Genomic DNA, 57,474 nt, shown 5'->3' with positions numbered 1-57,474 from the left:
CATCCTGATCGGGCTGCTGGTGGCGGTCGCGGCGGGCGGCTGGGCGATCATCATGGGCCATGCCAACAACACCCCGGGCATCGCCGCCCAGACGATCACCTACAAGGTGGTGGACGACTCGACGGTGCAGGTCCGGTACGCGGTCGCCAAGGCCGAGGCCGATGTGGTCCGCTGCACGGTGGACGCCTTCGACACCGATTTCGCGATCGTCGCCACGTCCACGGTGACCGTTCCGGCCGGGACCGAGAACCTCTCCCGCACCGACACCCTCCAGACGACTCGGCGGGCCACCGGAGCCCGCGTGAAGGACTGCCGCAAGGTGTGAATCGGCAGGTGAAAGCCGGACCGCTTTTGGCGGGTTGCGTGCGCCGCGTTCAGGGAACCTTTACCCGCACACACCGGATAGGCTAGAGGTTTCACCAGGCCGCGCTTCATGTCGATGTGTCGCACGTCCCGCCGGGACCTGCGAGATCGCAACATGTGGATGAGGAGTACCCGTGACCGAGACCCGCGCTGACAACGTCACCTGGCTCACCCAGGAGGCGTACGACCGGCTCAAGGCTGAGCTGGACCATCTGTCGGGCCCGGGCCGCATCGAGATCGCTCAGAAGATCGAGGCGGCGCGGGAGGAGGGCGACCTGCGCGAGAACGGCGGCTACCACGCGGCCAAGGAGGAGCAGGGCAAGATCGAGGGACGCATCCTCCAGCTGCAGGGCATCCTGGAGAACGCGCGCGTCGGTGAGGCCCCGCGCACCGAGGGGGTCGTCGGCCCGGGCATGACCGTCACGGTCTCGTTCGAGGGCGACGACGAGGAGGTGACGTTCCTGCTCGCCTCGCGCGAGGAGAGCGGCGCCCCGATCGACGTCTACTCCCCCAACTCCCCGCTCGGCGCGGCGATCAACGGCAAGAAGGTCGGCGACAAGGCCACCTACTCCCTGCCGAACGGCCGCAGCATGACCGTCGAAATCCTCGACGCCACGCCCTATGGGTCTGCGTAGCCCTTGGCGTCAGGCGTTGAACGCCTTCCTTCGGCGGGCTTCGCGGCGATCGCTGCATCGCTCCGTCTCGCCTTGACGGCTCGCTGCGCGATCAGATTCTCGCTTGCGCTCGAATCTGGCTTCGCACGCGATCGCAGCGCTTGGGATTGGTGACCACCTCGGCAGACGGCTGGGGTGGTCACACTTTTTTATCGGCGCGGGCGGCCGCGGCCACCAGGGGGAGGGTGCGCTGGGGGATCTGGGTGGCCAGGGAGAGCACCGAGGACGCCCTTTCCACCCCGCGGACGTCGACGATCATGTCGATGACCCGCTGGAGGTCCTGGTTGCTGCGCGCCACCACGCGCAGCAGCATGTCGCCGGCGCCGGTGATGGTATGCGCCTCGATCACCTCGGGGACCGCGGCCAGCCGTTCGGCCACCGGGTCGTGGCCGCCGGGCTGCCTGATCTGGAGGGTCACGAACGCGGTGACGCCGTAGCCGAGCGCCGCCGGGTCGATCTCCGGCCCGAAGCCGCGGACGACGCCCTGCCGGACCAGCCGGTCCAGCCGCGCCTGCACGGTGCCGCGGGCGACGCCGAGCCGGCGGGACGCCTCCAGCACGCCGATCCGGGGCTCGGCGGCGAACAGCGCGATCACCCGCCCGTCCAGCTCGTCGATCATCGCCCGTCCCCTTCCGTGGGCATCCTGTACAGGACGACCGTTGCTTCCCGCCGATGACTGTACAGATTGTCCAGCGATCTGAACGACTCTTGCGCACCTTGTCGCGGATTTCAGAGATTAAGTGCATGGATGAATTCCCGGTCAAGGGCATGGACGCCGTCGTCTTCGCCGTCGGCAACGCCAAGCAGGCGGCGCACTACTACTCCACCGCGTTCGGGATGCGGCGGGTGGCCTACCGCGGGCCCGAGAACGGCAGCCCGGACGAGGCCGCGCACGTCCTGGAGTCGGGCGGGGCGCGGTTCGTGTTCCGCGGCCCGGTACGGGCGGGCACCGATCTCGGGCGGCACGTCGCCGAGCACGGGGACGGGGTCGTCGACCTGGCCATCGAGGTCCCCGACGCCGAGGCCGCGTACCGGCTGGCGCTGGCCAGGGGCGCCACCGGCGTCGCCGAGCCGAAGGTCCTGGAGGACGACCACGGCAAGGTCGTCGTCGCCTCCATCGCCACGTACGGCGAGACCCGGCACACCTTCGTCGACCGCTCCAACTACGCCGGCCCGTACCTGCCCGGGTACGTGGCGGCCGGCCCGATCGTGGAGCCGCCGGAGAAGCGGTACTTCCAGGCGATCGACCACTGCGTCGGGAACGTCGAGCGGATGGACGAGTGGGCCGGCTTCTACCACCGGGTCATGGGCTTCACCGACATGGCCGAGTTCATCGGCGACGACATCGCCACCGAGTACTCGGCGCTGATGTCCAAGGTCGTCGCCGACGGAACCCGCAAGATCAAGTTCCCGCTGAACGAGCCCGCCGAGAGCCGCAAGAAGTCGCAGATCGACGAGTACCTGGAGTTCTACGGCGGTCCGGGCGTTCAGCACATCGCGCTCGCCACCAACGACATCCTCGCGTCGGTCGACCGGATGCGCGCCGCCGGCGTGGAGTTCCTCGAGACGCCGGACTCGTACTACGAGGACGCCGAGCTGCGCGAGCGGATCGGCGAGGTGCGCGTCCCGGTCGAGGAGCTGCAGAAGCGCCGGATCCTGGTGGACCGCGACGAGGACGGCTACCTGCTGCAGATCTTCACCAAGCCCGTCCAGGACCGGCCGACGGTGTTCTTCGAGCTGATCGAGCGGCACGGCTCGCTGGGCTTCGGCAAGGGCAACTTCAAGGCGCTGTTCGAGGCGATCGAGCGCGAGCAGGAGCGCCGCGGCAACCTCTGACCGCGCCCCGGTACCGGTACATCCGAGTTGCCCAGCCTGCCCGCCGCCGGGCAGGCTGGGCGCGTGCATACGGCCGGAAGTACGCCCAGTCTCCCCAGCGCTCCCCGCCGCGGCGGCCCGAGCCTCGCCCGCCGCGGCGTCGCCGGGCTGTCCGCCCTCGCCGTCGCGGGCTCGCTGACGGCCTGCCAGATCACCCTGCCGGGCGACGCCGGCCCGTCCGAGGAGCCCCCGTCCCAGGGCGGCCCTCCAGGGAAGGCGAGCCTGGGCGACCCGTACGTGCCGGGCAACGGCAACGGCGGCTACGACGTCCGGCACTACTCGCTGAAGCTGGCCATCACCCCCGGCGGCGGCCGCGAGCTGGACGGCACCGCCACGATCACCGCGAAGGCGACCGAGAAGCTGGCGGGCTTCAACCTGGACCTGACCGGGCTGGAGGTCGCCGACGTCACGGTGGACGGCCGGAAGGCGCAGCACCGCCGCGAGGACGACGAGCTCGTCGTCAACCCGGCGAAGCCGCTGGCCAAGGGCGCCGAGTTCACGGTGGCGGTGCGGTACGCGGGCACGCCGCAGCCCGTCCAGGACCCGGTCCTCGGCCGGTACGGCTGGATCCGCACGCCCGACGGCGTGTTCGTGGCGTGCCAGCCCAGCGGCGCGCACACGTGGTTCCCCAGCAACGACCACCCGAGCGACAAGGCCACCTTCGACTTCCAGATCACCGTCCCGCAGGGCCTGACCGCGATCGCGAACGGCGAGCCGGACGGCCCGGTCCCGGGGACGGGCGGCGGCTCCGGCGGCACCGTCCCGCCCGACGGCGGCGTACCGCCGACCACGGCCCCCGACGCCGACCCGACCGGCCCCGCCATCGTGCCCGCCGCGCACGGGCGGAAGGCGGCCCGCACGACCTCCACCTGGAAGGTCAAGGAGCCGATGTCGACCTACCTGGCGTCCGTGTCGGTCGGCCGGTTCCAGGTCAAGACCGGCAAGACGCCCGGCGGCATCACCAACATCACCGCCGTGGACCCGACGGTCGGCGGGCTGGCGCTGGACGCGTTCCACGCCAAGAACTCCGAGATCACCGACCATTTCGCGGGGCTGTTCGGGCCGTACCCGTTCGGCTCCACCGGCGGGACCGTCGACAACGCCGCGGTCAACTTCGCGCTGGAGACCCAGACCCGCCCGGTGTACGGGGCGTTCGGCGCCGACGAGTCGATCGTGGCGCACGAGCTGGCGCACCAGTGGTTCGGCGACAGCGTCGGGGTGACCCGCTGGCAGGACATCTGGCTGAACGAGGGCTTCGCCACCTACTCCGAGTGGATCTGGAACGAGAAGTCCGGCCGGCAGACCGTCAAGGACCAGTTCGACGAGGCGTACCGCGACGGCAGCCGCGAGCTGTGGGACGTCCCGCCGGGCAACCCGGGGCGGGCCAACATGTTCGGCCGCACCGTGTACGACCGGGGCGCGATGACGCTGCACGCGCTGCGCACCAAGGTCGGCGACGCGAAGTTCTTCGAGATCCTCAAGACGTGGGCGCGCGAGCACCGGCACGGCAGCGCGACGACGCAGCAGTTCATCGACACGTCCGAGCGGGTGTCGGGGCAGCAGCTCGACGACTTCTTCAAGTCGTGGCTGTACGAGCGGGGCCGTCCCCGGATGTAGGTGAAGGATCGGCCAGGGTTCGGCAAAGCCCCGGCCGGTCGCCGCGGCGCGCGGCCGGGGACCCTCCAGGGTGTGCCGGGTGAACCGGCCTTACCTGATCCCTGCCGCGGCGCTGGCCGCGGCAGCCGTGACCGCCGCCGCCCTGCCCGCCGACGGCTCCCCGTGGCCGCCGCCCGGCGGCAGGACCGTGCCCGCAGGCGGGTTCGCGCCCGGCGCGGCGGGCGCGGGCGACCCGTACTTCCCCCAGGCCGGCAACGGCGGCTACGACGTCACGCACTACGACGTGAAGCTGGCGTACGAGCCGCGCGGCCGCAGGATCTCGGGCACCACCCGCATCAACGCGACCGCGACGCAGAACCTCTCCCGGTTCGACCTCGACTTCGTCGGCAACCGGGTGCGGAAGGTCGTCGTGAACGGGGTCGAGTCGTCGTGGCGGCGCAGCGGCCAGGAGCTGATCATCACCCCGGCCGCCGGGCTGCCGAGCGGCACCCGGTTCACCGTGTCCGTCGCCTACGACGGGTCGCCGGCCAACGACCGGAACGCCGACCTCGGCAAGACCGGCTGGATCCGCACCCCCGACGGCGCGGTCACGCTGTCCCAGCCGCAGGGCACGGCCACCTGGTTCCCGGTGAACGACCACCCCAGCGACAAGGCCACGCACGCGTACACGATCACCGTGCCCAAGAACCTCACCGTGGTCGCGAACGGCGAGCCGACCGGGGAGCTGCGCCCGGCCGACCGCGGCGCCACCCGCACGTACCGGTGGCGGTCGCGGCACCCCATGGCGAGCTACCTGGCGATGGTGGCGATCGGGAAGTTCCGCGTGATGGACGGCGCGTCCCCGAAGGGCATCCGCACGATCACCGCGGTGGACTCCTCCCTCAAGCAGAACCGGTCCTGGCTGCAGAAGCGGACCGGCACGGTCACCGACTGGGGCGCCCGGACGTTCGGGCCGTACCCGTTCGACTCCACCGGCGGCGTCGTCGACAACGTGAAGGTCGGGTACGCGCTGGAGACGCAGACCCGGCCGGTGTACGCGGGCCAGGCGGACACGGCGCTGCTCGTCCACGAGCTGGCGCACCAGTGGTTCGGCGACAGCGTCGCGCTCAAGCACTGGAAGGACATCTGGCTGAACGAGGGCTTCGCGACGTACGCGGAATGGCTCTACACAGAGCAGCACCGCGGCGCGACGGCCAAGCAGATGTTCGAGAAGGCGTACAAGCAGCCGGCGGGTTCCCCGCTCTGGAAGCGGCGTACGGGCGCGCCCGGCCGCAAGGGGCTGTTCGACTACTTCGCCATTTACACGCGCGGCGCGATGACGCTGCACGCGCTTCGCACCGCCGTGGGGGACGCCGCGTTCTTCCGGATCCTGAAGACCTGGGCGACCGAGAACGCGCACGGCCACGGCACGACCGAGGAGTTCATCAGGCACTCCGAGCGGGTGTCGGGGCGGAAGCTGCGCCCGATGTTCAAGGAGTGGCTCTTCACGTCCGGGAAGCCGAGCCGCCCGAAGAAGGCGCCGGCGCCGGCCCAGAATCGGTCCTGACCCGCCCTGACCCGGCCTTGACCGGCCACGGCACTGGCGGAATCGCAACCGAATCGCGCTTGAAAACGCGGCATGGCGACTGAAATTTTGGGGCGAATGTTATGTCACCCCAAGGACGAGGTCGATGAGCAGAACTTATCCGGCTATGGCCGCCGTGGCGCTGACCGCCACCGCGGGTCTCCTGGTTTCGGCGCTGCCCGCGGGGGCGGCCGCCACCCGCTTCACCCCCGGCGCCCCCGGCGCGGGTGACCCGTACTTCCCCGACATGGGCAACGGCGGGTACGACGTCGCGCACTACGACATCGGGCTGAAGTACGACCCGGCCACCAAGGGCATCCAGGCCGTGACCAGCATCAAGGCCCGCGCGACGCAGAACCTGTCGCGGTTCAACCTGGACTTCCTGGGCCCGCTGAAGATCTCGGCGCTGCGGGTGAACGGCGCCAAGGCCGCCTACAAGCGGACCGGCGCCCAGGAGCTGGAGATCACCCCGCCCAAGGGCCTGCGCAAGGACGGCCGGTTCACCGTCACGGTCGCCTACTCCGGCGTCCCGCAGACGATCAACGACCCGGCGCTGGGCACGTCCGGCTGGATCCCGACCGCCGACGGCGCGGTCATGCTCAACCAGCCGTTCGGCGCGGCCACCGTCTACCCGGTGAACGACCACCCGACCGACAAGGCCACGTACACCATCACGCTCACGGCGCCGGAGAACCTCACCACCCTCGCGAACGGCGACTTCGCCGGCAAGGCCACGCGGGGCGGCTGGACGGTCTCGCACTGGCGGATGAAGCAGCCGATGGCCAGCGAGCTGAGCATGCTCGCCATCGGGAAGTACGACGTGATCAGCGGGAAGACGAAGGACGGCGTCCCGAACATCACGGCGACCGACCAGGGCCTCAACATCTCCGCCGAGAACGCGCGGAGCTTCCATCAGCAGACCGAGGACATCCAGGCGTTCCTCCAGGGGAACTTCGGCCGCTACCCGTTCGGCTCCACCGGCGGCATCGTCGCCAAGGCCGGCGTCGGGTACGCGCTGGAGACCCAGGGCCGCCCGATGTACGACCTCGCGCACCGGCCGGGCTCGATCCCCAGCCCCGGCCTGATCGCGCACGAGCTGGCGCACCAGTGGTACGGCGACAGCGTGACGCCGGAGCGCTGGGCCGACATCTGGCTGAACGAGGGCTTCGCCACGTACTCCGAGTGGATGCTGGCCGAGAAGCAGGACGGCAAGTCCGTGCAGGAGAGCTTCGACGAGGTCTACGCGACCCCGGCCGACGCCGCCCTGTGGAAGCCGAAGACCGCCGACCCGGGCCGGGACAACATCTTCCACGGCACCGTGTACGACCGCGGCGCGATGACGCTGCACGTCCTCCGCAAGGAGATCGGCGAGAAGGACTTCGCCAAGCTGATCAAGGCGTGGCCGACCGCCAACCGCGACGGCAACGTCTCGACCCGGGACTTCATCCGCTTCGCGGAGAAGATCTCCGGCGAGCAGCTGGACGGCCTCTTCCAGAAGTGGGTCTACACCTCGGGCAAGCCGTCGCTGTGAGCGCTCAGCTCAGCGTGATCGTGTAGCCCTTCTCGCGCAGGCGGCCGAGCACTTCCTCGCTGTGCTCGGCCCCTCGCGTCTCCAGGTGCATCAGCACCTCGGCCTCCTCGACGTGCAGGCGGGCGGCGACCCGCTCGTGCATCACGTCCAGGACGTTCACGCCCAGCCCGGCCAGCTCGCTGAGCAGCGTGACCAGCGCGCCGGGACGGTCGTTGAGCCGGCACCGGACCACCAGGTAGCGGCCGGCGCCGGCGAGGCCGTGCCGGAGGACCTTGGCGAGCAGCACGGGATCGATGTTGCCGCCCGACAGGACCGCCACGACCGGCGTGCGGACCGCGTACGAGTGCTCCAGCAGCGCCGCCACCCCCGCCGCGCCGGCCGGCTCGACGACCTGCTTGCCGCGTTCGAGGAGCAGCAGCAGCGCCTGCGAGATCGACTCCTCGGTGACGGTCACGACCGCGTCCAGGAGCCGGGTGACCAGGTCGTAGGTGAGGTCGCCGGGGCGGCCCACGGAGATCCCGTCGGCCATCGTCGGCTGCACGTCCACCCGTACCGGGCGGCCGGCGGCCAGCGACGGCGGGAACGCCGCCGCCTTCTTGGCCTGCGCGCCGACCACTTTGATGTCGGCGTTCTCGTCCTTGAGCGCGGCGGCCACCCCGGACATCAGCCCGCCGCCGCCGACCGCGCCGACGACCGTGCGGACGTCCGGCAGGTCCTCCAGGATCTCCAGCCCGATCGTGCCCTGCCCGGCCACCACGTCCGGATGGTCGAACGGGTGGATCAGGACCGCGCCCTCCTTGTCGGCGTACTCCTGCGCCGCGACGAGGCAGTCGTCGACGTTCGGGCCGGGGAACACGACCTCGGCGCCGTACGCGCGGGTCGCCGCGACCTTGGGCAGCGGCGCGCCCTGCGGCATGAAGACGGTGGCCTTGCAGCCGAGCATGGACGCCGCCAGCGCCACCCCCTGCGCGTGGTTGCCCGCGCTGGCCGCGACGACGCCGCGGGCGCGCTCGGCGTCGCTGAGCCGGGCGATCCGCACGTACGCGCCGCGGATCTTGAACGAGCCGGTGCGCTGGAGGTTCTCGCACTTGAGGTACACCGGGCCGCCGATGGCCTCCGACAGCACGCGGGAGTGCATCAGCGGTGTCGGGACGGCCACCTCGCGCAACAGTTCGCGGGCGGCCCGGATGTCGTCGGCGTTGACGCTGGCCATACCCCCGATCTTTTCACGGGTTCCAGTAGGACCCGCCTTCGAAGATCAGGGCGGCGGCGCCGACGAGGCCGGCGGTCTGGCCGAGCGCCGCGGGGACGACCCGGACGCGCCGCGCGAAGTCCATCCGCGCGTGCGCCCGCAGCGCCTCCTCCAGGGGGTCGAACAGCAGCGGGCCCGCCTGCGACACGCCGCCGCCGATCGCGACGACCTCCAGGTCGCACAGGTGCGTCGCGGACGCGATCGCGATGCCGAGGGCGCGGCCGGCACGGCGCATCGCGGCGGCCGCGACCGGGTGCCCCCGCCGCGCGTCCGCGGCGAGGTCGGCGCCCGTGGGGTCGTCCTGGTCCCGCCGCCAGCCCTGGTCGCGCGCCCAGGCCGCGAGCCCGGGGCCGCGGGCGATCGCCTCCAGGCAGCCGCGGCCGCCGCAGCCGCACGGCGGCCCCTCCGGATCGACGACGACATGGCCGATGTGGCCGGCGTTGCCGCTGGCGCCGTCGATCAGCCGGCCGCCGAGGACGAGCCCGCCGCCGACGCCGGTCGACACGACCATGCCGAGCACGTTGCCGCACCCTCGGGCGGCGCCCTGCCAGTGCTCCCCGACGGCCACGCAGACGGCGTCGTTGTGGACGCGCACGGGCAGCCCCGGATACCGCTCCCTGAGCCGTTCGCGGAGCGGGAAGCCGCGCCAGGACGGGATGTTGATGGGCGAGACCTCGGCGGCGGGCCAGGTCATCGGGCCGCCGCAGCCGACGCCCACCCCGGCGATCCCCTCGGCCGGGATGCCGTCCAGGAGCGCTTCGAGGGCGTTCCAGAGGGTCTCGGGGTCGTCGCCCGCGGGGGTCGGGGCGCGGTCGTACGCGACGATCTCCCCGTCCGGGCGGACGGCGCCCGCGGCCAGCTTGGTGCCGCCGATGTCGATCGCCAGCACCGGGGCGCCGCCGGTCACGGGGCGTCGCCCTCGTCGCCCTCCCCGCGGCCCCCTGTGTCTCTGGTGCCCGCCGCGTCTGCCGTGTCCCCTGCGTCTGCTGTGTCTGCTGTGTCTTCTTCGGAGCCGAACGCGAGGATGGAGGCGGTGAAGCCGTGCACGTGGTTGCGTCCGGCGACCGGGCCGATCTCGCCCGCCGCGAAGAACCCGCCGACGCCCGCCGGGCCGAACGCGCCGTTCAGCACCCGCGCGTCATGGTCGGAGTCGTCGAACATCGCCCGGCCGCGCCCGTTGCACGAGAACAGCAGCGCGCCCTCGACCGGCGCCAGGTCGAACCGCTCCAGCAGCGCGGTCAGGTCCGCCTCGGCGGCCCCGGCGTCGCGCACCTGGAAGCGGACCGTGCGGCCCACCTCGACCACGTCGCCGATCACCAGCGCGCCGGTGTCGGCGTCGGCGTCGACCACCCCGCGCACCAGGAAGTCGCCGCGCTCGTGCTCGTCGGCGTACTCGTCCATCGCGACGCCGATCAGCAGCCCGTTGCCGGCCAGCTCCTGCTCCTCCTCGGGGAGCCCGAGCACGATGTGCTCCAGCTTCTCCAGCGCGGGGGTGCCGGCCAGCTCGTACAGGACGTTGTCCTCGGCGCGCGTCACCACCATGTCCGGGCCGACCGGGCGGGCGCCCTGGCTGACCACGGTGGTCGCGGCGACGTTGCCGCCCAGCACCACGCCGACCGCGCCGTCCTCGAAGACCTCGCCGTCCGCGAACAGCCGGACCGAGCCCTGGCCGGGCCTGCCGGCCATCCCGCCGACCAGCGGCAGCCCCGGCATCGCCTCCCCCGACCGTTCCACGAACGCGTCGACGGGGAACGAGTACGGGTCGGCGAGCAGCACGCCGACCACGTCGTCCGGCCGACCCTCCGGCATGCCGACGACGATCAGCCGGTCCTCGGCCTTGAGCGTCTCCAGCCGGAACGCCTCCACCCGGGCGCCCGGCAGCACCGCCGCCCAGACGCTCACCGCGCTGGCCTCCTCGACGCCGTGCCCGCCGCCGATCACGCCGTCGGCGCTGCATCCCAGCACCACGCCGGAGCCGGCGGCCGCCATCGCCGCCCGCCCCGCCTCCTCGACGGCGCCGGGGTCGTCGGCGGAGACGAAGACGCACACCAGGTCGGGCGGCGCGCTGAGCGGCGCCAGGGCCTTCTCGACCGCCGTACGGGCGGCGGCGCCCAGATCGGGCCCCAGAGCCAGTCCGTCTCCGAACCGCGTCATCGGCGGCGCCTCCCTCGTACGGTCCGCGGGATCGTTCACGGCCCTATCCTTCCCCCTCCGGTCTCCAGGACCCAAACAGCGCGCCCGCCGGGGCGCCCGAGGAATCCGGCCGCAAGGGTGCGATTCTCCGGAACGGCGACGTAATGTCGTTCGCGTGCGTCCAACCGAACCTCGTGAGAGCACACTGGGCGGGCTGCGCACCAGTGGCCACGTCCAGCGCTCGGTCAAGGCCGAGATCCGCCACAACCTGCTCACCCGGCTGAGATCCGGCGAGCCGCGATTCCCCGGCATCGTCGGGTTCGACGACACGGTGCTCCCCCATCTGGAGCGCGCCCTGCTCGCGGGCCACGACCTGGTGCTGCTGGGCGAGCGCGGGCAGGGCAAGACCCGGCTGATCCGGACCCTGACGGGCCTGCTGGACGAGTGGACCCCGGTCGTCGCGGGCTGCGAGATCAACGACCATCCGTACGAGCCGGTCTGCGTGCGCTGCCGCCGGCTGGCCGCCGAGGCGGGCGACGACCTGCCGGTGGCCTGGCTGCACCGCGAGGACCGCTACGGCGAGAAGCTCGCCACCCCCGACACCAGCGTCGGGGACCTCATCGGCGACGTCGACCCGATCAAGGTCGCCGAGGGCCGCACGCTCGGCGACCCGGAGACCGTCCACTTCGGGCTGGTGCCGCGCACCAACCGCGGGATCTTCTCCATCAACGAGCTGCCCGACCTGGCCGAGCGGATCCAGGTGGCGCTGCTGAACGTGCTGGAGGAGCGGGACGTCCAGGTCCGCGGGTACGCGCTGCGGCTGCCGCTCGACCTGCTGCTCGTCGCGAGCGCCAACCCCGAGGACTACACCAACCGCGGCCGGATCATCACGCCGCTGAAGGACCGCTTCGGCGCCGAGATCCGCACCCACTACCCGCTCGAACTGGACACCGAGCTGGCCCTGATCCGGCAGGAGGCCGACCTGGCCGACCTGGGCGGGGAGCCCGCCGAGGTGCCCGATCACCTGATCGAGATCATCGCCCGGTTCACCCGGCTGGTCCGCGAGTCGACGGCGGTCGACACCCGTTCCGGCGTGTCGGCGCGGTTCGCGCTGGCGGGCGCGGAGACGGTCGCGGCCGGTGCGGTGCGGCGCGCCGCGCTGGCCGGCGAGGAGCGCGCGGTGGCGCGGGTCTGCGACCTGCCCGCCGTGGTGCCGTCGCTGATGGGCAAGGTCGAGTTCGAGGTCAGCGAGGAGGGCCGCGAGCAGGAGGTGCTGGAGCACCTGCTGCGCCGCGCGACCGCCGAGACGTACCGCCGCACGCTCGGCGCGGCCGACCTCAACGGGCTGCTGGAGAAGTTCGACTCCGGCGACATGGTGGAGTCGGGCGAGCTGGTGCCCGCCGCCGAGCTGCTGCGCCGGATCGGCCCGGTGCCCGGCCTGGCCAAGATCATGGAACGGCTGGACATGAGCGGGGAGTCCCCCGGGCAGGCCGCCGCCGCGCTGGAGTTCGCGCTGGAGGGGCTGTTCCTGAGCCGCCGCCTGTCGAAGGACGTGTCCCCGGGGAAGGGCGACGGCACCGCCACGTACCGCACCTGATCCGCCGTCTCGCTGTTGGGAGTCCGATGAGCCGCTACCGGTACGGCGCCTACGAGGACGGGCCGGACCCGCTCGCCCCGCCCTACGACGTCCGGGACGCCCTCGACGCGATGGGCGACTCGGTCCTTGAGGGCACCCGTCCGGACGAGGCCCTGCGCGACCTGCTGCGCCGCGGCCTGCCCGGCGCGGACGGCCGGCGCGGGCTCGACGACCTGCTCCGGCAGGTCCGCGAGCGGCGCCGCGAGCTGCGCGACCGGGGCCGCCTGGACGGCACGCTGGAGCAGGCGCGCGCGCTGCTGGACACCGCGATCGGGCAGGAGCGGGCCGAGCTGTTCCCCGACCCGAGCGACGACGCCCGGCTGCGCGAGGCGGAGCTGGACACGCTGCCGGACGACACCTCGCAGGCGATCCGGCGGCTGTCGGACTACCAGTGGCGGTCGGACGCGGCGCGCGAGACGTTCGAGCGGCTGAAGGACCTGCTGCGGCGCGACGTCCTGGACGCCCAGTTCCAGGGCATCAAGCAGGCGCTGGAGAGCCAGGACCCGGGCACGATGGAGCGGGTCAAGGACATGATGGCCGCGCTCAACCGGATGCTGGAGAAGGACGCGCGCGGCGAGCACACCCAGGAGGACTTCGACCGGTTCATGGAGGAGTACGGGGAGTTCTTCCCCGACCGTCCGCGGAACCTCGAAGAGCTGGTCGACTCCCTCGCCCGCCGCGCCGCCGCGATGGACCGGCTGATGGCCTCGCTCAGCCCCGAGCAGCAGGCCGAGCTGGCCGGGCTGATGGAGCAGGCCATGCAGGACGCGGGGCTGGCGATGGAGATGTCGCGGCTGAACGACGCGCTCCGCGCCCGCCGTCCCGACCTGGGCTGGGGCACCCCGGAGCGCATGTCCGGCGACCAGCCGCTCGGCATGGGCGACGCCACGACGGCGCTGGCGGAGCTCGCCGACCTGGCCGAGCTGGAGGCGGCGCTCGCGCAGGACTACCCCGGCGCCCGCCTCGACGACATCGACGAGGAGGCCGTACGGCGGGCGCTCGGCCGCCGCGCCGTCGACGACCTCGACGCGCTGCGCCGCATCGAGCAGGAGCTGGAGCGGCAGGGGTACCTCCAGCGGCGGAAGGGCGCGCTGGAGCTGACGCCCAAGGCCGTCCGCCGCCTGGGCGACACCGCGCTGCGCCGCGTGTTCTCCCAGCTCACCGCCGGCCGGCAGGGCGACCACGACCAGCGCGACGCCGGCCAGGCGGGCGAGCTGACCGGGGCGAGCCGCGAGTGGCGGTTCGGCGACGAGCAGCCGCTCGACGTGGTCCGTACGGTGAGCAACGCCATCCGCCGCAACGTCATGGAGGCGCCGGCGGCGGGCCTCACCGTCGCGCCCGAGCCATCCCCGCCCGCGAACGGCACGCGCCCGCGTCCCGTACGGCTCAGTGTGGACGACTTCGAGGTCCACGAGACCGAGCGGCGCAGCGCCGCCGCCGTCTGCCTGCTCGTCGACCTGTCGTACTCGATGGTCCTGCGCGGCACCTGGGGCGCCGCCAAGCAGACGACGCTCGCGCTGCACTCGCTGGTGACCAGCAAGTTCCCGCAGGACGCCATCCAGATCATCGGGTTCTCCAACTACGCCCGCACGCTGCACCCGACCGAGATGGCCGGCCTCGACTGGGACATGGTCCAGGGCACCAACCTGCACCACGCGCTGATGATCGCCGGCCGCCATCTGGACCGGCACCCCGACTTCGAGCCGATCGTCCTGGTCGTCACCGACGGCGAGCCGACCGCGCACCTCCAGCCGAACGGCCGCTCGCTGTTCGACTACCCGCCGTCCCCCGACACGCTCGTGCTGACGCTGGCCGAGGTCGACAAGATGACGCGGCGCGGCGCCTGCATGAACTTCTTCATGCTGGCCGAGGACCGGCGGCTGGTGTCGTTCGTGGAGGAGGTCGCCCGCCGCAACGGCGGCCGGGTCTTCGCGCCCGACGCCGAACGGCTGGGCCAGTACGTGGTCAGCGACTACCTGAGGGTGCGGCGCGGCCGCCGCTGAGCCCGCGGAGGCGGCCGCTAGGGTCGCGGTATGTCGACATCCGATCGCCTGCTGCTCCTCCTGCACATCGGTTTCGCGATCTTCACGCTGGGACCGCTGACCGCCGCCACGATGGCCACCCCGCGCTACATCCGCGCCCGGAACGTGACGGTCGTGCGCTACCTCAACCGCGCCACCCGGATCTACGGCCTGGCGACGCTGGGCGTGTTCCTGTTCGGCCTGTTCCTGGCCAAGGGGCGGTTCGACGAGGTGTGGCTGTCGGCGTCGATGACGCTGTTCATCGTGTCGCTGGTGCTGCTGTTCATCGTGGAGAACGACCAGCGCAAGTCGGCGAACCTGCTGGAGACCGCGGCCGCCGGGGAGACGGCCGCGGCCGAAACGGGCGGCGAGGAGAAGCCCGCCGCCGCCCGTACGGACGACGTGGCCCAGGTCCAGCGCGGCCGCATCGCCGCCATCTCAGGCGTGATCGCGCTCCTGTGGCTGGTGATCCTCGTCCTGATGGTCTGGAACGGCTGACCCGCCGCGGCTACTTGGTGCGCGCCCTGAGCCAGTTGCGGATGGCCGGGTAGACGGTCGCGTCCTCCAGGAGCTCGGAGGCGTGGCCGTCGCCGGGGACCACCTTGACGGTGGCGCCCACGCCGGCGCCGCGCAGGGCGGAGGCCAGGGCCGTGCTGTGGGTGGACGGGACCAGTTCCTCGGCGGCGTGCATGAGGAGCGCGGGCGCGTCGCCGGCGCCGGCGTGGGTGGTGGCGTTGGAGTCGTCGACCCGCTGCCAGCACTCGGGGTCGGCCTCGTTCGGCACGCAGCCGACGAGCTTGACGACCGCGCGGCGCAGGTAGCGCTGGCCGCCGGTGGCGTCGGCCTTGAGACCGTCCTGGTACGCCAGGTACGGGGTGTTGACGGGCGACAGCGCGAGGACGCCGCGCACCCGCTGGGCGCCCTGGCCGTACGTGCCGAGCTGGCTCGCGAGCAGGCCGCCGGCCGAGGAGCCGAACGCCACGATCCGGTCGGGGTCGATGTTCCACCGGGCGGCGTTGCGCTTGACGAAGTCGAGGGCCGCCATGGCGTCGTCGCGCTGGGCGGGCCAGGCGGCCTGGTGCGCCAGCCGGTAGTTGGCGGAGAAGACCGTGTAGCCCTCGTTGGTGAGGCGCCGCGCGAAGTACTTCCAGGACGACTTGTCGCCGGTGATCCAGGACCCGCCGTGGAACAGCAGGACGGCCGGGCCGGGCGGCGTGCGCCGCGCCTGGGCGTTCTCCTGGCCCTCCTGGCCCTCTTGGCCCTCTGCGCCGGTGCCGGTGCCCGTACCGGTGCCGGGGCGCCAGTACGCGTCGAGGCGCTGGCGGGGGTGGCGGCCGTAGGCGTACGTGGACGCCTTGGGCGGCTTGGGCGTGACCATGACCGCGCTGGAGGACGAGACCGCGTCGGCGCCGCCGGCCGGCTGCCCGCCGCCGGTCGCGGGGGGCGTGCTCGGGGTCCGCGAGCCGGGGGTGCCGGACTCCGACGGGGAGCCGGTGGGCGAGCCGGGTGTCAGGGAGGGCACGGACGCGGTCGGGTCCGGCGGGGTGGCCTGCGCGCCCCCGGGAACGGCCACAGCAGCGATACACGTCGCGGCGAACGCCGCCCCGCACACCAGTACTTTGCGCACTCCGGTGCCCTTTCTCGGCGGAACCTGGCGCGGACATCATAGAGCCTTGATCAGTTCTCTACCGGAATGCCGCCCGAAATCCCCCTCGGGTGTCGCCCCCGTCCCCGCGGGCCACCCCGGCCCACCTCGGCGAACGCCGCCGCGAAGCGGTCGACGTCACATGATCGCGGCGGCCGCGAGCGCCCGCTCCAGATCGCGCAGCAGGTCGTCGGCGTCCTCGATGCCGACCGACAGCCGGACCAGGTCGGCCGGGACCTCCAGCGGCGACCCGGCGGCCGAGGCGTGCGTCATCCGGCCCGGGTGCTCGATCAGCGACTCCACGCCGCCCAGCGACTCGCCCAGCGTGAACAGCTTGGTGCTCTCGCAGACCCGTACCGCGGCCTCCTCCGAGCCCATCCGGAACGACACCATCCCGCCGAAGCCCTTCATCTGCTTGGCGGCGGTCTCGTGCCCCGGGTGCGCGGGCAGCCCCGGGTAGAGGACCTCCCGCACGCTCTCGTGGCGGGTCAGCATCTCCACGACGGCGGCGGCGTTCGAGCAGTGCCGGTCCATCCGCACCCCGAGCGTCTTGATCCCGCGCAGCGTCAGCCAGGCGTCGAACGGCCCGGCGACCGCGCCCATGGAGTTCTGGTGGAACGCCAGCCGCTCCCCCAGCTCGGCGGAGGACGTGATCAGCGCGCCGCCGACCACGTCGGAGTGGCCGCCGATGTACTTGGTGGTGGAGTGCACGACCACGTCGGCGCCCAGCGTCAGCGGGCGCTGGAGGTACGGCGACGCGAAGGTGTTGTCGACCACCAGCAGCGCGCCGGCGTCCCGCGCGACGCCCGCCAGCGCGGCGATGTCGGCCACGCCCAGCAGCGGGTTGGTCGGCGTCTCCACCCAGATGATCTTCGTTTCCGGGCGGACCGCGGCCCGCACGGCGGCCACGTCCCCCAGCGGCACCGGGTCGTACGCCAGCCCCCAGGGCGCGGCCACCTTGGCGAACAGCCGGTACGTGCCGCCGTACGCGTCCCCCGGGATGATCACGTGGTCGCCGGGCCGGCACAGCGCGCGCAGCAGCGTGTCCTCGGCGGCGAGCCCGGACGCGAACGCGAGCCCGCGCACGCCCGCCTCGATCTCGGCGAGGCATACCTCCAGCGCGGTACGCGTCGGATTGGCCGAGCGGGAGTACTCGTAGCCCCCGCGCAGCCCCCCGATGCCGTCCTGCTTGTATGTGGAGACCTGGTAGATCGGCGGCACGACCGCACCCGTCGCCGGGTCCGGCTCCTGCCCCGCGTGGATCGCCAGGGTGTCGAATCCGTGGTGAACGTCCTTGTCCATGAGGACGAGGCTACCCACCGTCCGCCCTCCTGGAGGAGGAGGCGATCCCCCGCAGGTATCACCCCTCATTTCGGCTCCCTGGGTGACCAAATCATGGAACCGGATCTCTACCGTTTGTGGGGTATCGGGGCGCCTTGCGTCCCCCTATCCCTGGATTACCTAAGGAAGTCGCATGTTCGCACGGCTGGCGCGCGTCGTCGTGAGACACCCGTGGTGGACGATCCTTGCCTGGGTCGCCGCCGCGGCATTGATCATCGTGTTCTCACCCAAGCTCACCACCGAGTCCGACCAGGGCGACTTCCTGCCCTCGTCGTACGAGTCCATCCAGGCCGCGGAGATCGCCGAGAAGGCGTTCCCGCAGCAGGAGGACGCCAACACCCTGATCGTGTTCAAGCGGTCCGACGGGGGCCCGCTGACCGCCGCGGACACCGCGAAGGTCGGCCAGGTCGCCCAGGCGCTGAACGCCCAGAAGCCGGAGACCGTCCTCGGCTTCCTGGCCAGCCCGGAGACGGTGGCGCCGAACAAGGCCGTCCAGGTCGTCGCGGCGCCGATGCAGGGCACCTCCATGGACGCCCAGACCAAGCAGGGCGAGGCGGTCAAGGAGATCCGCAAGGATCTGAAGGGCCAGCTGGCGGGGTCGGGACTGGACGCCAAGGTCGGCGGTGACGTGGCCGGCTTCGTGGACAACGAGGAGTCGTTCACCCAGTCCTTCGAGATCGTCGGCATCGCCACCTTCGTGCTGATCATCGGGCTGATCCTGCTGATCTTCCGGGCGCCGATCGCCGCGATCCTGCCGCTCATCGTGATCACGGTGACGATGGAAGTCGCGATGGGCCTGATCGGGCTCGCCTCGAAGGTCTTCGGGTTCTCCGGCGACGACAGCCTGTCCACGATCATCCTCATCGTGCTGTTCGGCATCGGCGCCGACTACTACCTGTTCCTGATGTTCCGGTTCCGGGAGCGGTTGCGGGCCGGCGACGACAAGAAGACCGCGATGATCAACGCGGTGGAGCGGGTCGGCGAGGTCATCTCGTCCGCGGCCGCCGCCATCGCCGTCACGTTCCTGGTACTGCTGCTGGCGACCTTCGGGGTGTTCAGCGCCTGGGGCCCGGCCCTGGCCATCGCCGTCGTGGTGATGGGCATCACCTCCCTCACCCTGTTCCCGGCGCTGGTGTCGCTGCTCGGCACCGCCGTCTTCTGGCCGTCCAAGGCGTGGAAGAAGCAGCCCAAGGCCACCGTCTCGCGCCGGCTCGGCGGGTTCGTCGGCAAGCGCCCGGCCCTGGCCGCGCTGGTCTCCGGCGGCATCCTCGTGGTGCTGGCGGGCGGCGCGCTCGGTTTCAAGGCCGACTACGACTTCGCCGCCGGCTTCCCGCAGGACACCGAGTCCGCGCAGGCCGCCAAGGACATGCAGAAGGGCTTCCCGCCCGGCCTGACCACCCCGGTCCAGGTGTTCCTCAAGAGCGAGAACGGGCAGCCGCTCACCCAGCAGCAGCTCACCGAGTTCGGCACGAAGGCCAAGGGCGCCCCGGGCGTCGGCCAGGTGCGGCCGGCCGTGCCCGGCACCGACAAGTCGGTGGCGCGGGTGGACCTGCTCCTCAAGCAGAACCCGATGTCCAACGAGTCGATCAGCCTGGTCAAGGACGACCTGGCACCGGCGGTGCACAAGATGGCGCCGGACGGGACCCGCGCCTACGTCGGCGGCCAGACCGCGGTCTTCGCCGACATCAACACCATCAACAACCGCGACCTGTCGGTCATCCTGCCGGTGGCCGCGGTCCTGATCGCGCTGATCCTGGCCCTGCTGCTGAGGTCGGTGGTGGCACCGATCTACCTGGTGGTGGCGGTGCTGCTGGGCTTCGCCGCCACGCTCGGCTCCGCGGTGTACGTCTTCCAGGGGGCGATGGGCGAGCCCGGGGTGACGTTCCAGCTGCCGATCATCCTCTACCTGTTCGTGCTGGCGATCGGGACCGACTACAACATCCTGATCACCGCACGGCTGCGCGAGGAGGCCAAGGAGGGCAACGACCCGCGCCGGGCGGCGGCGCTGGCGGTCGAGCACGGCGGCCCGACGGTCGCGGCGGCCGGACTCATCCTGGCCGGCACGTTCTCGGTGATGGTCATCGCCCCGGTCGCGATGCTCCAGCAGATGGGCTTCGCGGTCGCGATCGGCATCGCGCTGTCGGCCTTCGTGATGTCCCTCTTCCTGGTGCCCGGCCTGACCGCGCTGCTGGGCCACAAGGCCTGGTGGCCCGGGCACGGCGACGAGCCGCGCAAGCCCACCGGCCCGGAACTGGTGAAGGACGGCCGGCAGCCCTCGGAGGTCCACTCCTAGGGATCACAGACGTCGGGCCGCGGTACGGCGGTCGGTAAGCCGCCCACGAGACCGCGGCACCGCGGCCCGACTCCACTGAAGAAGCGCCGGAGGCCCCAGGCCTCCGGCGCTTCGCACGTACGAACAACGAGCATCCCCGCCGAGCACACGGCGGCGTCCCCGGGCCCTGCGCCCCCTGACTCAGAGATCCAGCCGACCGGCCTTGATCCGTGCGACCAGCCCGGCCATCGCCTCGGGCTTGAGGACCAGGTTCCCGGCTTCGGGGGCCTTGGAGTCCCGGACGCCAATGCTCCCACCGAGGTCCGCCAACTCGACGCAGGGGCCGCCTTCCTGGCCGCTGTGGCTGCTCTTGCGCCAGGCGGCGGCGCCGTTCAGATCCTTCACAGGCTCTCCATAACCTCACGGATCAGCGCCTCTGAGGCGACATCCGTCATGGCCGCGTTGCTGATCATGTCCCACCCTCTACGTACCCGATGTCAGGTTGATCTTCGCGGCTGAAGAGGGTGAAGCCGCTGGATGGGCCTGCACATCGTGGAGGCGCTCGCGGACCGGTGCTGGACGGAGCGGGCGGGCGGCGGCGGCAAGTGGGTGTGCGCCGAGATCCATTACCAGGAGACGGGTGGGTGAGCGGGCGGTGCGTCTGCGAGATCACTGACTGGGCTACGCTGCGTGGGATGACTACCGGGATGGCATGGCGCCGCGCACGGATCGGTTACCCGGTGCTCTTCTGAGCGCCGTACGGGCCGGTGCGGGCCCGCTGTACGAGCCAGGGTCCGGTGCTGTCGCGCGGGCTCCGCCTCCGTCGTGTTGATCACAGGTTCGACAGATCGATCACGACCGGAGGATTCATGTCCACCAAGACATTGCGGATTCCCACTGCGGACGGCCAGGCCGACGCCTTCGCCGCCTTCCCGGACGGCGGTGAGCGGCATCCGGGGGTGCTGCTGTACGCGGACGCGTTCGGGGATCGGCCCGTGCTGCGGGAGATGGCCCGTGAGCTGGCCGGGCACGGGTACTACGTGCTCGTTCCCCACTTCCTCTACCGGAACGGCCCGGCGCCGCTGGTCGAGCTTCCCGAGCACATCGGGGAGGAGGCACGGTCCGCGATCATCGCGCGGCTGATGCCCTTGATCGAGGAGCACCTCGTCGGCGAGCGAGTCGAGAGCGACGCGGACGCCTTCCTCAGGTTCCTCGTCGCGCAGCCGGAGGTGGGTGCCGGGCCGGTCGGGGTGACCGGCTACTGCATCGGGGGGCTCCTGGCGGTGCGCACCGCCTCGGCCTTTCCCGAGCAGGTGGCCGCCGTCGCCGGGTTCCACTGCCCCGTGGTCGCGGACGGGCCCGAGGGCCTGCACCGCATGCTCTCCAAGATCACCGCTCAGGTCCATCTCGGTCACGCCGAGACGGACCTGACGCCCGAAGCACTGGGAGAGCTCAACCGGGCCTTGGACGCGGCGGGTGTCAGCCACACCTCCGAGATCTACCCCGGGACCGTCCACGGCTTCACCATGGCCGACACCGACGCGTTCAATGCCTCGGGGCTGGAGCGCCATTGGAACCGCCTGCTGCCCCTCCTGGACCGTGCCCTGGCCGGCTGAGTCGCCGGAAGCGCCGGAGGCCAGGGCCTCCGGCGCTTCTGCGGGCGGTGTGCCGTCAGGTGCGGGCCAGGAAGGCGAGGAGGTCCTGGCGGGTGACGATTCCGGTGGGCTTGCCGTCCACGAGGACGACCGCCGCGTCCCTGCCTTCCAGGGCGGTCATCATGCGCGACACGGGCTCGCCCGAGCCGACGACCGGCAGGGGCGGGCTCATGTGCTTGTCCAGGGGGTCGTCCGACTGGGCCTTGTCGGCGTACAGGGCGTGGAGGAGATCGCGTTCCTCGACCGCGCCGACCACCTCGCCGGCCATCACGTCGGGGTGGCCCGCTCCGGGAGAGACGACGGGCATCTGGGAGACGCCGAACTCCCTGAGGACCTTCACCGCCTCCCCTACCGTCTCGGTGGGGTGCATGTGGACGAAGTTCGGGATGCCCTCCGACTTCTGCGTCAGGACGTCCCCCACCGTGGCCTCCGAGGTGGAGCGGTCGTCGCTGAACCCGTGCTGGCTCATCCACTCGTCGCTGAAGATCTTGCTGAGGTAGCCGCGGCCGCCGTCGGGGAGCAGGACGACGACCACCGCGTCCGGCTCGGCGCGGGCGGCCAGCCGCAGGGCCGCCACCACGGCCATCCCGCAGGAGCCGCCGACCAGCAGGGCCTCCTCGCGGGCCAGCCGGCGGGTCATCAGGAACGAGTCCTTGTCGGAGACCGCGATCACCTCGTCGCAGATCTCCCGGTCGTAGGTCTCCGGCCAGATGTCCTCGCCGACGCCCTCGGTGAGGTACGGCCGGCCGCTGCCGCCCGAGTACACCGAGCCCTCCGGGTCGGCGCCGACGACCTTCACCCGGCCGCCGGAGACCTCCTTGAGGTAGCGGCCCGCGCCGCTGATCGTCCCGCCGGTGCCGATGCCCGCCACGAAATGCGTGATCCGGCCGTCGGTCTGCGCCCAGATCTCCGGGCCGGTGGTCTCGTAGTGGGAGCGGGGGTTGTTCTCGTTCTTGTACTGGTCGGGCTTCCATGCGCCCGGGATCTCGGCGGCCAGCCGGTCGGACACCGAGTAGTACGAGTCCGGGTGGTCGGGCGACACCGCGGTCGGGCAGACCACGACCTCGGCCCCGTAGGCGCGGAGGACGTCGATCTTGTCCTTGGCGACCTTGTCCGGGCAGACGAAGACGCACTTGTAGCCGCGCTCCTGCGCGACGATGGCCAGCCCCACCCCGGTGTTGCCCGAGGTCGGCTCGACGATCGTCCCGCCGGGCCGCAGCTCCCCGGACTTCTCCGCGGCGTCGATCATCCGGACCGCGATGCGGTCCTTCACCGACCCCCCGGGATTGAAGTACTCCACCTTGGCGAGCACCTGCGGGCCGAGCCCGCCGGTCACCTTGCGCAGCCGAACGAGAGGGGTGTCTCCCATCAGCTCGACCAGTGAATCGTGTACGCGCACCGCGACGTCCTTGTCGGTGTGACATCCGCGTTCGACGGAAGGAACAGGCGTGTGTCCTGCGGCGAAAGGGATGCGGATTCGGATAGATTCCCGTTCCCGACGGTAGCCCAGATCGCCGCTCGCGGGCATCTAACCCTATGACGGGGTCGGCCCGGGAGATGACGGAGGGTCAGCGAGGATGAGGCTGAGGGCATTCACGGCGCGGCGCATCGCGACGGCCGCGGCGTACGGGGGCGGCGGGGTCACCGCCGTGGGCGGGCTGACGTTCGGGCTCATCGTCGCCGAGGCGCTGATGGCGAAGAAACTGATCATGGCGACCCCGTCGGGCGGCCCACCGGCCGCGGACGGGCTGTACGGCGGCGGCCTGCCCGGCGAGCCGCTGTCGTTCGCCGTCCTCGGCGACTCCACCGCCGCCGGCCTCGGCGTCCACAGCCCCGAGGAGACCCCGGCCGCCCTGCTCGCCGCCGGCCTCTCCTCGATCGCGGGACGCCCCGTGCGGCTGACGAACGTGGCCCGCTCCGGCGCCCGCTCGGCCGTCCTGGCCGGCCAGGTGACCCGCGCGCTGGCCGTCCGCCCCGAGATCGCCGTGATCATGATCGGTGCCAACGACGTGACGGGCCGCGTCCCGCCGGCCGAGTCCGTCCGGCACCTCGCCGCCGCGACCGAACGGCTCCGCGCCACCGGCTGCGAGGTCGTCGTCGGCACCTGCCCCGACCTGGGCTCGGTCCGGCAGCTGATGCAGCCGCTGCGCTGGTTCGCCCGCCGCCTCAGCCGCCAGCTCGCCGCGGCCCAGACCATCGTCACCGTCGAGCAGGGGGCCCGTTCGGTGTCCCTGGGCGACCTTCTGGGACGCGAGTTCGCCGCCGACCCCCGCGAGATGTTCAGCGCCGATCGTTACCATCCGTCCGCGAGAGGCTACGCCGCGGCGGCGGCCGCGGTGCTACCGTCGATGGCGGCCGCGCTGGGGCTGGAGCCGGACGACGTCCTGCCCGGCCCGCGGCACGGCCAGGGGGTCCTGCCCGTCTACCTCGCGGCCGCCGAGGCCGCCGAGGAGCCGGGCACGGAGGTCGCCGGCGCCCGGGTCGCCGGACGCGAGCGCGGTCCCCGGGGCCGCTGGGCGACCCTGCTGCGCCGCCGCGAGGTCGATCCGGCCGCTCCAGGCGGAGGCTCCGAGGCGATCGCACCCGGCGCGGCCTAGGCGAGGCGGCCCCCCGCTCCGATCGACCAGGGGAAACGATCACCCGGCGCCCGTCCCGCGGCGCCGAACCTCCAGGGGGAACGTCCATGGCTCACCACACCCACCGGCGACTACGGTCCGCTGTCATATCACCACCTATCGTCATCGGCCTCCTCGCCGCCGGCTGCTCCGGGGACGGTGAGGCCGAGGCGGCGCAGCCGTGGTCCGGCCGCGAGACCGGGATCGCGAGCCGGCCGGCCGTCGGGGCGGGGGTGGCCGCCGCGACCGGGGTACGGCCCGGCGGCGGCCTCGAGACCGGCGTGTACGAGCTGGCCGGCGGCAAGCGGCTGTGGGCGCGGCCCGCGACCATGGCGGGACGGCTGTCGGGCATGGGCGTCCAGCCGCCCGCCGTGACCGGAACGCCCGGAAAGGGGCTGGTGACGGCCCTGGAGCCGCGCGAGAGCGCGAGCGGGGACAAGAGGGAGAACAAGAGGGAGAGGTGGAACGCGACGCTCGTCGCCCGCGACGCCCGTACCGGCGCCGAGAAGTGGACGCGGCCGGTGCACTCGACGTTCGGGCCGGCGGCGTGCGGCGGCAACGTCTGCCTGTCGGAGTTCACGGCGACGAAGAAGGCGCGGTTCGTCGCGCTCGACCCGGCGACGGGCCGGGCGCTGTGGCAGTCGCCCGGGATCGCCGAGGTGGAGCACGCCGACGCGTCCAAGGTCGTGCTGTTCCGGATGTCCGGGCGGCCGGCGCTGGAGGCGCGCGATCCCCGTACCGGCCGGACGCTGTGGACGTTCCCCGTCGAGCAGGCGGTCGGCCGGGGCGTGAACCTGTCCGGCGGCTGGGCGTACGGCGCCCTCGACGACATGATCGTCGGGTACATGGCCCCGTACCAGGCGCGCGAGGACGCCCCGATGTCGCCGCACGGGTTCTTCGGCGTGCGGCTCTCCGACGGCAAGCAGGTCTGGGCGCGCAAGCGGCTGCTGCGCGTCTACCCGAGCGCCAACCCGGCGGTCGCGCTGATCGCGCGGGAGATCACCGACAAGGGGCACGGCGGGTTCGAGCGGCTCGACCCCCGGACCGGGCGCACCACCGCGCAGCTGGGGGCCGACAAGGCGCCCAAGTCGCCGTGGTGGCTGTCGTTCCCGGACGACCTCGGCAAGCTCGGCTTCGTCTCCCGGGGCAAGCCGGGCGCGGCGTACGACCTGCGGAACGGCGCGAAGGTCGACGCCCTGCGCGCCTGGTCGTTCTGCACGATGAAGCCCGCCGAGCTGAAGATCACCGGGCGCCGCGGCTTCTACCCGGTCGCGCCGCTGTGCGCCTACGACGTCGCCACCGGCAAGCGGTCGGCGCGGCAGGGCGCGCCGCCCGCCTGGTACACCGGTTCGTCCGACGGCTGGCGGGTGTGGCGCGACGAGCGCGGCACCCTGCACGGTGTGCGCGACACCAAGGGCAGCGCGCCGGGGATGTACGGCGTCTGAGCCGGTTGTGAGGGCGCACAGCGGGGGCGCGTCCAGTGGATCTTGTATCAACACCGCCCCGGGGCGGCGTGTACGGCGCCCCGGGGCAGCGGCTAGATTGCGTAGGTGACCGGTAAGTAACCCACGCCGGGACGGCACCCGCCCGCCCGGACAGATCGCCGAGACAGGTCACCCAGACAGGAGATCCTCACCATGGCCGAGGCAGTCATCGTCGCAACCGCGCGGTCGCCGATCGGGCGCGCGTTCAAGGGCTCGCTGAAGGACATACGGCCCGACGATCTCACCGCGCAGATGGTCACGGCCGCGATGGCCAAGGTCCCGCAGCTCGACCCGTCCCAGATCGACGACCTGCTGCTCGGCTGCGGCCTGCCGGGCGGCGAGCAGGGCTACAACCAGGCCCGGGTCGTCGCGACGCTGCTGGGCTGGGACGGCGTGCCCGGCGCGACCGTCACCCGCTACTGCTCGTCCTCGCTGCAGACCACCCGGATGGCGCTGCACGCCATCAAGGCCGGCGAGGCCGACGTCATCGTGTCCGCCGGCGTGGAGACCGTCAGCCGGTTCGCCAAGGGCAGCAGCGACGGCCTGCCCGACACCCAGAACCCGCTGTTCGCCGACGCCGCGGCCCGGACGGCCAAGCGCGCCGAGGGCGGCGCCGAGGTCTGGCGCGACCCGCGCGAGGACGGCGCCCTGCCCGACATCTACATCGCGATGGGCCAGACCGCCGAGAACGTGGCGCAGATCCGGGGCGTGTCCCGGCAGGCGCAGGACGAGTTCGGCGTCCGCTCGCAGAACCTCGCCGAGAAGGCGCTGAACAACGGGTTCTGGGAGAAGGACATCACCCCGGTCACGCTGCCCGACGGCACCGTGGTCAGCAAGGACGACGGCCCGCGGCCGGGCACCTCGTACGAGAAGGTGTCGGGGCTCCAGCCGGTGTTCCGGCCGGACGGCACGGTCACCGCCGGCAACTGCTGCCCGCTGAACGACGGCGCCGCCGCGGTCGTCATCATGAGCGACACCAAGGCCGCCGAGCTGGGCATCACGCCGCTGGCCCGGATCGTGTCCACCGGCGTCACCGGCCTGTCCCCCGAGATCATGGGGCTGGGCCCGGTCGAGGCGTCCCGCAAGGCGCTGGCGAAGGCCGGCATGACGATCGGCGACATCGACCTGGTCGAGATCAACGAGGCGTTCGCCGCGCAGGTGCTGCCCTCGGCCGAGGACCTCGGCATCGACCTCGACAAGCTGAACGTCAACGGCGGCGCGATCGCGGTCGGCCACCCGTTCGGCATGACCGGCGCCCGGATCACCTCGACGCTGATCAACGGCCTCGCGTTCCACGACAAGCAGTTCGGTCTGGAGACGATGTGCGTCGGTGGCGGCCAGGGCATGGCGATGGTCCTGGAGCGGCTGAGCTGAGGATGGTGCGTCGGCTCGGCTGACGATCTTTGTGGGTGGCCCGGACGATCTCCGTCCGGGCCACCTGCGCGTTCTCGCCGATCGTCACGTTATGAATGATCCACGTAACGTCACGGATAGGTCCCCGTTAGGGCCTTGTAACATCCCGGCCCATGTTGCAGAGTCGGCAGGAAGAGCAGCCCCTCGACCTGGAGGTGCCAATTGTCCCTGAGCCACTCGCCGGAGACGCACACCAAGCTCATCGCCCGCATTCCGCAAGTCACAGGACGTGACATCCCCGAGTGGTTCACCACCATCGAGAACGGTCCGAGCTTCGTCCGCTGCGACGAGCGCAGCAACTGGCTCGCCGACGAGCACGGCCTCTCGCATGGCTACGCCGCGGCCCTGGTGCGCGAGCACGAACGCGCCCGCCGCGCCCGTCACTACTGACGGAACAACTCCAGACGCCCGGAGGACCAGGGAGCACCCTGGAGTCCCCGACGTGTCGCGCGCGACGCGGCCGGCCAACGGGTCCGCCCCGCCGCCGCCCGCAGAGCCGGTACGGCCTTGGCCGCGAGCCCGTCCCGCGACATGCAGATCAGCCCCTGCCGCTCGTACCGGCAGGGGCTGATCGCTTGCGTCGGGCGGAGGTCAGTCGCGGCCGCTGAAGTACGACAGCAGGCGCAGCATCTCCAGGTAGATCCACACCAGGCTCAGCACCAGGCCGAACGCGCAGTACCAGGCGAACTTCTCCGGGGCGCCCTGCTTCACGCCCTGCTCGATCGAGTCGAAGTCGAGGAGGAGGAAGAAGCAGCCGACCAGGATGGCGACGACGCTGAAGACGTACGCCATCGGGTTGCTGGGGTCGCGGATGCCGATGCCGCTGTCCGGGCCGAAGACCTGGACGAGCAGGTTGACGAGCATCAGGCCCATGAGGCCGAAGCCGGCGGCGACCACGAACCGGGTGAACTTCGGCGTGACCCGGATGATCCGCAGCGAGTGGACGGCGAGCATGGCGCCGAACGCGAGCGCGGTGCCGATCACGGCCTGGAAGACGACGCCGTGGTAGAGGTCGTTGTAGGCGTTGCTGACGATGCCGACCATGACGCCGTAGAGGGCGGCGAAGGTGATCACCGTCGCGGCGTTGGCCTTCTGGCCGAAGGTGATGAAGGCCCAGACGCCGAGCTGGGCGATGATCGCCACCGCGAGCACCGGGATGGTCAGCGAGGACGGCACCAGCACCCAGGACAGCGCCGCCGTCACGATCAGCGTCGCGAGGGTCAGGAACCCGCGGACCACGACGTCGTCGATGGTCATCGGCCGGACGGCCGGCGGGGCGTAGGAGGGGGCGTTGTACATCTCGTTGAGCTGCTCGACCGGGGGCGTGCCGTACCCGCCGCCCTGCCGCCCGAAGGCGTTGCCCCTGAAGGCGGGGTTTCTGCTCTCCATCGGTTGCCTCCACTGTGGCTTTCTGATCAGTGTAGACGTGCAAGGGTGCGAAGAGGTTCCTGAAGGGTGACGGCCGGGTATCGGCCCGCCCGCGCGGCGGGTCGGGATCGGCCGGCGCCCTGGTCCGGGCGCCGGCCGGCGCGCTGGTGCCCCCGGTCGGATTCGAACCGACACAATGGCTCTTTTAGGGAGCCCGCCTCTGCCATTGGGCTACAGGGGCGGCGTAATCATACCTGGACCCATTGCACGTAACACCCTGCGATATTCGACCGAGACCGCATTTCTGCCGACTCGTGCTATGGCGGGCGGCACGGAGCGTGCCCGGTCCGCCCCTCCAGGTCAGCGCACGGTGTGATATTTCCCGTTCGCAGCGCGTTCTACCGTAAGAAGGGCCGGAAGATACGACTGTCCGCGCTGTTCATGGCGCCGCGAACCCCTGGACGGCCCGGCCCTCGACCAGGGTGGTTCCGGCCCGTCCGTCACGATCCCGACGAATGGCCCCAATTTCATGGACGCCGATCCGGCCGCTCTCGCAGGCCAGTGCCGACGCCGCCAGGTAGAGCAGCCAGACCCTCGCCCGGCCGGGTCCGGCCAATTCGGAGCATTCGGCCCAGTGCCGCTTCAGGTTCGCCGCCCACGCGCGCAGCGTCCGGGCGTGGTGCTCGCGCCGCGCGCCGAGCCGGCGGATCTCCAGCCCGGCGTCCTCCAGCGCGGTGACCAGGTCGCCGAGCGGCACCAGCTCGCCGTCCTCCGGGAACACGTAGCCGGTGGTGAACGTGCGCCGGACATGGTGCGGCCCGGGCCGCCGGACCGGCTGCTGGAGCAGCAGCCGCCCGCCCGGCGCGAGCAGCTCGTACAGCCGGGGGACGGCGCGGTCCAGCGACTCGGCCCCGGCCAGCCCGGCCAGCCCGGCGACCGCGTCGTACGGGCCGCCGCCGGCGCCGTCCAGCTCCCAGCCGCGCACCTCGACGCGGTCGGACAGCCCGGCCTCGGCCGCGCGGGCGGCGATGTGGTCGGCCTGGGCCGCGGTACGGGTCAGCGCGACGACGCGGGCGCCGTGGTGTTCGGCCAGGTGGCAGGCCAGCGCGCCCCAGCCGGCGTCGAGGTCGAGGACGCGCGCGCCGGGCCCGGCGCCGAGCCGTTCGGCGGCCGCGGCGAGCGCGGTCCGCTGCGCCTCGTCGAGGTCCACGGCCTCGTCCCACAGCCCGCCCGCGTGGGCCATGGTCGGGCCGAGCACGCGCGCGAAGAACGCGGCGGACTCGCCCATCGGCCCCGCGCTCCCGCCGCGGCGCCCGGCCGGGAACTCCTCGGGCGGCGGCTTGGGCTCGGGCCCGACGGCGCCGAGCATCACCGCCGTCCGGACGATCTCGCGCTTGTCGTCGCTGCTCAGCCGGATCGGCTCGTCCCCGCCGCGCATCACCCGCTGGACGGCGCCCAGCGCGGCGAACACGTCGCCTTCGATGTCGAGCTCGCCCGCCACGTACGCGCGGACCAGGCCCATCTCGCCGGGCTTCCACAGCAGCCGGCGCAGCGCCCGGCGGTGCCGCAGCACGAACTCGGGCGCCCCGGGCGGGCCGACGACGCTGCCGTCCCAGGCGCGGACGCGGATCGGCAGGTCGGCGGCGGCCCCGTCGCCGGCCGGGTCCTCCGCGCCGAGCAGGATCCTCGCCAGCAGCGGGGCGAGCCGGGAGGCGACGCCGTCGTACGCCGGCATCGGCACCTCCCCTCCGGCCGCGGTCACCCGGGCTGCCGCCGGCCGGCCGCCAGCTCGAACTCCTCGTGCGGCGACTCGATCTCGCCGAGCGAGACGATCTCGCGCCGGAAGAACGCGGCGAGCGTCCAGTCAGCGGTGATCCGAATCTTACGGTTGGTCGTCGGCATCCTGGACAGATGGTACGTGCGGTGCATGAACCAGGCGGGGAATCCGCGCAGCTTGACGCCGTACACGTTGGCCACGCCCTTGTGCAGGCCGAGACCGGCCACCGAACCGACGTAGGCGTGCTCGTACTGCTTGCGGGGCTTGCCCCGCAGGTCGGCCACGATGTTGTCGGCCAGCCGCTTGGCCTGGCGCACGGCGTGCTGCGCGTTGGGGGCACAGTAGTCGCCCTCGGAGGTGACATCGGGGACGGCGGCGTTGTCGCCCGCCGCGTACACCCGGTCGAGCCCGTCCACGGTGAGCTCGGCGGTCGCCTTGATCTGCCCCTTGCCGGTCAGCGGCAGGTCGCCCTCCCCCACCACCGGGTGGGCCTTGACGCCCGCCGTCCACACCAGCGTGCCGGCGTCGAACTCCTCGCCGTCGCTCAGCACGATGTGCCGGTTCTCGGCGGACTTCAGCAGCGTGTTCAGCTTGATCTCGATGCCGCGGCGGCGCAGCGCCTCCAGCGTCCACTGACCCATCTCCGGCCCGACCTCGGGCAGGATCCGGCCGGTGCCCTCGACCATCACCCAGCGCATGTCGGCGGCGTCGATGTTCGGGTACCACTTGCACGCGTCCCTGGCCATGTCCTCCAGCTCGCCCAGCGCCTCGATGCCCGCGAACCCGGCCCCGACGAACACGAACGTCAGCGCCTTGCGCCGGGCGCGCTCGTCGGCGGCGGCGTCGCCGGTGCCGCTGCCGGGAGCGGTGAGGGAGGAGGCGATGTCGAGCTGCCGGATCACGTGGTTGCGGAGGTGGATCGCCTCCTCGACGGTCTTGAAGCCGATGCCGCACTCGGCCAGGCCGGGGATCGGCAGCGTCCGCGAGACCGACCCGGCCGCCATCACGAGGTGGTCGTACCGGATCTCCTGCGTGCCGCCGGCCCGTTCCGCCCCGGCCGGGCAGAACAGCACCTTCCGCTCGGCGGTCTCGATGCGGGTGACGTGGCCGTTCAGGATCTGGCAGCGGCGCAGCACCCGCCGGATCGGCGCCACGACGTGCCGGGGCTCCAGGTTGCCCGCCGCCGCCTCGGGCAGGAAGGGCTGGTAGGTCATGTACGACTGGGGCTCGATGACGGTGACGACGACCTCGCCCCGTCTCAGTTCGCCCCGCAGTTTCTTCTGCAGGCGCAGGGCGGTGTACATGCCGACGTAGCCGCCGCCGACGATCACGATGCGCTTGGCGGTACCCGAAGAGCGTGCAGCAGACATGTCCGGAGCGGTACCCGCTCAGCCCCACAGATCACCCATCGGGACGTTTCTCTAAAAACCCCACGTATCAGGCGAACAACCTCGTCCCAGGATGCATCACACAGGATGTACGGAGCCAGGGCCCGACGGGGGCGCCCAGCGGCCGGAAAGCCGCCGGCGGCACGGCAGCACGCCGCTGGGCCACGGCCCTGACTCCGTGTCTACTTGCCCTGCCCTTGGTGTCCTTCTGGGCCGGTGCCCGTGGGTCACATGCCGGCGCGGGACTTCGCCTTTGTGAAGAGGTCGTCGAGCATCCGCTCCGTCACCCGGCCGGTGAAGGTGTTCTGCTGGCTGGGGTGGTAGCAGCCGAGCATCGTGACCTTGGTGCCGGCCGGGGAGGTGATCTCCAGTTCGGCGGCGTGGCCGAAGGGCGGGCGGGGGCGGGGGAGGCCGTAGCCGGCCTGCTTGAGCGCCGGCCAGGCCGCCTGCCAGGCGAAGCCGCCCAGGGTCACCACGCAGCGGACGTACGGGGAGACGTCGGCGATCTCGCGGGCCAGCCAGGGGAGGCAGGTGGTGCGTTCGGCGGGGGTGGGCTTGTTGGCGGGCGGGGCGCAGCGGACCGCGGCGGCCATCCGGGCGCCGATGAGGCGCTGGCCGTCGCCGGCGCGCACGCTGGTCGGCCGGGCGGCCAGGCCGACACGGTGCAGGGACGCGAACAGCCAGTCGCCGGAGCGGTCGCCGGTGAAGATCCGGCCGGTGCGGTTGCCGCCGTGCGCGGCGGGCGCCAGGCCGACGATCATGATCTTGGGTTGTGGCTCGCCCCAGCCGGCGACCGGGCGGCCCCAGTAGTCCTCGTCCGCGAACGCGCGGCGGCGTTCCACCGCCACCCGCTCGCGCCATTCGACCAGGCGGTCGCAGGCCCGGCAGACCGACTGGCGGGCGCAGAGGTCCGCGAGGCCGGGGGCGTCCCGGGCGAGGTCCACCACCTCCTGCGGGCCGCGGGCCACCGGGGTGGCGGGGGTCGCCGGGTCTTCGGGCCAGCCCGTGCCGGGCGGCACGAACCTCGGGTTCGTCATGACTCCCGATCTTCGCATGCCAGGGGCTGCTCCCTTGGGATCCCCTTGGACCGGTGAAACGTGCCGTATGTGGACAGGCCCGGGAACCGTTTCGGGACGGTGATCCGTCACATCGCTCGGTACGATGCGGTTCGCCGCTCGGGGAGGCGAATCCATGCGAAGCGGAGGCGCGCCTTGTCCCAGCCAGGCTGGTATCCCGACCCCCAGGGCAGTAGCAGCCTGCGCTGGTGGAACGGGCAGCACTGGACCGAGCACCTCAACCCCCAGCCGGCGGGGCCGCGGCGGGAGCGGCGGCCCGCCGAGCAGTACCAGCAGGCGCCCGTCCAGCAGTACGAGGCGGTGCGGGGGCTCGACGCCACGGTGCGCGGGGCGCTGCTGCACGCGGACGAGCACGTGGTGGCGTACGGGAGCGCGTCGCTGCCGTGGGCGCACGTGGAATGGACGGCCTACTGGACGGCCAGCGTGCCGTACGGGCAGGGCGGCGGGCTCCAGTGGATCTTCCAGGCGGGGCGGCATCCGTTCCACGGCGGGCCTCGGGTGGAGGTCGTCATCGAGGACGCGGCCACGACCGTGCACGGGCCGGGCGGCGGCGGCGCCGAGCGGGTGTGGGCGCACCTGGTCGAGCTGGGGCGGACGCGGGCCGAGCCGCGGCTGGTGCAGGAGCTGGCGCGGCGGGTCCTGGACGGCGAGTCGATCGACGTGGCGCAGGGGCTGACCGTCCATCCGGGCGGGGTGCGCGGGGACCGGGTCTCGCTGAGCTGGTCGGCGATCTCCGGTGCCGTGATCGAGAACGGCCGGGTGTGGATCCAGCAGTCCAGCAGCGCGGCGCCGGTCCTGTACGTCCCGCAGCAGAACCCCAACGCGGTGCTGATCCCCGCGCTGCTGACGACGCTGAAGGCGCGCCGCTAGACCAGCGACCAGGCGATGCCGTCGAGGATGTCGTGCTCGCTGACCACGACGGCGCCGAAGCCGTACTCGCGCATGATCCGGTCCAGGATCAGCGCGCCGGTCCCGATCACGTCGACGCGGCCGGGGTGCATGACGCCGATCGCGGCGCGCTCCTCCCGGGTGGCGTGCAGCAGGTCGCGGGTGACGTCGTGGACCTGGGCGGCGGTGATGCGGGACAGGTGGATGCGGTCGGGCTCGTAGGCGTCCAGGCCGAGCGCGATCCCGGCGACCGTGGTGACCGAGCCGGCCAGGCCGACGAGGGTGCGCGCCTCGTCCACCGGGACGGCCTCGCGGACGTGCGCCAGCGCCGTGTCGATGTCGGCCACCGCGGAGGTGATCATCTCGGGCGACGGCGGGTCGCCGTCGCGCAGGTGGCGTTCGGTCAGCCGGACGCAGCCGATGTCGACCGAGCGGGCGGCCTCGGCGGACGAGCTGCCGAGGACGAACTCGGTGGAGCCGCCGCCGATGTCGACGACCAGGTACGGGCGCGGCGGGCGCAGCGCGGCCAGCTCCCGGGTGGCGCCGGTGAAGGAGAGCTCCGCCTCCTCGTCACCGGTGATCACCTCGGGGACGACGCCGAAGATGTCGACGACGCCGGCGACGAAGTCGTTCCGGTTGGCGGCGTCGCGGGTCGCGCTGGTGGCCACCACCCGGGTCTTCTCGGCGCCGTGGCGCTCGATCAGGGCGGCGTACGCCCGCATCGCGGTGAACGTGCGCTCCAGCGCCTCGGGCGCGAGCCGGCCGGTCTCGTCCACGCCCTGGCCCAGCCGGACGATCTCCATCCGGCGCTCGACATCGGTCAGCGTCCCGTCGGCGATGTCGGCGATCAGCAGCCGGACGGAGTTGGTCCCGCAGTCGACGGCGGCGACGCGCGTCATCGAGCCTCCTCGGGGTCGGGGGTGACGCAGGGTCCGTTCCGCCACCATTCGGGCAGCGCGTCCAGCGCCTCGCGGCCGAACGGGTTGGCGCCGGGGACCGCCAGCTCGTGCGCGATCAGCGCGTGCAGGCACTTGACGCGCTCGGGCATGCCGCCGGCGCTCTGGGTGCCCTCCGGCAGCGGCGGCACGCCCTCGTCGCGGGCGGCCTCCTCGCGGCGGCGCAGGTAGTCCTCGTGCGCGGCGGTGTAGGCCGCGCGCAGCTCCGGGTCCTCGGCCAGCCGCTCCTGCATCCGGCGCATCCGGCCGTCCCCCTCCAGCGTGCCGATGGCCGAGGCGGCCTTGGGGCACGTCAGGTAGAAGAGGGTCGGGAACGGGGTGCCGTCCGGCAGCCGCGGCGCGGTCTCGATCACCGCGGGCGAGCCGCACGGGCAGCGGTACGCGACCCCGCGCACGCCGCGCGGGGTCCGCCCCAGCTGGGCCGCGATCGCGGCCTCGTCGGTCTTGTCGATCATCAGTGTCGTCCCCACCCGCGGTCTCGGCCGCGGGTCTAGCGCGCCTTGTCGGCGGCCTCCACGGACCGCCACAGCGTCTCGTACCACGGCGGCCGCTCGGTGCGGCCGTCCCGCCGAGGCCGCTGCCCGTCGTCCCCGCCGCCGTCGAGGACCACGTAGCAGCGCGCGCCCGGCTCGCAGTAGTGGAGCCGGCGCGTCGCCTCCCGTTTAATGTACGACTCTTCGCCGAGCCGCTGCTTGCGCAGCGTCAGCTCCTCCACCTGCTGCCGCGCGACCCGCTCCTTCTGCTTGAGCTCGGCGATCTGCCGGCGCTGCGCCACGTACTCCCGGACCGGGTAGGCGAGGCTCAGCGCGATCGCGCAGACCACGACCGCCAGGATCGCGGCACGGCTGGTGAGCGCGGGGTTACCGCGGGCCCCCCGGGTGTCGGTACGGTCGTCGTCGCCCTGCGCCACGGCGGGCCCCCTCGTCGGTCGGCGGTGCGGACGGCGGGTCAGCCCTCCCCGTCGAAGCGGGGGAAGGCGGCGGCGCCGGCGTAGCGGGCCGCGTCGCCCAGCAGCTCCTCGATGCGCAGGAGCTGGTTGTACTTGGCGACGCGGTCGCTGCGGGCCGGGGCGCCGGTCTTGATCTGGCCGCAGTTGGTGGCCACGGCGAGGTCGGCGATCGTGGTGTCCTCGGTCTCGCCGGACCGGTGGCTCATCATGCAGCGGTACCCGCTGGTCTGCGCCAGCGTGACCGCGTCCAGGGTCTCGGTGAGGGTGCCGATCTGGTTGACCTTGACCAGCAGCGCGTTGGCGGCGCCGGAGCCGATGCCGCGGGCCAGCCGCTCGGGGTTGGTGACGAACAGGTCGTCGCCGACCAGCTGCACCTTGCCGCCGACGGCGGCGGTCAGCGACTCCCAGCCGGCCCAGTCCTCCTCGTCCAGCGGGTCCTCGATGGAGACCATCGGGTACGCGTCGAGCAGCTCGGCGTAGTAGGCGGCCATCTCGTCGGCCGACTTCTTGGCGCCCTCGAACTCGTACGTACCGCCGGAGTGGAACTCGCTGGCCGCCACGTCCATCGCGAGGGCGATGTCGCGGCCGGGGGTGAAGCCGGCCTTGCGGATCGCCTCCATGATCAGGTCGAGCGCCTCGCGGTTGCTGGGCAGGTCGGGGGCGAAGCCGCCCTCGTCGCCCAGGGCGGTGTTCAGGCCCTTGCTCTTCAGCACGGCCTTGAGCGCGTGGTAGGTCTCGGTGCCCCAGCGCAGCGCCTCGGAGAACGTCGGCGCGCCGATCGGCGCGATCATGAACTCCTGGACGTCGACGTTGCTGTCGGCGTGCGCGCCGCCGTTGAGGATGTTCATCATCGGCACCGGCAGCAGGTGCGCGTTGGGGCCGCCGACGTACCGGAACAGCGGCAGCCCGGACGACTCGGCGGCGGCCTTGGCGACCGCCAGGCTCACGCCGAGGATGGCGTTGGCGCCCAGCTCGGACTTGGCGGGGGTGCCGTCGAGGTCGAGCAGCAGCGAGTCGATCAGGCGCTGCTCGGTGGCCGGGTAGCCGACCAGGCGCTCGTCGATGGTGTCGTTGACGGCCTTGACCGCCTTGCGGACGCCCTTGCCGCCGTAGCGCTCGCCGCCGTCGCGCAGCTCGACGGCCTCGAACTGGCCGGTGGAGGCGCCGCTTGGCACCGCGGCGTGCGCCTCGGTCCCGTCGGCGAGCAGCACCTCGACCTCGACGGTCGGGTTGCCGCGGGAGTCGAGGATCTCCCGGGCGAGTACGGCCTCGATCGACGACACGGGCATCTCCCTGTTCTGGTGCTCGACGGTGAAGCTGGCCGGCCCGGCGGGGTCCCCGCGCGGGCGTTCAGCACCCGAGCCTATCCGCGCGGCCCGCGGCCGGACCAACTGGCACGCCGTTCCGCCAGAACCGCCCCTATCGCAGCGAACTACTCAAAGCCGACAGACAGTCCGGCGCGGCCCGGCCGCGGCTTGACGTGGGCATTGTCCACATTGTCTACTTAGAGAATCAACCAAACTTGTTTAGTAGGAAATACAGGGAACGCCCCGGCCGGCCCTCCTCCGGTCCCAGCCCAGCGCCCCTCAACCCCCTGGTGGTGAATCGTGCGAAGACTCGTTCTGCTCGCCCTGGTCGGCCTGGGCGCCCAGCTCGTCGACGGCAGCCTCGGCATGGCGTACGGCGTGACCTCCTCCACGCTGCTGCTGGCCATCGGCACCAACCCGGCCGCCGCCTCGGCCACCGTCCACCTGTCCGAGATCGGGACCACGCTCGTCTCCGGCGTCTCGCACTGGAAGTTCGGCAACGTCGACTGGAAGGTCGTCGCCAAGATCGGCGTGCCCGGCGCGGTCGGCGCGTTCGCCGGCGCCACGTTCCTGTCCGGGCTGTCCACCGAGACCGCCGCGCCGCTGATGTCGGTCATCCTGCTGGCGCTCGGCGTCTACATCCTGGTCCGGTTCACCGCGCGCGGGCTGCGCACCGACCGGCTGGGGCAGCCGCTGCGCAAGCGGTTCCTCGCCCCGCTGGGCGTCGTGGCGGGCTTCGTCGACTCCACCGGAGGCGGCGGCTGGGGCCCCGTCGGCACCCCCGCCATCCTGGCCAGCGGCCGGCTGGAGCCCCGCAAGACCATCGGCTCCATCGACACCAGCGAGTTCCTGGTCGCCGTCGCCGCCAGCATCGGCTTCCTCGTCGGCATCGGCTCCGAGAACATCGACTTCGCCTGGGTCGCCGCGCTGCTGATCGGCGGCGTGATCGCCGCCCCGATCGCGGCCTGGCTCGTCCGGCACGTCCCGCCGCGCGTCCTCGGCAGCGCGGTGGGCGGGATCATCATCCTCACCAACACCCGCACGCTGCTGAAGAGCGACTGGATCGACGCCTCCGACGGCGTCCGGTACGCCGTCTACGCCGTCATCTACGCCGTGTGGGCCGCGGCCCTGGCGTACTCCGTCAAGAAGCACCGCGAGGCCCAGGCCCTCGAAAGCGCCGCCGCCCCGGCCCCCGAAGAGCCCCCGGCCGCCGAGAAGGCCGCCACCCCGGCACCCTGAGACCCCGTTCCGCGGAAGGGCGGCCCCCGCTCGCGGGCCGGGGCCGCCCTTCCGCGCATCCCGTTTGACGGGCTGTTGGCCCCGGCACGGGGTCGCTTTTACCCGCCCCGGGGAACGCCGGTGCGGTGAGGGCGGATTCCGAGTCGGCGGCGCGCCGGTGGGCGCGCAAGCGGCTGCTGCTCGCGCCCTCCATCCGCGCGCGGCTCGCCGTCCTGGCCGCGCTGGTGTCCGGGCTGCTCACCGCCCTGGTGTCGGCGCTGGTCCTGCTGCTGCTCTACCGCGAGGAGATCGCCCGCACCCGGCTGGAACTCGCCCAGGCCGCCGGCCGCGTGATCGTCGTGGCGCAGGACGGCCGGCTCAGCCCGCGCGCCGTCGGCCCCGAACTCATCCAGGTCGTCAACGCGCAAGGCGAAGTGATCTCGGCGACCGCGCGGATGGCCGGATACCCGCCGGTCGACTTCCCGCCGCCCGCGCAGCACGAGGGTCGCCGGGACGGCCGCAGCTGCCGCGTCGAGGCCCCCGGCGGGCCGTGCCACCTCGTCGTCGCGATCTCGATCGGGTCCGACACCGGCCGGCAGATCGTCTACGCCATGGCGCCCGCCCCCGCGCACCTCCCCCACCCCGGCCTCGCCGCGCTGCTGCTGGCGGCCGTCCCCGTCCTGGGCGGGCTGACCGGGTACGGGGTCTGGCGCGCCGCGGGACGGATCCTCGTCCCCGTCGCCGCGATGCGCGCCGAACTGGACGAGATCACCGCCACCGACCTCAAGCGCCGCGTACCGGTGTCATCCGACCATCCGGAGGCCGGTGAGCGGGCTGCGGAGTTCGTGGGAGACGTCGGAGACGTAGCCGCGCAGCCGCGCGACGGCGCCTTCCAGCCGGTCGAGGGTGGCGTTCACGCTCTTGTCCACGAGGGCCGCCACCGCGACGCCGGCGGCACCGGCCTCGGCCTCGCCGTCTCCCGCGACATCGCACTCGCCCACGGCGGCACCCTCGTCCTGGCCGATCGCCCCGACGGCCGCCCCGGTGCCCGCTTCGTCCTCCGGCTGCCCGTTTAGCGCGCTAGACGCGGATCACGGTCTTTCCGCGGGCGCCGCCCTCGCGGCTGCGGGCCAGGGCGGCGGGCGCGTCGGGGAGGGAGATCTCCTCTTCCACGTCGATGCGCATGTCGCCCGTCTGGACCAGCTCCACGACCCGTTCCAGCAGCTCAGGGGTGGGGACGGACTGGACGTTCACGCCGCGGATTTCCTGGGCCTCCAGCGCATCGGGGTTCAGCGCCCACACGGTGCTGATGTAGGTGCCGCCGGGCTTCAGCAGCGGGACCAGGCTCTCGGTCGCCGCGCGGTCGCTGACGAGGTCGATGACGGCGTCCACACCGTCCCGGTGGACGGCCCGGACCTGTTCGGCCAGGTCGCCGCGGCCGTGGTCGACGGTCTCGGCGGCGCCCAGCCCGCGGATCGCGTCCGCCGCGTCGGCGCGGGCGGTGGCGATCACCGTGGCGCCCCGGCTCGCGGCGAGGCTGACGGCGGGGCGGCCGACCCCGCCGGTGGCGCCGACGACCAGGACGCTCGTCCCGTCCTCGGCCCCGGCCTCGTCGACGACCTGAACGGCGGTCATGCCCGCGGTCGGCAGCGCGGCGGCCTGGGTGTAGAGCATGCCGTCCGGCATCGGGACCACCGCGTCGTCCTCGGCGGCGATGGCGTACTCGGCGTACGTGCCGAGCCCGCGCGGGATACCGGAGAACCGGCCGAAGACCTGCTCGCCGACGCCGAACCGGGCGTCCGGGCCGGCCTCGTCGACCACGCCGGCCCCGTCCACGCCGAGGATGAGCGGGAAGGAGTACGCGACGGAGTCCTTGAGCATCCCGTCGGCGATCTTCCAGTCCAGCGGATTGAGGCCGGCCGCGATGATCCGGACCCGGGCCTCCGCTGGCCCGGGTTCGGGCTCCGGCAGGTTCAGCTGGGCCGGAGCCGCTCCGATCTCGGTGATGGCGATGCTGCGCATGACGTTCTCCCCCCGACCGGATGATCTACCCGAAGTGCGGCGCGTCACACAACTCTGCCGGTCGGCCCGCGAGTCGCGGACGGTCAGGTGCCCGGCCTGGGCAGCGGTGTGCCCGGTGGTACGGGAATGGGGGCCGGGTCGTTCGGTCCGGGGTCGGGCGGGAGCGGGGGCTCGTCGCCGTCCGGGCGGTCGTCCCCGCCGCCGCGGCTCGGGCGCAGCGTGACGCTCGTCCCCGGCTCGACCTCGCCGGGGCCGGGCGTCATCTCGGCCACGGTGCCGTCCGGGTACCGCGAGGACCGGACGGGGCTGCCGACGCTCGCCCGGAAGCCGGCCCTGCGCAGCCGTTCGATCGCGTCCCGGACGTCCATGCCGCGCACGTCGGGCAGCCGGGCGCGGTCCTCGCCGGAGCCCTTGCTGAAGTAGTGCGACGGCGGCCGGCGGAACGAGGTCGCGTCCCGTCCGGCGAGCGCGCCCGACATGCTCTCCCGCCAGATCGGCGCGGGGATCGTCGCGCCGAAGACGGAGCCGTAGCAGGTGCCGTCCATGCACAGGCTGGTCATCGGGTACTTGTAGCCGCCGCGCGGGTCGCCGACCCAGACGGCGGCGGCCAGGTCGGGCGTGTACCCGGCGAACCAGGCGGCCGAGAAGTTGTCGACCGTGCCGGTCTTGCCGGCCGCCGGGCGGCCGATCCCCATCCCGCGCGCGGTGCCCTTGGTGAGGACGCCGCGCAGCACGTGGTTGACGGCGTCCGCGACCCCCTTGTCGATCACCTGCTTGCAGCGCGCGCCGGGCACCTTCAGCTTCTTGCCGGTCGAGTCGGTGATGGACTTGATGGCGATGGGCTCGCAGTACTCCCCGCGGGCGCCGAACGCGGCGTACGCGGCGGCCAGCCGCAGCGGCGACACCTGGTTGAACCCGAGCGTGAACGACGGGAACTGCTCCATCGGCTTCCCGTTGGCCTGCCTCATGCCCAGCTTCTCGGCCATCTTGACCGTGTCGCACAGCCCGACCTCGCGCTCCAGCGCGAGGAAGAACGTGTTCACCGAGTGGTGCGTCCCGGTGACCAGGCTGAACATCTTGCCGCCCTCGCCGTCGGCGGAGTTGCGCAGGCTGTCGCCACTGTTGACCGGATCGCCGTCGCAGTTGCGGAACCCGGTCGGCGTGAACCGGCGCGGCGCCATCAGCCGGGTGCCGAACGGCATGTCCTCCTCCAGCGCCGCGGCCAGCGTGAACGCCTTGAACGTCGACCCGGCCTGCATGCCGATGCTGGATCCGTGGCTGGCGTCGGCGGCGAAGTTGATCCAGGTCTTGCCGCGCTCCTTGTCCGAGCCCAGCTTGCGGTCCACGACCATGCCCTTGATCTCGCCGGTCCCGGGCTCGACCAGCGCCTCGGCCGCCGCCTTCCCCGCCGAGTTCTTGCGCGGGACGTGACGGTCGACGGCGCGCTGGGCGGCCTTCTGCGTCTGCCGGTCGAGCGTGGTGCGGATCGTCAGCCCGCCCCGCTTGAGCAGCTCCTCCCGGTCCTCGGCCGTCTTCCCGAAGACGGGATCGGTGAGGATCTCGCGCTGCACGTAGTCGCAGAAGAACGGCGCAACGCTGGTCACGCAGCCGTTCTTGGTCTCCTTGATGCGCAGCCCCAGCGGCGCCCGCATGGCGGCCTCCGCCTCGTCCCGCGGCAGCCAGCCCAGATCCGCCATCCGGTCCAGCACCAGGTTGCGGCGGTCGCGGGCGGCGTCCGGGCGCTTCACCGGGTCGTAGGCGTACGGGAGCCGGATCACGCCGGCCAGCAGCGCCGCCTCCGGCAGCGTCAGCCGCGCGGCGGACTTGGAGAAGAAGTGCCGGGACGCCGTCTCGATGCCGTACGCGCCGCCGCCGAAGTAGGCGATGTTCAGGTACCGGGCGAGGATCTCGTCCTTGGAGAACCGGCGCTCCATCGCCGCCGCGTACCGCAGCTCGCGGATCTTGCGCGCGGCGCTGACCTCCTTGGCCGCGGCCTGCTCCTCCTCCGACTCGGCCTGGGTGAACAGCAGGTTCTTCACGTACTGCTGCGTGATGCCCGACCCGCCCTGCGTGACCTCGCCGGAGTCGAGGTTGCTGACGAGCGCCCGCAGCGTGCCCTTGGAGTCGAGCGCGCCGTGCTCGTAGAACCGGCTGTCCTCGATCGCCAGCACCGCCTTGCGGGCGGCCGGGGCGATCTGGTCGAGCCGGACGTTCACCCGGTTCTCGAAGAAGAACGTCGCGAGCACGCTGCCGTCGGCCGCCAGGATCCGGGACCGCTGCGGCACGCCCGCCGTGCTCAGGTCCTCCGGATCGGTCTGGAACCAGTCGGCCGCGTCCCGCGCGCCGAGCCCGGTCGTGCAGGCGGCCGGCAGCGCGATCAGCGCGACCAGCACCCCCGCCAGCAGGCTGAACTTGCCCAGCCCGCGGATCGCCCGCGCCCGTTCGGCCCCGGTGACGGGACCCGCCTCGGCCGGACGCCAGAGCCCCTCGTCGTGATCCTCGGGGTCATCCTGGGCCTCAGGCTGCACGCGCTCAGAGTAGACGGGCGCCGCCCTCGCGACCACCCATAGCGCGATCTTTCGGGCTAGATCACCCGTCCTGGACGCTCTGCTCCCGCTCCCAGGCCCGGACACGATCCCGGAATACCCTGGAGATCGCCCGCAATTCCGCCTCCGGGTCGCGGCCTTCGTCCCGCGCCCGCCGCACCAGCTCGAACAGCCGCTCGCCGACGCCGTCCCCGGCCGGGAACAGCTCCGCCGGTGCCTCGATCCGCCCGGCCCGCCGCTGGAGCTGCGCCGCCAGCGACAGCGCGGGCTGCCCCATCGGCACCCCGTCGAGCGCCGACGCCTCGCCGCCGTCCTTCGCCGCCCGCTCGGCCGCCTTGATCTGCTCCCAGTTCGCGTTGACCTCGTCGGCGCCGGACACGTCCACGTCCGCGAACACGTGCGGATGCCGCCGGACGAGCTTGTCGACGATCCCGCCCGCCACGTCGTCGATCGTGAACGCCGTCTCGTCGTCCCGCTCCGACGCCACCACCGAGTGGAACGCGACCTGCATCAGCACGTCGCCCAGCTCCTCGCGCAGCGCGCCGAGGTCGCCCTCCTCGATCGTCTCGGCGACCTCGTACGACTCCTCCAGCAGGTACCGGACGAGCGACTCGTGCGTCTGCTCCCGGTCCCACGGGCACTCGCGCCGCAGCGTGTCCATCACCGACACCAGGTCGAGCAGCCGCGCGCCCGGCAGGTCGTACGACCCGTGCAGCACCTCGATGTCGAGCGGCTCCTCCACGGCGATCCGCCCGATCTCGCGCATCAGCCGCTCGTCGCCGTCCTGCGCCGCCAGCCACACGACCCGTTCGCCGCGCGCCGCGTCCACCAGCTCCCGGGCCACCGCCTCGGTCACCTCGACGGCCACGCCGGCGTCCAGGACGTACGGCAGCAGCGGATGCTCACCGCTCCCCGCCAGCACCCGGCCCGCCGACCGCAGCGTCTCCCAGGCCCGCCACGTCAGCAGCCCCGGCGCCACCCGGTGCGAGCTGGCCAGCAGCACCAGACCGGGCTTGACCTGCGGCTTGGCGTTCTTCACGGCGTTCTTGCGGGACGACTTGGCGCTCATGGATCAGCGGGTACCCGATTCGGTGCCGGACAGGCGGGGGGTGCCTGCGTTGATGGTGATGGTGGACGGGTCGAACGTGCCGAAGCGCGGATTGATGCGGATCCTCATCGACCGCGCGGTCTCCACGAACCGCTGCTGGATCTGCTGCTGGACGGCCGCGTTCTGCTGCGTCGCGGCCGGGCCCGGGGTCGCCCCGAGCTTGCGCGCGAGCAGCTGCTGGACCAGGGAGACGCGGGCGAGGTCGCGGGCGTACCGGCCGGGCAGCCCCTGCGCGCGGGTGAACGACGCGGCGCCGAGCCGGCGGTCGAGCTCGCCGGTCAGGCCGTCGACCTGGCCGCCCGTGACGGTGATGCCGTTGCGGCGGGCGACCTCGTCGCCGATGCGGAAGTAGACCAGCATGTCCAGGGCCCGCCGCGGGTCGGACTCCACCAGCGATCCGCCGCCGCCGCGCGGCTCGTTGGCGGCGCGGATCTGGTTGGCGCGCTGGTCGGCGCGGAACTCGCGGCGCCAGTCGACGACCGCCTGGTCGAGGGTGGCGGTGGTGATGCGCTCGTCGCCGACGAGGGCGGCGGCGCCCATCTTGACCGGGCCGCCGCCGCAGGCGGCGAGCGCGGCGGCGGCCGCCAGGGCGGCGGCCGCGGCCTTGATCGTTCTACCGGGCACGGGTCCTCGTCTCGTCGGTGGTGATCAGCCAGCCTAGGGCTTGCGCGCCGGTTCGAGGAACAGCGCCTCGACCAGGTCGGTGGCCCACTTCAGCAGCTCCTGGTCGCGCAGCGGGCGGCCGCCGAGCGGGGCCGTCTTCGGGGTGGGGACGAGGAGCGTCTTCACGTTCTGCTTCAGCACGCTCTTGGGGTAGAGGCGCTGGAGCCGGACCTGCCGCGAGTCGGGCAGGTCGACCGGGGAGAACTTGATGAAGTTGCCCTGGATGGTGACCTCGGTGAGCCCCGCGCGGCGGGCCTTGGCGCGGAAGCGCGCGACCTCCAGCAGGTTGAGGACGGGCACCGGCAGCGGGCCGAAGCGGTCCTTCAGCTCGTCGTGGACGGCGCCGATCTCGTCGTCGGAGGTGATCGCGGCGATCCGGCGGTACGCGTCCAGGCGGAGGCGCTCGCCGGGGACGTACTCGTGCGGCAGGTGCGCGTCCACCGGCAGCTCGACCTTCGTCTCGGGCATCTCGGGGACGCCCTCGCCGCCCTCCTTCAGCTCCCGCACGGCCTCGCCGACCATCCGTACGTACAGGTCGAAGCCGACGCCCGCGACATGGCCGGACTGCTCGGCGCCGAGGATGTTCCCGGCGCCGCGGATCTCCAGGTCCTTCATCGCGACGTACATGCCGGCGCCCATCTCGGTGTGCTGGGCGAGGGTCGCGAGGCGCTCGTGCGCGGTCTCGCTGAGCGGCACCTCGGGCGGGTACAGGAAGTACGCGTACGCGCGCTCGCGGCCGCGGCCGACGCGGCCGCGCAGCTGGTGGAGCTGCGACAGGCCGTACATGTCGGCGCGGTCGACGATGAGCGTGTTGGCGTTGGGCACGTCCAGGCCGGACTCGACGATCGTGGTGGCCACGAGGACGTCGTAGTTCTTCTCCCAGAAGTCGACCATGACCTTCTCGAGCTCGTGCTCGTTCATCTGGCCGTGGGCGGTGGCGATCCGGGCCTCGGGGACGAGCCGCGCCAGGTTGGCGGCGACCTTGTTGATGGAGCGGACCCGGTTGTGGACGAAGAAGACCTGGCCCTCGCGCAGCAGCTCGCGCCGGATGGCGGCGGCGATCTGCTTCTCCTCGTACGGCCCGACGAACGTGAGGATCGGGTGCCGCTCCTCGGGCGGGGTGAGGATCGTGGACATCTCGCGGATGCCGGTCAGCCCCATCTCGAGGGTCCGCGGGATCGGGGTCGCGGACATCGCGAGGACGTCCACCTGCGTGCGGAGGCGCTTGAGCTCCTCCTTGTGCTCGACGCCGAAGCGCTGCTCCTCGTCGATGATGACCAGGCCGAGGTTCTTGAAGCGGGTCTGCGCCGACAGGATCCGGTGGGTGCCGACGACGACGTCGACGGTGCCGTCGGCCAGGCCGCGCAGCGTCTCCTCGATCTCCCCGTCGGTCTGGAAGCGGCTGATCGGCTTCACCACGACGGGGAACGCGCCGAACCGCTCGGAGAACGTCGACAGGTGCTGCTGCACCAGCAGCGTCGTCGGCACGAGCACGGCGACCTGCTTGCCGTCCTGGACGGACTTGAACGCGGCCCGGACCGCGATCTCCGTCTTGCCGTAGCCGACGTCGCCGCAGATCAGCCGGTCCATCGGGACCGCCTTCTCCATGTCCTCCTTGACCTCGTCGATGGCGGCGAGCTGGTCGGGCGTCTCCACGTACGGGAACGCGTCCTCCAGCTCGCGCTGCCACGGCGTGTCCGGGGCGAACGCGTGCCCGGGGCTGGCCATCCGGGCGGAGTACAGCCGGATCAGCTCGCCGGCGATCTGCTTGACCGCCTTGCGCGCCCGGGACTTGGCCTTCTGCCAGTCGGCGCCGCCGAGCCGGTGCAGGCTGGGCGCCTCGCCGCCCACGTACCGGGTGAGCTCTTCGAGCTGGTCGGTCGGGACGAACAGCTTGTCGCCCTTGGCGTACTCCAGGATGAGGTACTCGCGGGTGGCGCCCTGGATGTTGCGGCTGACCATCTCCACGTACCGGCCGACGCCGTGCTGCTCGTGCACGACGTAGTCGCCGGCGCGCAGCTGGAGCGGGTCGATGCCGCCGCGCCGCCGCGACGGCATCCGGCGGGCGTCCTTGGTGGACGACCGCTGCCCGGACAGGTCGGCCTCGGTCAGCACCGCGAGCTTGATCGACTCCCAGGTGAAGCCGTTCTCGAGCAGGCCGGTGGAGACGCTGACGACCGACGGGCGCGGCGGCTCGGCGAGGTCGGTGAGGGTGGCGCCGATGCCCTCCTCGCCGACCAGCTGGACGAGCCGCTCGGCGGGGCCGTGGCCGGGCGTGACCAGCGCGACCCGCCAGCCGCGGTCGATCCAGCTCTTGAGGTCGCCGACGACGCGGGCGGTGTCGCCGCGGTACGCCTCGGCGGCCTGCACGCCCAGGTTGAGCGCCTCGGCCGTGCCGTCCAGGGGGGACGACCCCCCTGGACCCCCCGGAACGACTTCGTCGTCATTCCTCGCTTCGCTGCGGATGACTCCGGGGTTGAGGGCGGTGACCGTCCAGCGCGGCAGGCCCAGCTCGCCGGTGTGCTCGCGGACCTCCTCCAGCGACCGGAACGCGGCCGCGCCCAGGTCGATCGGGGCCTCCCCGCCGGCGGCGGCGTTCACCCAGCTGGCCTCCAGGAACTCCTGGCTGGTGCGGACCAGCTCGGCCGAGCGGGTGCGGATCCGCTCCGGCTCGCACACCAGCAGCGCGGAGCCGTCCGGGAGCAGGTCGGTGAGCAGCTCCATCCGCTCGGCGAGGACGGGCGAGAACGCCTCCATGCCCTCGACGGTGTCGCCGTCGGCGATCCGGCCGAGGATCTCCTCCAGCGCGGGGTGCTGCCCGGCCAGCCGCCGGGCGCGCTCGCGGACGGTCTCGGTCAGCGGCAGCTCGCGGCACGGCGGCGCCCACAGCCCGTCCGGCGCGACCTCCAGGGAGCGCTGGTCGGCGGCCTTGAAGTAGCGGATCTCCTCGACCGTGTCGCCCCAGAACTCCACCCGGAGCGGGTGCTCCTCGGTCGGCGGGAAGACGTCCAGGATGCCGCCGCGCACCGCGATCTCGCCGCGCTTCTCGACCAGGTCGACGCGGTGGTAGCCGGCGTCGACGAGGCGGCGGACGGTGTCGTCGAGGTCGGCGTCCTCGCCGCCGCGCAGCCGTACCGGCTCCAGGTCGGCGAGGCCGGACACGATCGGCTGCAGCACGGCCCGTACCGGGGTGACGACGACGTCGAGGCGGCCCGACTTCTCCGGCCCGCCCTCGTCCTCGGACACCTCGGGGTGGACGAGCCGGCGCAGCACGGCCAGCCGCTGCCCGACGGTGTCGGACCGCGGCGACAGCTTCTCGTGCGGCAGCGTCTCCCAGGCCGGGAAGTGCGCCACCCGGCCCGGATCGAGCAGGCTGCTCAGGGCCGCGGTCAGGTCCTCGGCCTCGCGGCCGGTGGCGGTCACCGCCAGCACGACGCCGTCGCCGGCGGCCTGGGTCAGGGCCGAGGCCAGGATCGGCCACAGTGACGGCGGCGCGACCAGGTCCTGGTCGACGCGCGCCTGCTTGAGGGCGCGCTCCAGGTCAGGATCGGTGCACGCCAGATCAACTAGTCCGCTAAGGGTCATCTTCGCCCGCAACTCCCCGCCGGGCGGGCGCCCGCATCGGTCGTGCGAGGCAGCCCGAAGAACCGGTGATCCTCCGCCGATCCCGGTGCCTCGTACCAGCCTACGCGCCCCGGCCCGGCTCCGTGGACGGGATCACGACCGCGACTTCTGTGGCTAGAATGAGACAATGCTGTCGCAAACAAGGCATGGTTGACTCAAATGACCAAGGAAGAGGCGATCCTCGCGGCCGCCACCCGGCGGCTGAACGAGAATCCGACGGCCTCGATGACCGATCTCGCGGAGGCGACCGGGATCAGCCGGGCGACGCTGCACCGGCACTTCGCCACCCGCGAGGCCCTGCTGCACCGGCTCGGCCTGCGCGCGGTGGGCGAATGGGAGCGGATCCACCGGGAGGTCGGGCTCGCCGACGCCACCCGGTCCGGCGATCCGGACCTGCTGGCCCGGACGATGCGCGACCTGGTCCACGGCTACCTGGAGACGATCGACGCCTACGGGTTCGTGCTGACCGACCACTTCATCTACGGCGCGCCCGACCTGATGGCGTGGATCGAGCGGCTGGAGAAGGACGGGATCGGCTTCATCGCCGCCGCCCAGCACGCCGGCGTCCTGAACCCGGCGCTCCCGCCGCGGTGGATCAGCGACGCCCTGTACGGCCTGCTCATCGGCGCGCGCGACTCCCTGCGCTACGGGAACGTCGCCCGCCGGGACATCGAGGACCTGCTGCTCACCACCTTCCTGCGGGGCGTCGGCCCCGCGGACCGGGGGACGGGAACATGACGATCACGAAGCCGGGCGCGGACGCCGCCGTACCGCCGCCCGCGCATCCGCGCCGCTGGGCCGGGCTCGCCGTGCTGTCCGCGAGCCTGCTGCTCATCACGATGGACATCACGATCCTGAACGTGGCGCTGCCCGCCATGTCGGCCGACCTGCGGCCGGACTCGGTGCAGCTGCTGTGGATCGTGGACGTCTACGCGCTGGTGGTGTCCGGCCTGCTGGTCACCGTGGCGGCGCTCGGCGACCGCTGGGGGCGCCGCCGGATGCTGCTGGCGGGCTTCACCGTCTTCGGGCTGGCCTCGGCGGGCATCCTGGTCACCGACGGCGCCAACCAGGTGATCGCCATCCGGGCGCTGCTCGGCCTCGGCGGCGCGATGATCATGCCGTCCACGCTGTCGATGATCCGCCACCTGTTCACCGAGCCGAAGGAGCGCGCCACCGCGCTCGGCGTCTGGGCCGCGACCGCGGCGGTCGGCTCGGCCGTCGGCCCGATCGTGGGCGGCGCGCTGCTGGAGCACTTCAGCTGGCACTCGGCGTTCCTGGTGAACGTCCCGGTCATGGTCGTCGCGATCGTCGCGGGGATGGTGCTGCTGCCCGAGTCGCGGGCGCCGCGGCCCGGCCGCTGGGACGCCGTCGGAACGGTCCTGTCGATCGCCGGCATGGTCGCGCTCGTCTACGCCATCAAGCACTTCGGCAAGGAGGGCTTCGGCGACCCGGGCGCCCTGGCCGCCGCGGCGATCGCGGTCGTGCTGCTGCCGCTGTTCGTCGTGTGGTGCCTGCGCGTCCCGAACCCGATCCTGGAGGTGCGGCTGTTCGGGCGGCGCGCGTTCTCCGCCGGCTCGATCGCGGCGCTGTGCACCAGCCTGGCGGTGGCGGCCGTCCTGCTGCTGCTCGCCCAGTGGATGCAGCTCGTCGAGGGGCACGGCCCGCTGGAGGCGGGGGTGCGGCTGCTGCCCGCCGCGGTCGGCGCCGCGATCGTGTCGCCGGCGGCGCCGTGGCTGGCCGGCAGGATCGGCACCCGTACGGTGCTGGCCGGCGGGCTCGTGGTCAGCGGCTCGGGCTTCCTGGTGATGGCCTTCGGCCCGCGGCCGCTGTCGTACGCCACGGTCGCGATCGCGCTGGCGCTGGTCGGCGCGGGGATGGGCTCGCTCGCCATCGCCTCGGCGGTGATCATGGTCGGGGCGCCGCCAGAGAAGGCCGGCAGCGCCGCGGCCGTGGACGAGGTCAGCTACGAGCTGGGGGCGGCGCTCGGCGTCGCCGTCCTGGGCAGCGTGGCCGCCGCCGTGTACCGCGCCGACCTCTCGTTCCCCTGGCTCGCCGAACGGGGCGTGACCGGCGCCGCCGCGGCCGACGCGCGGGAGTCGCTCGGCGGCGCCATGGAGGTCGCCCGGCACGCGGGCCCGGCCGGGGCCGAGGTCATGGCGCGGGCGCAGGCCGCGTTCACCACCTCGCTGGAGGGCGCCAGCCTGGCCGGCGGCGCGCTGATGGTCCTCACCGGGCTGCTGGTCTGGTGGCTGGCGCCGCGCGACCTGGACGTGTCGGCCGGCCACCACTGAGCCCGGCCGGCGGACCGGCGGCCGGTTCTCAGGAGCCGGTGATCAGGCGGCGCAGCGCGGTGCTGGAGGTGTGCACCGTGTACGGGAAGTAGTGGACGCGCACGCCGCGGGCACCGAGATCGGCCTCCAGCCGGTCGCCCTTCTCGGTGCCCTTCCAGTCGTCGCCCTTGAAGAGCACGTCGAAGCCCAGCCGCTCCCACATGACGACCTTGTCGCTGGAGACGTCGGTGACGACCTCGTCCACGCACTCCATGCCGCCGACGATCGCCAGCCGCTCGGCCAGCGGGACGATCGGCGGGCGGCCCTTGGCCTTCTCCAGCACCTCGTCGGTCACCACGCCCGCGATCAGCCGGTCGCACTCCTGGGCGGCCCGCCGCAGGATGTTGAGGTGGCCGATGTGGAACATGTCGTACGCGCCGGGCACGTACCCCACGATCCGCGTCACCGGAGCGCCCCCTCCCGGCCCTGGGCCGGAGCCGCGGCGGCCGGGGCGGCCGGAGCGTCGAGCGCGCCGACCTCGCGGAACCACTTCACCGAGGCGGCCAGCAGGAACAGCAGGTTGCCGGCGAAGATCAGCCCGTACAGCGGCTGGAACACCGCCGGGACGCCGATCAGCAGGAACGCCACGCACAGCAGCCCGTAGTCGGTCGGGATCACCAGCAGCGAGCGGATCGCGGACGGCGCGACGGCGGGCGGCGCGGGGGCGCCGGTCGCGGCGCGGTGCGCGCGGGCCAGCAGGTCCTTGAGGATCATCCCGAAGAACATCACCGCGGCCACCACCGTGAACCCGACCGGGACCAGCAGGAATGCGGGCTCGTCGAGATCGCCGAAGCGGTACCAGGAGATCAGCACGGCCAGGTGCAGCGCGGAGATCTTGCAGCTGTCGACCATGTGGTCGAGGTACTCGCCGGACTTGGAGCCGCCGCCGCGGAGCCGGGCCAGCTGCCCGTCCGCGGCGTCGAACGCGTACCCGACGACCAGCGCCAGGCAGACGGCCACGCCCAGCCAGGCGGCGGGCTCGACCAGCGCGATCAGGGCGATGCCGGTGAAGGTGAACGCGGCGCTGATCGCGGTGACCATGTTGGGCGTCAGGCCGAGCACGTACGCCACGGCCGCCAGCAGCCGGCCGAGCTTGCGGTTGACGAAGCGCGAGTACGCGGGCGCGCCCTTGGCGGTCTTCTGCGCGGAGGCCAGCCGGGCCAGCGCCTCGCGGAATCCGGACGGGGCGCTCACGCGACCGACGTCCTGGGGCCCGACTCCAGCGCGCCGCGCAGCACCGCGCTCGCGGTCTCGGCCAGGCCGGCGAAGGCCACCACGGCCGCGCCGGTGCCCGCCAGCTCCGCCTCCGCGGCCTCGGCCGCGGGACCGTCCGGGGTGCCGGTGAACAGCCGCGCGAAGCCGACCGACGCGTGCGCGGCGCGCAGGCCGGGCTCGGCCACCGCGACGACCTCGGCCACGTACCGGACGTTCCGCACGATCTCCATCCGCTCGATCAGCGGGACGATCGGCCGGGCGCCGTGCAGCTCCGCGGCCAGCTCGTCGGTCAGCACGCCCGCGACCAGCCGGTCGCAGCGGTCCGCGGCGCGGCGCAGCAGGTCGAGGTGCCCGACATGGAAGAGGTCGAAGACCCCCGGCGAGTAGCCGACCACCCCGTGCATGCATCCCCCTGATAGCGAGCCAAGGCCGACATACCTGTGAATCAGGCGTACGTTAGCAGCTCCCAATTCACCGGATGTAACGCTTCGCTTCACCGGGAAGGGCCATGTCCGGACGGCGACACGTCACTCGCCAAGAGTGAACAAATGGCGGACACTCCGCAGTCGGACGATTACTCTGCGAGTGCGGACGTCAGAACCGTGCGTCGACCACCCGGAAAGGAGCGGGTCTCATGACCAGCTCGGTCAAGGGAGTCCCCCGCCGTTCGGCGGAGGAACACGCCGGCGAGAGCCTTCCGCCGCCCGGGGAGGTCGGCGACCTCTTCTCCGCCCGGGCCCGCGAGTACGCCCACGAGAGGCCGCTGCAGGACGTCCACGTCCTGGAGGCGGGCTGCGGCTGGGGCCGCGGCCTCGACCTCGGCGCGCGCGAGCACCGCTCCACCGGCGTCGACCTCGACGCCCCGGCGCTGCGCGCCCACGCCCGCGAGCGCGCCGACCTGGACGCCTTCCACCTCGGCGACCTGCGCACGGTGCCGATGCCGCCGCGCGCGTTCGACGTCGTCCACGCCCCGTTCCTGATCGAGCGGGCGCCGCACGCCGAGCTGGTCCTCGACCGGTTCGTGGCCGCGCTGCGGCCGGGCGGGCTGCTGCTGGTCCGGCTGCGCGACCGCGACACCGCGTTCGGGTTCCTCGACCGCCGGCTGCCGCGCCGGCTGCGCACCCAGCTGTGGCGCGGCCTCGCCCGGGTCGAGCCCGGCGGCGTGGGGCCGCCCGCGCCGCCCCCGCCCGCGGTGTACGAGCGGGTCGCGTCCCGGCAGGGCATGCGCTGGTACTGCGTGATGCGCGGGCTCGTGATCGCCGAGGAGTACACCTCCCGCGACGCGCTCGACGCGCTGGGGGCCGGATCCGGCCTCGTGGGCGCCCTGTGCCGGCTGGTGTCGGCGCTGAGCCGGCGCCGCCTCACCGCAGACCACAGCGAGGTGACCCTCGTGATCCGCAAGCCCGAGAACCGCTTCGCCCGGGTGATCTGAGACCCGCTCCCGGCCCGCCGGGGGTGCCGAGGTGCGCCGACCCCGCCGGGCTGGGTATTTTTCTGCGGAAACCCCTATTGACCTGGACCAGCCCGGTAACGAGCCCGGGCAGGATCGGAGATCGCGGTGACCGCCGAGTCCGGCCTTCCCGACACGCTGCGCGACCTGCCCGCATGGACGCCCGACGCGACCGAGCTCGCGGACCTGGAGCTGCTGCTGGCGGGCGTGTACGGCCCGCTGGCCGGGTTCCTCGGCTCGTTCGACACCGCGATGGTCATCGCGGGCGGGCGGCTCGCGGACGGCACGCCCTGGCCGGTGCCGGTCACGCTGGGCGTGCCCAAGGAGCTCACCGACCACGAGCGGGTCGTCCTGCAGGATCCGGAGGGCGTGCCGCTGGCCGTCCTCGACGTCGGCGAGGCGTGGCAGGACCCGACGTCCCAGGAATGGCGGCTTGCGGGGACGCTGGAGGCCCTGCGCGCGCCTGCGCACGGACCGTTCCACGGGCTGCGCCGGCGGCCCGACGAGGTCGGCGCGATCGAGGGGCCGGTGCTGGCGGTGGCGACCCGCGAGCCGCTGCACCGCAAGCAGCTCGGGCAGCTGCGCCAGGTCGCCGAGCGGCTGGACGCGCGCGTGCTGGTGCTGCCGCTGATGGGCGGCGAGCACGACGAGGCCCTGGTACGGGCGCTGCTCGCCGTGCGCAAGGAGCTGCCGGAGGAGGCGCGGGTCATCCCCGTCCCGCTCCCCCGGCGCGACGACGACCGCCGCGACCTGCTGCTGCGCTCGCACGTCGCCGCCGCGTACGGCGCGACGCACCTGCTGGCCGAGGAGGAGGTCGAGGGGACGGCGATCCCGGTCGTGGTGCCGGAGCCGTGGGGGTACGACGCCGACGTCGAGGTGTGGCGGCCGGTCGCCCGGATCGAGCCCGACCACGTGCAGGCGGAGCTGACGCCCGAGCAGCTGGGCGAGCTGCTGGACCGGGGCGACCCGGTCCCCGACTGGTTCACGCCGCCGGCGGTGGCCGCCGAGCTGGCCGTGGCCCGCCCGCCCAAGCACCGGCGCGGCATCACGGTCTTCTTCACCGGCCTGTCCGGCTCGGGCAAGTCGACCGTGGCGCGCGGCCTGTCCGACGCGCTGATCGAGCGCGGCGGCCGGACGGTGTCGCTGCTGGACGGCGACGTGGTGCGGCGGCTGCTGTCGGCGGGGCTGACGTTCTCCAAGGCCGACCGCGACCTCAACATCCGCCGGATCGGGTACGTGGCCGCCGAGGTCACCCGGCACGGCGGGGTGGCGATCTGCGCGCCGATCGCGCCGTACGCGCAGACCCGCGCCGAGGTGCGCCGGATGGTGTCGGCGGTGGGCGACTTCGTGCTGGTGCACGTGTCCACGCCGCTGGAGGAGTGCGAGCGCCGCGACCGCAAGGGCCTGTACGCCAAGGCCAGGGCTGGGATCATCCCCGAGTTCACGGGGATCTCCGACCCGTACGAGGAGCCCGACGACGCCGACCTGGTCATCGACACCTCGGAGATGGCGCCCGGTGACGCCGTCGCCCGGGTGCTGGAGCTGCTGACCGCCGGCGGCTGGATCCGACCCGCCTGACCGGAGGCCCGGGACGCCTCGTACCCTGGCTACTGCACTTTCCCGATATACCCGGTAGGTCATGGCGATGGACTTCGATTGGACGATGGCGCTGGGCTCGTTCCTGGTCGCGATCGTCGTCGGGCTGACCGGCATGGGCGGCGGCGCCCTGATGACCCCGATGCTGGTGACGTTCTTCGGCGTCAGCCCGCTGGCCGCGGTGTCCAGCGACCTCGTCGCCGCCGCGGTGATGAAGCCGGTCGGCAGCGCCGTCCACTACCGCCAGGGCACGATCAACATGCGGCTGGTGGCGTGGCTGTGCGCCGGCTCGGTGCCCGCCGCGTTCTGCGGGGTGCTGGTCGCCAAGGCGCTGGGGCAGGGCGAGGACGTCCAGGGCGTCATCGAGAAGGCGATGGGCGTCGCGCTCCTGATCGCCGCCGCCGGGCTCGCGGTGCGCGCGTACCAGGGGCTCAAGGACCACGCCGCCCGGCGCACCGGCGCCGACCGCCGGACCGCCGCGCGCGGGGAGCCGGCCGCCACCGAGACGCCCGAGGTCACCGTCCGGCCCGTTCCCACCGCGCTCGTCGGCGCCGTGGGCGGCCTGGTGGTGGGCATCACCTCGGTGGGCTCCGGGTCGCTCATCATCGTCGCGCTGCTGGCCCTCTACCCCACGCTGAAGGCCAACCAGCTCGTCGGCACCGACCTGATGCAGGCGGTGCCGCTGGTGTTCGCCGCCGCCATCGGCCACCTGCTCTTCGGCGACTTCCAGATGGAGGTCACGGCGGCGCTACTCGTCGGCTCCATCCCGGGCGTCTACCTGGGCTCCCGGATCTCCTCGCGGGCGCCCGGCGGGCTGATCCGCCGCATCCTGGCGTTCGTGCTGGTCGCCTCGGCGCTGAAGATGTTCGGCTTCGGCGCCGCCGCGCTGGCCTGGACCCTCATCGGGCTGCTCGTCGCCACCGCCGTCACCTGGGCGGTCCTGCGCCACCGCCACGGCCTCCCGGCGGTCGCGCTCAAGGGGGACGGCGACCCGGCCGGCGACGACCCGCCGGGCGACGGCCCGTCCCGCGAGCCCGCCCGCCAGGGCGGCTGACCGCGCCCGCCGCTCAGCGGGCCGCGGCGGCCGGCTCCGGAACGGCCTCGGACGCCCCGGCCGCCGCGCGGGGCGGATCGCCGCGGCGGAGCATCCGCCACAGCAGGGCCGCCGAGACCAGGCCGCCGATGCCCAGGCAGTACGGCGCCAGCGCGGCGTTGCCCGGGTCCACGACCAGCAGGACGGCCAGCACCGCCAGCCCGGTCAGCGCCTCGGCGCCGCGGATCGCGAACACCGTGCGGGAGCGCTTGCGGGCCGTGGCGAGGCTCGCCAGCGGCAGCGTGCAGGCGAAGCAGACCGCGTAGATCCCCCACCCGACCAGGGCCTTCCCGTCCACCGCGAACGAGCCGCCGGTCACCACCGGGCCCAGCCACCCGGCCAGCGCGATGCCGAACACGCTCATCACCAGCGCGATCCCGGCCATCAGCCCGCAGGCGCGGACGGCCTGCCGGGCGCGCATGGGCCGCCCCTCGCGCTCGGCCTTGGCGAAGTCGCCGAGCAGGAACCAGCCCGCGCCGTTCACGAAGGTCAGCGCCGGGGCCAGCAGCAGGCGCGCCGCCTCGACCCCGGCCAGCGCGGCGGTGGACGCGAACGCGACGATCATGATGCGGGCGGCCAGCAGCGCGCTCGGCCGGATCGCCGCCTGGACGGACCGCCACCAGGCGAACGCGGCGATCTCCCGGAACGCGGTCCCGCGCAGCGGCGCCGGGGCGAACTCCTCGGCCGGCAGCCGCAGCACCGCCAGCACGATCGACGACGCGCAGCCCAGGCACATCGCCGCGAGCAGCAACTCGACGGACGCGGGCGTGCCCGCCGCGAACGCCGCGCCCAGCGTCGCGAACGTGACCAGCAGGTAGCAGGTGTCGTTGAGCGCCAGCCGCCAGAACTCCATGCGGGCGGTGAAGACCCGCCGGCCCGTCTCGTTCAGCAGCCAGAGGGCCACCAGAAACGCGAACAGCGCGATCCCGCCGGGCCCGGCCAGCCCCATCGCGACCGCGACAGCCGCGCCCACCGCGGCGCCCAGCGCGACGGTGCCGGCCACCGACTGGAGGAGGGCGCCGCGGACCCGGGGGTCGAACCGGTCGAACACCGTCAGCGTGTCGCCGACCCAGCTCGTCTGCACCGCGGTGATCATCACGAGCACGGCGACGAGCAGCGCGTACGAGCCGTACCCGTGGGCGCCCAGGCCGCGCGCCGCCAGCGCCTGCACCACCAGGCTGCCGCCGGCCGTGACGAACTGGACGGTGACGGCGCCGCCCGCCGAGGACAGCAGCCGCCCCGCCTTGCGAGCGACACTCAAGCGGGACTCACTTGTCGATGTCGTAGCGCATGAGGCCCGACGACCCCGAGCCGGAGCCCTTGCCCTTCTCGGCCTCCTTGCTCACGTCCTTGAGGATCGAGGCCGCGTCCTTGCCCTTGGCGATCAGGCTGTCCTCGGCGGTCCGGGTCGGGTCGCCGTTCAGGTCGCCCAGATGGGACAGGTCGACCGGGATGTCCTTGTCGCCGCCGCCCTTTGCGTGCGAGCCGCCCTTGGCGCGGGTCCCCTTGGCGCGGGAGCCGCCGGAGCGGGAGCCGCCGCCCGCCGAACGAGGGGACGAGCCGTTGGCGCCGGGCACGCGGCCGGGCGAGGAACCGTTGGCCACGCTGGCGCCCTGCTCCAGCAGGGACTCGGCCCGGTCGAGCAGCGACTCGGTGGACGGCACCGGCGGCCCGGCCGGCGGCGCGGCGGGCGCGGACGGCGGCGGCGCCTCCCGGCCGTGGCGGGGCGTGCCGCCCGCGCGGCCGCCCCCCCGCCGCGCCGGGGGGGCGGCGGGGGGGGGCGCCGCCGCGGGCGGGGCGATGCGGACA

The 57,474-nt window shown here is 72.9% G+C and carries 48 protein-coding genes, 1 tRNA gene and 1 pseudogene (1 of these 50 only partly in view); 23 read left to right on the top strand and 27 right to left on the bottom strand.

Annotated features, from left to right (window positions below; translation table 11 throughout):
- Positions 1 to 325: the 3' portion of a DUF4307 domain-containing protein gene (locus tag AB0881_RS26430; RefSeq protein WP_366620935.1), read on the top strand. 149 nt of this gene lie to the left of the window's left edge; 325 of the gene's 474 nt are visible here — the last part of the coding sequence; its start codon lies beyond the left edge, outside the window; it ends in the stop codon at positions 323 to 325.
- Positions 326 to 497: 172 nt separating this feature from the next.
- On the top strand, positions 498 to 998 hold the full coding sequence (greA, locus tag AB0881_RS26425; RefSeq protein ID WP_366620933.1) for a transcription elongation factor GreA: 501 nt from the start codon (positions 498 to 500) through the stop codon (positions 996 to 998).
- Between the two features lie 178 nt (positions 999 to 1,176).
- Here greA and AB0881_RS26420 read toward each other — a convergent pair whose 3' ends face one another.
- The gene (locus tag AB0881_RS26420) at positions 1,177 to 1,656 is read right to left on the bottom strand and encodes an Lrp/AsnC family transcriptional regulator (protein WP_366620931.1); all 480 of its coding nucleotides are present in this window, start codon (positions 1,654 to 1,656) and stop codon (positions 1,177 to 1,179) included.
- 125 nt (positions 1,657 to 1,781) lie between these two features.
- On the opposite strand from AB0881_RS26420, the gene hppD reads away from it, so the two are divergent.
- The 4 genes from hppD to AB0881_RS26400 all read left to right on the top strand — a co-directional run bounded on the left by hppD (position 1,782) and on the right by AB0881_RS26400 (position 7,624).
- Positions 1,782 to 2,873 (top strand): 4-hydroxyphenylpyruvate dioxygenase, encoded by a 1,092-nt coding sequence (gene hppD / locus AB0881_RS26415; protein WP_366620930.1) that lies wholly within the window; start codon positions 1,782 to 1,784, stop codon positions 2,871 to 2,873.
- Between the two features lie 63 nt (positions 2,874 to 2,936).
- Entirely contained in the window at positions 2,937 to 4,529 is a 1,593-nt protein-coding gene (locus AB0881_RS26410; RefSeq protein ID WP_366620928.1) for a M1 family metallopeptidase, read from the top strand.
- 79 nt (positions 4,530 to 4,608) lie between these two features.
- A complete protein-coding gene (locus tag AB0881_RS26405) occupies positions 4,609 to 6,075 on the top strand; it encodes a M1 family metallopeptidase (RefSeq protein WP_366620926.1) in 1,467 nt (488 codons plus the stop codon).
- Between the two features lie 124 nt (positions 6,076 to 6,199).
- Positions 6,200 to 7,624 carry a M1 family metallopeptidase gene (locus tag AB0881_RS26400; RefSeq protein WP_366620925.1) on the top strand — a complete coding sequence of 475 codons (1,425 nt, stop codon included), beginning with the start codon at positions 6,200 to 6,202 and terminating at the stop codon, positions 7,622 to 7,624.
- Positions 7,625 to 7,628: 4 nt separating this feature from the next.
- On the opposite strand, the gene ilvA is transcribed toward AB0881_RS26400, so the two are convergent.
- Genes ilvA through AB0881_RS26385 form a run of 3 tightly spaced genes read right to left on the bottom strand, consistent with a single transcriptional unit; the run spans position 7,629 to position 11,030 of the window.
- Positions 7,629 to 8,837 carry a threonine ammonia-lyase gene (ilvA, locus tag AB0881_RS26395; RefSeq protein WP_366620923.1) on the bottom strand — a complete coding sequence of 403 codons (1,209 nt, stop codon included), beginning with the start codon at positions 8,835 to 8,837 and terminating at the stop codon, positions 7,629 to 7,631.
- A 13-nt stretch (positions 8,838 to 8,850) separates the two neighbouring features.
- Entirely contained in the window at positions 8,851 to 9,783 is a 933-nt protein-coding gene (locus tag AB0881_RS26390; RefSeq protein ID WP_366620921.1) for an ROK family protein, read from the bottom strand.
- On the bottom strand, positions 9,780 to 11,030 hold the full coding sequence (locus tag AB0881_RS26385; RefSeq protein WP_366620952.1) for an FIST N-terminal domain-containing protein: 1,251 nt from the start codon (positions 11,028 to 11,030) through the stop codon (positions 9,780 to 9,782). Before AB0881_RS26385 ends, AB0881_RS26390 begins: the two co-directional genes overlap by 4 nt.
- A gap of 154 nt (positions 11,031 to 11,184) precedes the next feature.
- Between AB0881_RS26385 and AB0881_RS26380 the strand changes: the two genes are divergently transcribed.
- The 3 genes from AB0881_RS26380 to AB0881_RS26370 are packed head-to-tail and all read left to right on the top strand — an operon-like array spanning position 11,185 to position 15,164.
- Positions 11,185 to 12,606, top strand: a complete 1,422-nt coding sequence (locus AB0881_RS26380) for a magnesium chelatase (RefSeq protein ID WP_366620919.1) — start codon at positions 11,185 to 11,187, stop codon at positions 12,604 to 12,606.
- 26 nt (positions 12,607 to 12,632) lie between these two features.
- Positions 12,633 to 14,648, top strand: a complete 2,016-nt coding sequence (locus AB0881_RS26375; protein ID WP_366620917.1) for a hypothetical protein — start codon at positions 12,633 to 12,635, stop codon at positions 14,646 to 14,648.
- A gap of 30 nt (positions 14,649 to 14,678) precedes the next feature.
- Positions 14,679 to 15,164, top strand: a complete 486-nt coding sequence (locus tag AB0881_RS26370) for a hypothetical protein (protein ID WP_366620915.1) — start codon at positions 14,679 to 14,681, stop codon at positions 15,162 to 15,164.
- Positions 15,165 to 15,174: 10 nt separating this feature from the next.
- Here AB0881_RS26370 and AB0881_RS26365 read toward each other — a convergent pair whose 3' ends face one another.
- Positions 15,175 to 16,239 carry an alpha/beta hydrolase gene (locus AB0881_RS26365; RefSeq protein ID WP_366620914.1) on the bottom strand — a complete coding sequence of 355 codons (1,065 nt, stop codon included), beginning with the start codon at positions 16,237 to 16,239 and terminating at the stop codon, positions 15,175 to 15,177.
- A gap of 210 nt (positions 16,240 to 16,449) precedes the next feature.
- Positions 16,450 to 17,613, bottom strand: a complete 1,164-nt coding sequence (locus AB0881_RS26360) for a cystathionine gamma-synthase (protein WP_366620912.1) — start codon at positions 17,611 to 17,613, stop codon at positions 16,450 to 16,452.
- Between the two features lie 172 nt (positions 17,614 to 17,785).
- Here AB0881_RS26360 and AB0881_RS26355 point away from each other — a divergent pair, with 172 nt between their 5' ends.
- Positions 17,786 to 19,945, top strand: a complete 2,160-nt coding sequence (locus AB0881_RS26355) for an MMPL family transporter (protein WP_366620910.1) — start codon at positions 17,786 to 17,788, stop codon at positions 19,943 to 19,945.
- Positions 19,946 to 20,125: 180 nt separating this feature from the next.
- Here the strand turns inward: AB0881_RS26355 and AB0881_RS26350 are convergent, their stop codons facing one another.
- Positions 20,126 to 20,329, bottom strand: a complete 204-nt coding sequence (locus tag AB0881_RS26350; protein ID WP_366620908.1) for a DUF397 domain-containing protein — start codon at positions 20,327 to 20,329, stop codon at positions 20,126 to 20,128.
- 464 nt (positions 20,330 to 20,793) lie between these two features.
- On the opposite strand from AB0881_RS26350, the gene AB0881_RS26345 reads away from it, so the two are divergent.
- Positions 20,794 to 21,540, top strand: coding sequence for a dienelactone hydrolase family protein (locus AB0881_RS26345; RefSeq protein ID WP_366620906.1), 747 nt, complete (start codon positions 20,794 to 20,796; stop codon positions 21,538 to 21,540).
- A 55-nt stretch (positions 21,541 to 21,595) separates the two neighbouring features.
- Here the strand turns inward: AB0881_RS26345 and AB0881_RS26340 are convergent, their stop codons facing one another.
- Positions 21,596 to 22,978: a cystathionine beta-synthase gene (locus AB0881_RS26340; RefSeq protein WP_366620905.1), complete on the bottom strand. Its 1,383-nt coding sequence runs from the start codon at positions 22,976 to 22,978 to the stop codon at positions 21,596 to 21,598.
- A 178-nt stretch (positions 22,979 to 23,156) separates the two neighbouring features.
- Here AB0881_RS26340 and AB0881_RS26335 point away from each other — a divergent pair, with 178 nt between their 5' ends.
- From AB0881_RS26335 to AB0881_RS26320, 4 genes are all read left to right on the top strand, one after another.
- Positions 23,157 to 24,176, top strand: coding sequence for an SGNH/GDSL hydrolase family protein (locus AB0881_RS26335; RefSeq protein WP_366620903.1), 1,020 nt, complete (start codon positions 23,157 to 23,159; stop codon positions 24,174 to 24,176).
- An 86-nt stretch (positions 24,177 to 24,262) separates the two neighbouring features.
- Positions 24,263 to 25,639 carry a PQQ-binding-like beta-propeller repeat protein gene (locus AB0881_RS26330; RefSeq protein WP_366620901.1) on the top strand — a complete coding sequence of 459 codons (1,377 nt, stop codon included), beginning with the start codon at positions 24,263 to 24,265 and terminating at the stop codon, positions 25,637 to 25,639.
- A gap of 192 nt (positions 25,640 to 25,831) precedes the next feature.
- Positions 25,832 to 27,052 (top strand): acetyl-CoA C-acetyltransferase, encoded by a 1,221-nt coding sequence (locus AB0881_RS26325; protein ID WP_366620900.1) that lies wholly within the window; start codon positions 25,832 to 25,834, stop codon positions 27,050 to 27,052.
- Between the two features lie 201 nt (positions 27,053 to 27,253).
- Positions 27,254 to 27,481, top strand: coding sequence for a DUF4287 domain-containing protein (locus AB0881_RS26320; RefSeq protein WP_366620898.1), 228 nt, complete (start codon positions 27,254 to 27,256; stop codon positions 27,479 to 27,481).
- Between the two features lie 201 nt (positions 27,482 to 27,682).
- Here the strand turns inward: AB0881_RS26320 and AB0881_RS26315 are convergent, their stop codons facing one another.
- The 5 genes from AB0881_RS26315 to AB0881_RS26295 form a co-directional block, all read right to left on the bottom strand.
- Positions 27,683 to 28,480, bottom strand: a complete 798-nt coding sequence (locus tag AB0881_RS26315) for a Bax inhibitor-1/YccA family protein (RefSeq protein ID WP_366620896.1) — start codon at positions 28,478 to 28,480, stop codon at positions 27,683 to 27,685.
- A gap of 144 nt (positions 28,481 to 28,624) precedes the next feature.
- Positions 28,625 to 28,700, bottom strand: a tRNA-Leu gene (locus AB0881_RS26310).
- Between the two features lie 198 nt (positions 28,701 to 28,898).
- Positions 28,899 to 30,194 (bottom strand): class I SAM-dependent methyltransferase, encoded by a 1,296-nt coding sequence (locus tag AB0881_RS26305; protein ID WP_366620895.1) that lies wholly within the window; start codon positions 30,192 to 30,194, stop codon positions 28,899 to 28,901.
- A 23-nt stretch (positions 30,195 to 30,217) separates the two neighbouring features.
- Positions 30,218 to 31,606 (bottom strand): NAD(P)/FAD-dependent oxidoreductase, encoded by a 1,389-nt coding sequence (locus AB0881_RS26300; protein ID WP_366620893.1) that lies wholly within the window; start codon positions 31,604 to 31,606, stop codon positions 30,218 to 30,220.
- Between the two features lie 245 nt (positions 31,607 to 31,851).
- Positions 31,852 to 32,661: a uracil-DNA glycosylase gene (locus AB0881_RS26295; RefSeq protein ID WP_366620891.1), complete on the bottom strand. Its 810-nt coding sequence runs from the start codon at positions 32,659 to 32,661 to the stop codon at positions 31,852 to 31,854.
- 174 nt (positions 32,662 to 32,835) lie between these two features.
- Here AB0881_RS26295 and AB0881_RS26290 point away from each other — a divergent pair, with 174 nt between their 5' ends.
- Positions 32,836 to 33,570, top strand: a complete 735-nt coding sequence (locus tag AB0881_RS26290) for a DUF2510 domain-containing protein (protein ID WP_366620889.1) — start codon at positions 32,836 to 32,838, stop codon at positions 33,568 to 33,570.
- Here AB0881_RS26290 and AB0881_RS26285 read toward each other — a convergent pair.
- Genes AB0881_RS26285 through eno form a run of 4 tightly spaced genes read right to left on the bottom strand, consistent with a single transcriptional unit; the run spans position 33,567 to position 36,776 of the window.
- Positions 33,567 to 34,487, bottom strand: a complete 921-nt coding sequence (locus AB0881_RS26285; RefSeq protein WP_366620887.1) for a Ppx/GppA phosphatase family protein — start codon at positions 34,485 to 34,487, stop codon at positions 33,567 to 33,569. The two genes, AB0881_RS26290 and AB0881_RS26285, sit on opposite strands and share 4 nt — an antisense overlap.
- Positions 34,484 to 34,999: a DUF501 domain-containing protein gene (locus AB0881_RS26280; protein ID WP_366620885.1), complete on the bottom strand. Its 516-nt coding sequence runs from the start codon at positions 34,997 to 34,999 to the stop codon at positions 34,484 to 34,486. Before AB0881_RS26280 ends, AB0881_RS26285 begins: the two co-directional genes overlap by 4 nt.
- Before the next feature lie 35 nt (positions 35,000 to 35,034).
- Positions 35,035 to 35,454 (bottom strand): septum formation initiator family protein, encoded by a 420-nt coding sequence (locus AB0881_RS26275; RefSeq protein WP_366620883.1) that lies wholly within the window; start codon positions 35,452 to 35,454, stop codon positions 35,035 to 35,037.
- Between the two features lie 38 nt (positions 35,455 to 35,492).
- Positions 35,493 to 36,776: a phosphopyruvate hydratase gene (gene eno, locus AB0881_RS26270; RefSeq protein WP_366620881.1), complete on the bottom strand. Its 1,284-nt coding sequence runs from the start codon at positions 36,774 to 36,776 to the stop codon at positions 35,493 to 35,495.
- A 324-nt stretch (positions 36,777 to 37,100) separates the two neighbouring features.
- On the opposite strand from eno, the gene AB0881_RS26265 reads away from it, so the two are divergent.
- Together AB0881_RS26265 and AB0881_RS26260 are read left to right on the top strand one after the other, a co-directional pair.
- Entirely contained in the window at positions 37,101 to 38,039 is a 939-nt protein-coding gene (locus tag AB0881_RS26265; RefSeq protein ID WP_366620879.1) for a sulfite exporter TauE/SafE family protein, read from the top strand.
- A gap of 125 nt (positions 38,040 to 38,164) precedes the next feature.
- The gene (locus AB0881_RS26260; RefSeq protein WP_366620877.1) at positions 38,165 to 39,094 is read left to right on the top strand and encodes an ATP-binding protein; all 930 of its coding nucleotides are present in this window, start codon (positions 38,165 to 38,167) and stop codon (positions 39,092 to 39,094) included.
- 4 nt (positions 39,095 to 39,098) lie between these two features.
- Here AB0881_RS26260 and AB0881_RS26255 read toward each other — a convergent pair whose 3' ends face one another.
- The 5 genes from AB0881_RS26255 to mfd form a co-directional block, all read right to left on the bottom strand.
- On the bottom strand, positions 39,099 to 40,040 hold the full coding sequence (locus AB0881_RS26255) for an NADP-dependent oxidoreductase (RefSeq protein WP_366620876.1): 942 nt from the start codon (positions 40,038 to 40,040) through the stop codon (positions 39,099 to 39,101).
- A gap of 83 nt (positions 40,041 to 40,123) precedes the next feature.
- The gene (locus tag AB0881_RS26250) at positions 40,124 to 42,568 is read right to left on the bottom strand and encodes a transglycosylase domain-containing protein (RefSeq protein ID WP_366620874.1); all 2,445 of its coding nucleotides are present in this window, start codon (positions 42,566 to 42,568) and stop codon (positions 40,124 to 40,126) included.
- Between the two features lie 61 nt (positions 42,569 to 42,629).
- The gene (locus AB0881_RS26245) at positions 42,630 to 43,655 is read right to left on the bottom strand and encodes a MazG family protein (RefSeq protein ID WP_366620872.1); all 1,026 of its coding nucleotides are present in this window, start codon (positions 43,653 to 43,655) and stop codon (positions 42,630 to 42,632) included.
- A gap of 3 nt (positions 43,656 to 43,658) precedes the next feature.
- Positions 43,659 to 44,318, bottom strand: a complete 660-nt coding sequence (locus AB0881_RS26240) for a hypothetical protein (RefSeq protein ID WP_366620870.1) — start codon at positions 44,316 to 44,318, stop codon at positions 43,659 to 43,661.
- A gap of 33 nt (positions 44,319 to 44,351) precedes the next feature.
- Entirely contained in the window at positions 44,352 to 47,942 is a 3,591-nt protein-coding gene (mfd, locus tag AB0881_RS26235) for a transcription-repair coupling factor (protein ID WP_366620868.1), read from the bottom strand.
- Positions 47,943 to 48,140: 198 nt separating this feature from the next.
- Between mfd and AB0881_RS26230 the strand changes: the two genes are divergently transcribed.
- A complete protein-coding gene (locus AB0881_RS26230; protein ID WP_366620866.1) occupies positions 48,141 to 48,719 on the top strand; it encodes a TetR/AcrR family transcriptional regulator in 579 nt (192 codons plus the stop codon).
- A complete protein-coding gene (locus AB0881_RS26225; RefSeq protein ID WP_366620864.1) occupies positions 48,716 to 50,272 on the top strand; it encodes an MFS transporter in 1,557 nt (518 codons plus the stop codon). The genes AB0881_RS26230 and AB0881_RS26225 overlap by 4 nt, the downstream gene beginning before the upstream one ends.
- A 28-nt stretch (positions 50,273 to 50,300) precedes the next feature.
- Here AB0881_RS26225 and AB0881_RS26220 read toward each other — a convergent pair whose 3' ends face one another.
- From AB0881_RS26220 to AB0881_RS26210, 3 genes are read right to left on the bottom strand one after another with little or no spacing between them, the layout of a single operon-like run.
- Positions 50,301 to 50,717, bottom strand: a complete 417-nt coding sequence (locus AB0881_RS26220; protein ID WP_366620862.1) for an adenylyltransferase/cytidyltransferase family protein — start codon at positions 50,715 to 50,717, stop codon at positions 50,301 to 50,303.
- Complete coding sequence (locus tag AB0881_RS26215) at positions 50,714 to 51,505, bottom strand: CDP-alcohol phosphatidyltransferase family protein (RefSeq protein ID WP_366620860.1); 792 nt, start codon at positions 51,503 to 51,505, stop codon at positions 50,714 to 50,716. Before AB0881_RS26215 ends, AB0881_RS26220 begins: the two co-directional genes overlap by 4 nt.
- Complete coding sequence (locus tag AB0881_RS26210) at positions 51,502 to 51,930, bottom strand: adenylyltransferase/cytidyltransferase family protein (protein WP_366620859.1); 429 nt, start codon at positions 51,928 to 51,930, stop codon at positions 51,502 to 51,504. Before AB0881_RS26210 ends, AB0881_RS26215 begins: the two co-directional genes overlap by 4 nt.
- Positions 51,931 to 52,160: 230 nt before the next feature.
- Here AB0881_RS26210 and AB0881_RS26205 point away from each other — a divergent pair, with 230 nt between their 5' ends.
- From AB0881_RS26205 to AB0881_RS26195, 3 genes are all read left to right on the top strand, one after another.
- Positions 52,161 to 52,958, top strand: coding sequence for a class I SAM-dependent methyltransferase (locus AB0881_RS26205; protein WP_366620857.1), 798 nt, complete (start codon positions 52,161 to 52,163; stop codon positions 52,956 to 52,958).
- Between the two features lie 126 nt (positions 52,959 to 53,084).
- Positions 53,085 to 54,554 (top strand): adenylyl-sulfate kinase, encoded by a 1,470-nt coding sequence (cysC, locus tag AB0881_RS26200; protein WP_366620855.1) that lies wholly within the window; start codon positions 53,085 to 53,087, stop codon positions 54,552 to 54,554.
- Between the two features lie 67 nt (positions 54,555 to 54,621).
- Positions 54,622 to 55,626 carry a sulfite exporter TauE/SafE family protein gene (locus tag AB0881_RS26195; RefSeq protein ID WP_366620853.1) on the top strand — a complete coding sequence of 335 codons (1,005 nt, stop codon included), beginning with the start codon at positions 54,622 to 54,624 and terminating at the stop codon, positions 55,624 to 55,626.
- A gap of 13 nt (positions 55,627 to 55,639) precedes the next feature.
- Here the strand turns inward: AB0881_RS26195 and AB0881_RS26190 are convergent, their stop codons facing one another.
- The gene (locus AB0881_RS26190) at positions 55,640 to 56,926 is read right to left on the bottom strand and encodes a hypothetical protein (protein WP_366620852.1); all 1,287 of its coding nucleotides are present in this window, start codon (positions 56,924 to 56,926) and stop codon (positions 55,640 to 55,642) included.
- A 7-nt stretch (positions 56,927 to 56,933) separates the two neighbouring features.
- Positions 56,934 to 57,474 (bottom strand): annotated as a pseudogene (locus tag AB0881_RS26185) (hypothetical protein); the annotation flags it as partial.

The sequence above is a fragment of the Spirillospora sp. NPDC029432 genome (assembly GCF_040703975.1).
GTDB lineage: Bacteria > Actinomycetota > Actinomycetes > Streptosporangiales > Streptosporangiaceae > Spirillospora.
The sequence above is the reverse complement of the archived record's forward strand: the minus strand, read 5'-3'. Positions and strand labels throughout refer to the sequence as shown.

Bases quoted from the DNA above. Each gene is read 5' to 3' on its own strand.
- AB0881_RS26420 (WP_366620931.1), bottom strand. From the start codon at position 1,656: ATGATCGACGAGCTGGACGGGCGGGTGATCGCGCTGTTCGCCGCCGAG.
- hppD (WP_366620930.1), top strand. From the start codon at position 1,782: ATGGATGAATTCCCGGTCAAGGGCATGGACGCCGTCGTCTTCGCCGTC.
- AB0881_RS26400 (WP_366620925.1), top strand. From the start codon at position 6,200: ATGAGCAGAACTTATCCGGCTATGGCCGCCGTGGCGCTGACCGCCACC.
- ilvA (WP_366620923.1), bottom strand. From the start codon at position 8,837: ATGGCCAGCGTCAACGCCGACGACATCCGGGCCGCCCGCGAACTGTTG.
- AB0881_RS26385 (WP_366620952.1), bottom strand. From the start codon at position 11,030: ATGACGCGGTTCGGAGACGGACTGGCTCTGGGGCCCGATCTGGGCGCC.
- AB0881_RS26375 (WP_366620917.1), top strand. From the start codon at position 12,633: ATGAGCCGCTACCGGTACGGCGCCTACGAGGACGGGCCGGACCCGCTC.
- AB0881_RS26370 (WP_366620915.1), top strand. From the start codon at position 14,679: ATGTCGACATCCGATCGCCTGCTGCTCCTCCTGCACATCGGTTTCGCG.
- AB0881_RS26360 (WP_366620912.1), bottom strand. From the start codon at position 17,613: ATGGACAAGGACGTTCACCACGGATTCGACACCCTGGCGATCCACGCG.
- AB0881_RS26355 (WP_366620910.1), top strand. From the start codon at position 17,786: ATGTTCGCACGGCTGGCGCGCGTCGTCGTGAGACACCCGTGGTGGACG.
- AB0881_RS26345 (WP_366620906.1), top strand. From the start codon at position 20,794: ATGTCCACCAAGACATTGCGGATTCCCACTGCGGACGGCCAGGCCGAC.
- AB0881_RS26335 (WP_366620903.1), top strand. From the start codon at position 23,157: ATGAGGCTGAGGGCATTCACGGCGCGGCGCATCGCGACGGCCGCGGCG.
- AB0881_RS26330 (WP_366620901.1), top strand. From the start codon at position 24,263: ATGGCTCACCACACCCACCGGCGACTACGGTCCGCTGTCATATCACCA.
- AB0881_RS26325 (WP_366620900.1), top strand. From the start codon at position 25,832: ATGGCCGAGGCAGTCATCGTCGCAACCGCGCGGTCGCCGATCGGGCGC.
- AB0881_RS26315 (WP_366620896.1), bottom strand. From the start codon at position 28,480: ATGGAGAGCAGAAACCCCGCCTTCAGGGGCAACGCCTTCGGGCGGCAG.
- AB0881_RS26305 (WP_366620895.1), bottom strand. From the start codon at position 30,194: ATGCCGGCGTACGACGGCGTCGCCTCCCGGCTCGCCCCGCTGCTGGCG.
- AB0881_RS26300 (WP_366620893.1), bottom strand. From the start codon at position 31,606: ATGTCTGCTGCACGCTCTTCGGGTACCGCCAAGCGCATCGTGATCGTC.
- AB0881_RS26295 (WP_366620891.1), bottom strand. From the start codon at position 32,661: ATGACGAACCCGAGGTTCGTGCCGCCCGGCACGGGCTGGCCCGAAGAC.
- AB0881_RS26285 (WP_366620887.1), bottom strand. From the start codon at position 34,487: ATGACGCGCGTCGCCGCCGTCGACTGCGGGACCAACTCCGTCCGGCTG.
- AB0881_RS26280 (WP_366620885.1), bottom strand. From the start codon at position 34,999: ATGATCGACAAGACCGACGAGGCCGCGATCGCGGCCCAGCTGGGGCGG.
- AB0881_RS26255 (WP_366620876.1), bottom strand. From the start codon at position 40,040: ATGCGCAGCATCGCCATCACCGAGATCGGAGCGGCTCCGGCCCAGCTG.
- AB0881_RS26245 (WP_366620872.1), bottom strand. From the start codon at position 43,655: ATGAGCGCCAAGTCGTCCCGCAAGAACGCCGTGAAGAACGCCAAGCCG.
- mfd (WP_366620868.1), bottom strand. From the start codon at position 47,942: ATGACCCTTAGCGGACTAGTTGATCTGGCGTGCACCGATCCTGACCTG.
- AB0881_RS26230 (WP_366620866.1), top strand. From the start codon at position 48,141: ATGACCAAGGAAGAGGCGATCCTCGCGGCCGCCACCCGGCGGCTGAAC.
- AB0881_RS26225 (WP_366620864.1), top strand. From the start codon at position 48,716: ATGACGATCACGAAGCCGGGCGCGGACGCCGCCGTACCGCCGCCCGCG.
- AB0881_RS26210 (WP_366620859.1), bottom strand. From the start codon at position 51,930: ATGCACGGGGTGGTCGGCTACTCGCCGGGGGTCTTCGACCTCTTCCAT.
- AB0881_RS26205 (WP_366620857.1), top strand. From the start codon at position 52,161: ATGACCAGCTCGGTCAAGGGAGTCCCCCGCCGTTCGGCGGAGGAACAC.
- AB0881_RS26195 (WP_366620853.1), top strand. From the start codon at position 54,622: ATGGACTTCGATTGGACGATGGCGCTGGGCTCGTTCCTGGTCGCGATC.